We start from the raw sequence: 57,671 nt of genomic DNA on the forward strand, positions 1-57,671 counted from the left end.
TTTAATTCATTATTAAGAACTTCTAATGTTACTAACTGCTCTTGAACTGGTACTTCTTGAGCAGTTCTTTCTAATTCATTAATTGCATATTCTAAAGTCTTTATACATATTTCTCTAAATTCTTCTGCATCTGAATCATTAGCTTTAGCATTTTCATAATTTGACTTCATAAATTTTAAATTGCGTATTACTATCCTTCTTTCTTCTTCCTTCAAATTCAACCCACATATTGGACAAAAGTTATAATCTTCTTTTAAATTCTCATTCTCACATCTTGGACATTTATTCATTTATGCTTCCTCCACTTGTTCTAATAATTCTTTGAAAATGACTACTATATGATTATCTTCTTTAAATCTATATACAGCATTCATATTTTTATCATAAATAGTTAAAGCTCCACTTTCTAAACCAAAGGTAACACTTGCTCCAGAAGGTAACACCATTCCTTCCTCAATAATTTCCTTTTCATTATTTTTCACCCATATCTCTTTATTGGTTGTTATGGTATCAACTATCTTCCAAAATAGTTTTTTAGTTTCAAATTTATTAGACATATTAAATTACCTCCTTGAAACCTAATTGATTATTAACCTTTGTAATTTCATCCTTTAACATAAAAGGTATTTTATAATCTGCTATTATTTCTCTAGCCTTAACCAACTGACATCTTTTTATCGCTTCATACCTGGTAACTTGAAACTCTCTTTTTAATTGATGTTGAATATCTGCATAAACCTTACCCCTTAGGCTATTATCTTTATAAGCCTTGCTGCCTTTACCACCTAATACTTCTATGCCTTTCCTTCTAACTAACGCTTGAAGTTCTTTACACTCAACATTGAATAACGGCATATTATTTTCAAGGTTATCTATCTTGCCATCAATTTTATTTAATTTTTCCTCATGTTCTTCTATTGCCTGGTACTGTAATCTTAGTTGGTCCATAGCACTTAAAGGCTTAGCTTGTCCTTTAATATGTTCTTCCATCTTATTAAATGCTTCTACATACTTTGCAGTAAATAATATTCCTTTTTCTCCTTGTTGCTTATTACCTAATAATTCACAACCCATTTTTGTTACTAAGTAACATTTATTTGATTTTCCACTTCCATCTTTATAAGTGCTTTCTATGAAATATTTACTCAAATCAAATTTTGATTTCAGTAAAGTTGGAATTATTCCTATAGATTTCCCATCCTTAGAACCATTAATATCCTTCATTAATGCGTTATGACTTTTATCTAACATTTCTGCAACTTCTCTGCTGTCTACAACTGGTACTGTTTGTCCTCCAATATTAATTTGTTTAATAGTTAAATTATTCATTACTTATCCTCCTTGTTAATATCCACTTCTCCAACAAAAGGGTATAAATTAATTTTTGGTGTATTTTTAATTGCATCTTCTATAGATTTATACCCACATTCTTCGATTAAAAATTTTTTAATCTTCTCCATATCCATTTATGCCACCTTTTTTAAAAGCTCATAATATTCCTTTTCCTCTTTACTCATTATTTAGCCGCCTTTCTTATCTCTTCTTTATCTTTCTCATAAAGTTTTGCTAGAATTTCAACTTTATCCTCTGAAAGTTTGAATATTTTTTGTTCTAAATTGATAAGTTGCCTTCTGGAAATGTTTAATTTCTCAGCTATCTTATTAGCTTTAAGCCCACTCTCTAATCGCATTTCCTTAAGTGTCATTTCTTTCACCCCCTTGCACGTTCATAATATCACTAATTCACACATTTGTGAATTTTGTTTTTTAATCATATTCACTTAAAACAATAAAATATTCTTATTTTACTTGATTTTTCTTTAAATTTCTTCAAATTAATTCACATCTTCGTGAATTTTGTCGAGCTGTTTTTCAGTATTACAGCATACTTTTTCGTGAATTTACTTTACAAAAATGTGAAGTTGTCATATAATAAATACGAGGTGTTGAATATGAACTTTACAGAAAGATTAATCGAATATAGAGAAGGGTTAAATCTAAACAAAAAGGAAATGGCTAGTAAATTAGAAGTCCTTCCTAGTGCTTATACCATGGTTGAAAATGGCAGTAGGAAGCCAAGCAAAAAGTTTCTTTATTCATTAGTTGCTGATTCTGGTAAACCAGAAGAATATTGGTTATACGGAATTAGTGATGAAGAGTATAGAAAAACAAGAGATGTTGCTAAATCTACTAGAGTTTCACTAGAACAAATAGCAGAACTTAAATTATTAGATAATCTTGATGATTTATTCAAAGATTATAAACCTAATAACGTAGCTGAAACTTTATTGATAGCAGCTATAAAAGCAGATTTAAGTTACATAATTCAACCAAATAAGGAAGATGAGTAAACTCATCTTTCTTTTATATATAGGAGGTATTGAAAATGAAGGTGGCAATTTATACAAGAGTTTCTACTCACCATCAAATTGACAAAGATTCTCTCCCTTTGCAAAGGGAAGAATTAATTAATTATTCTAAGTATGTTTTAAACTCAAATGAGTATGTTATCTTTGAAGATGCAGGATATTCTGGAAAGAATACAGATAGACCAGCTTTTCAGGACATGATAAAAAGAATAAAAGCTGGTGAGTTTTCACATTTATTAGTATGGAAAATAGATAGAATTTCAAGAAATTTATTAGATTTTTGTGATATGTATGAAGAGTTAAAAAGATGTAATTGTATTTTTGTAAGTAAAAACGAACAATTTGACACTTCTTCAGCCATGGGCGAAGCTATGCTTAAGATAATATTAGTATTTGCCGAATTAGAAAGAAAGCTTACCGCTGAAAGAGTAAAGGCTGTAATGTTAGATAGAGCTAGTACGCTCCTATTCCTCTAGGGTATAAATGGGATAATGAAATAAAATTTCCTGTTATAGATGAAGAAGAAAAAAATACAGTAGAATTTATATTTAGTGTTTATCTTAAAGAAGAATCTACCTCTATAGTAAGGAATATTTTAAATGCTAATAATATTAAAACTAAAAGAGATGGATCATGGACTACCAAAGCTATAACGGATATAATTAGAAATCCTTTTTATATTGGAACATATAGATATAATTATAGAGAATCTGCTAGAGGTAAAAAGAAAAAAGAAGATGAATGGATTGTATTAGAAAATAATCATCCAGCAATAATATCTAAAGAAATTTATAATAAGTGTAATGAAATAATGGATAGAAATGCACTAAGAAGCAATTCTAAATTTAGAGCAAATGGGAAAACTCATATTTTTGCTGGATTAATTAAATGTGGGTCTTGTTTTGGAAATTACTACGCTAAGCAAGATAAACCGAATTTAGATGGCTTCAGACCTTCTTTATACGTCTGTAGTAATAGATACAATAAAAACAATTGTGACCAAAAAACTATCAGTGAAAAATATATATATAATTTTATAACAACGCTAATTTACAATATATCAACGGTAAGCAATAAAGAAACTTTAGAATATGATACCTTTACAAATTTAATCTCTAAAAATCTAGGGGTTAACAATATAAAATGTGAACAGTTATTTGATTTTCTTATAAACAAACAATATAACTTTTATTCCTTCAATAAAAATCAAACTTCTAAAAAGGATTTTAATTTAGATTTAAAACATAAAGAATTAGAAAAATATAAACGAGCTTTGAAAAGGTTAGAAGAAGTATATCTTTTCGATGAAGATAGTATGTCCAGTAAAGATTATATTTTAAAAAAGAAAGAAATAGAAAATAATATAAACACCATTAATGAAGAAATTAAATCAAAGAGCAAAAATGATGAAGAAATAGAAATAGATCCAGAACTATTATCTGTTATTTTAAATAATATTATTTTAAAAAAGATAGATAATAAAAATGCTATAAATTTAATCAATAGAGACCCTTTAAAGGAATTTTTCAATTATTTTATTAAAGAAATTTGCATACTGGATAAGAAAATAATTTCTATAACATTCAAGAATGGCTTAAATATTGGGTTTTCTTATTAAAGAAAATCCTCTTTTTTTATACAAACGGTCATCCCCAAGTTTCAATATAATACTTTAAATCTTTTAATTGTTCATTCATAAGTATTCTCCTTCTTAGAAATATATTTTCTACAGTAACATTATAATAAAAATATTCATTTTTTTAAATACTTATAATAAAATTTGATATTAGTTTACATATTTATATTAAATATCTTTATAATAAATTTTTATTAAAGTTTTAAACTCCCCTTACAAGTTATTAAAATAAAGAGGATATCTCGTGAAATATATAAGTTATTTACGAGATATCCTCTTAGTACCTTTCCCAAACAAGTATCTTATTTACTTCTTTAAAACCTATCCTTTTATATAAATTGATTGCTTTCGTATTATCAGGATCAACTCTTATATATAATTCTTTTATTCCATACCCCCTGGCTTTATTTATAATTTCACTCAATAAAATCTTACTTAATCCTAACCCTCTATAGTTAGTTACTATTCCAAAATTAACTATAGTATACATATTTCTATTAAAAATAATTTGCCCATATCCAATATATTCATTATTTATCATACCAAAAAAAGAAAGATCTTTTAAAAAGTAGTCTTGAGTCATATCTGCATAAATATCATCTACAGTTAATGGTTTTCTATTCAATTGAGAAAATATATCATTTTGTATATCACACCTTAATTTTTCATCTTTTCCAACATTCAGCTTTTTTAAAGAAAATATAATATTTTCATTAATATTAAATTTATATTTAAAAGTATTTTTTTTATTATTAAATTCATTTAAAATAATGTCATTATTAAAATAATTAGTTATATTCATATTTAAAAGCATTGTATAATTTTCTTTTTTAAAACCTATTTTAGTTAGTATAATAGAATTTTCTATAGTATCTATAGCTTCATACAAAAGAATATTATTATTAAAATAAGATAATGTTAAATTATCAATTAAATCTATATAATTGATATCTATATATAATGCCCAAATCTTAATATATTTTTCTCCACCCCCTTCATACCATATATACCCAATATAAGCCCCATTTATTTTTATTAATCGTATAAACTTTCTATATAAAAATTTAATTAGAAAATTTTGACTTTCATAACATCTAAAAAAATCTTTATTGTAATTAATTTCTTTAAAATTTTTATTATACATTTCTTTAAAAGAATTCATATTATTTAATGTCAACTTTTCCAACATTACCATAAAACCCCTTTTATTCTCTTTATAATTAGTATAATTCTTATATAATATATTGGTCAAGGTGCTAATTTTATAAAATAAGACACACATATAAAATTATATGTGTGTCTTATTTCATATATTACTTTGCATCTCTTATGCTAAGTGCAATTTTTTTATTTTCTGCATCTACTGATAAAATTATAGCTTTTACTTCATCTCCTATATTTAAAACATCAGCAGGATTACTTATTCTTTCATTAGTTATCTTAGAAATATGAACTAATCCATCTACACCAGGTTCTAATTCAACGAAAGCTCCAAAATCACTAATTCTAACTACTTTACCTAAAACAGCTGAACCTTCTGGATATTTTTCTTCAATATTACTCCATGGTTCTGGTGTTAAAGCTTTTATACTCAAAGATATTCTATTTTTTTCTCTATCAGCTTCAATTATTTTAACATCTACTATTTGACCTTTTTTAAGAACACTATCTGCTGATTTAACATGATTCCATGATATTTGCGATAAATGAATTAATCCATCTACTCCATTTATATCTGCAAAAGCACCAAAGTTTGTAAATCTCTTAACCTCAGCCTTTACAACTTCTCCAACTTTGATATTTTCCCATGCAGCATCTTCTATTACCTTCTTTTTTTCTTCAAGAATTACTCTCTTAGAAGCTACAACTTTTAGTGGATTTTCTATAGAGAAATCTATTAATCTAACTTCTAGTTCTGTTCCTATTAAGTTACTTCTATCATTTGAATATCTTATATCTACTTGAGATGAAGGAACAAAAATTCTTACTCCCTTATAATATCCTATTAAACCTTTTTCAATAGCATCTTTTATTTTTATATTAAAGTTTTCCTTATTGTTGAATTTATCTTCTAATTCTTTTAATGTTTCTTTCTTTTCATATTCTAATCTTGAAAGAACTACATTACCATCTTCGTTTTTTAGCTTAATAACCTTTGCAGTTATTTCATCTCCTACAGTGATTGTTTCAAGGCAAGAATCTAAATTTTCTTCTGAAGTTAATTCTTTGAATGGTATAACACCATCAGATTTATATCCAACTAAAGATACTATAACTTCATCTCTACCTACAGATAATACTTCTCCTTTAATTTCATCTCCAATTCTAAATCTTCTATCCATTTCTTCCATTAACTTTAATTGATCTTCCATTTAGTTTTTTCCCTCCATAATATCAATTACTTCTTTTATTATCCAATCAGGAGTAGATGCACCAGCAGTAATCCCGACAGTTTTATCTTTACTTTCTTCTATGAACTCTTTTGTAAGTTCTTTAGAGTTCTCAATATGAATTGTATTTGGGCAATTTGCCTTTGATATTTGATAAAGCTTAGTTGTATTAGAACTATTTCTTCCTCCAATAACAATCATAGTCTCTACAGTTCTAGATAATTCATTAGCACTTTTTTGTCTTACTTCTGTAGCAGAGCAAATTGTATTAAAGACTAATAATTCCTTTGAAACAGAAGATAAATTGCTTACTGTATGTCTCCATGTTTCTTCTTTTTCTGTAGTTTGAGATACTACACATATCTTTTTAGGTAGCTTTTCATTGAAATTACCATCCTTAGTTATTACAGCTTTATTTTTACACCATCCATTTATACCAACTACTTCAGGGTGCTTTTCATCACCTAAAATGACAATATTATATCCTAAATCTGAGTATTTATTAACCTTTTTGTGTATATTAGTAACATATGGACAAGTTGCGTTTACAACGATTAATCCACGACTTTCAAGATTTTCTAAAACTTCCTTAGATACTCCATGTGATCTAATTAAAATTACATCACCTTCGTTTAATTTATCAATTTCACTATAATCTATAGCATATATATCATTCTCTTCTAAATACATTACAACATCATTGTTATGTATTAGTGGTCCTAATGTATAAATTTTTTTATTATATTGTTTTTTTACTTTTAGAGCTTCTTCTACAGCTCTTTGAACTCCAAAACAAAATCCAGCATTTTCTGCTAATATAACTTTACTCATATTAATTCTCCTAAGAAATTTTTTATTTTTTTATACTTAGGGATATTTGTTCTACAACTTCTTCAATTGAAAGATTAGTAGTATCTATTTCAATAGCATCATCTGCTTTCCTTAATGGGTCAACTTCTCTATTGCTATCAATATAATCCCTTTTTATTATATCTTCTAAAATAGTAGAATAATCTACTGTTAACCCCCTATTTTTTAACTCCTTATATCTTCTTTCAGCTCTTGCTTCAGGAGTTGCTGTTAAGAAAAACTTAAACTTTGAATCCTTTAATACCACTGTTCCAATATCTCTACCATCCATTATAACATCAAATTTCTTTGACATGTCTCTTTGTAATTTAACTAATTTGCTTCTTACTTCCTTAATAGATGCATATTTTGATACTATTGCACTAATTTCTGGCATAGTAATTTGTTCTTGAATATTTTCTCCATTTAATATTAAGTCATCATTTTCAAACTTCATATCAAAAGAATCTATTAAATTACATAAAGTTTCTATATCTGTATCCCCTATATTATTTTCTTTTGCTACTAAGGCTACAGCTCTATACATTGCTCCTGTATTTATATACATTAAATCAAAGTTTTTAGCAACTAATTTTGCAATTGTACTTTTACCAGCTCCTGCTGGTCCATCTATAGCAACTGATATTCTCAAAATAATATTCCACCTTTCGTCCTTGAAAAACATTATCATATAAATTATATTATTTTTATAAATTTTAAACAAGCATTTTATATATTACTTCCTGCTAAATAACCTGTAGATAATGCAATTTGCACATTATATCCACCGGTAAAAGCATCTACGTCTATTACTTCTCCTGCAAAAGATAAATTACTAACTAATTTAGATTTCATTGTAGATGGATCTATTTCTAGAGTATCTACACCACCTGAAGTTACTATTGCTTCTTCTATAGGCCTTAATCCCTTTATTTTCATTTTAACACCTTTAATCAAATTAACTAAATACTTTCTTTCTTCCTTAGTTATTTCATTTACCTTCTTATCTTCATTGATATTAGAAAGCTTAATTATAGTAGGTATTAACTTTTGTGGAAGTAATTCATCTAAAGAATTTTTAAAATCCTTATTTATATATTTTTTAAAATCTTTTTGAATTCTCTTATCAAGATCTTCATAAGATAATGCAGGCTTTAAATCTAAAAGTAAAGTATAATTATTATTTTTTTCTATATACCTAGAAGCTTTTAAAATAATTGGTCCTGACAAGCCATAGCTTGTAAATAACATCTCCCCTTGATTCTTATATAATGGCTTTTTATTATTTTCGTTTAATAAAGATATTTCTATATTTTTTAAGTTTAAACCAGTTAAATCTCTTATCCATAAATCCATTATTTCTATAGGTACCAAGGAAGGTTTTAATTTTATTATATTATGTCCAAGCATTTTTGAAAAACTTATACCATCACCTGTAGATCCAGTTAAAGGATAAGAAACTCCTCCTGTAGCTATAATAAAATGATTACCTTTAATATAGTAGCTATTATTTATTTCAACTTCTTCTATAGTATTGTTGCTAAATTTTATATTTGTAACTTTACTATTTAATTTTATCTCTACATTACTTTTTTTTAATTCCTTTATTAATCCTTTAATTATATCTGAGGATTTATCAGAAGCTGGAAAAATCCTACCTCCTCTTTCACTCTTAAGCTTAATCCCCTGAGATTCAAAAAAATTAATAGTATCTTCATTAGTATATGAATATAATGCACTATATAAAAAATGAGGATTTCCTGGAATGTAATCAAAGAATTCTGATATATCTTTGCTATTTGTAACATTACATCTTCCTTTACCAGTAATAAATAACTTTTTTCCAACCTTTTCATTTCCATCAAGTAATATTACTTCGTTATTATTCTTAGCGGCTGATATAGCTGCCATCATACCAGCTGGGCCAGCTCCAATAACTATAACTTTTTTCATTACACTCCTCCAAACTGCATTATTTTATCTTAATTAATATATCATTTAAATTTCTCTAATTCAACTTTTATGTAATAAAAAGTGCTAAGATATGACTTAACATAGCTTAGCAACAATCTTAATCTTCGCCAACATTTCTATTATTATACGAATATACATTATATTCTCTCCATATAGATTCAAGGCTATTAAAAGTACTAGTTATACTTTGTTTTTCTCTCATTCCAACTGCTATTATTAATGCGTTAATAACAGATAATGGAGCAACTAAAGAATCAACAAAAGAAGCCATATTACTTTGAGCTATTAATGAATAATCTGCTTTCGCTGCTAATGGAGATAAAAGGCTATCTGTTATAGCAACAACATTTGCTCCTCTATCTTGAGCAAAGGCCAAAGCATCGATAGTTCTTGATGCATACCTTGGAAAACCTATTCCTATAACTAAATCTCCTTCTTCTACATTTATCATTTGCTCGAATATATCAGATATACCATATCCAACAGTCTTAACATTTTGCAATATTATATTTAGATAAAACCCTAAAAACTCAGCTAAAGCAGTTGAACTTCTAAGACCTATTATATATATTCTTTTAGCTTCAAAAATTTTATTTACAACATCTTCAAAAGTATTATAATTTATCTTTTCAAGGGTTGCCCTTATATTTTCCATATCGGCCTTAAGAACTCCTTTAAGGGCATAACCTTCACTAATATAATCATTTGATAATTCTAATCTTTGAACTGTAGTAAGTTTATTTTTTATTAATTCCTGTAATGCTTTTTGAAGCTTGGGATATCCAGAAAAGCCCAGTTCATTAGCGAATCTAACTACTGTAGATTCAGAAACTCCTACTGAAACTCCAAGCTTAGCAGCTGTCATAAATGCAGCCTTATCATAACTTTTTAAAATATATTCTGCAATTAATTTTTGACCCTTACTCAATCTTGGAAACCTTGATTGTATTAATCGCATTAAGTCTTTTGAGTTATCATTTAGATTGTTATCCATCCGTATCCCTTCTTTTCGTTTAAACTTACAATTAATAATTATATATTATCATTTTTTGAATAAACCATCAATATTTATTTCATTTTAATATATAATTGTTATAAAAACTTGTAATAAATTGAAAGGTTGTCAATTTTGTTTTTTCTCAACTACAACTAATAAAGGTGAGTTATTATGCCTATTTAAGTAGGATTGAACCATTACTCCAAACTGATTTTTAGGCAAATTTTTAAGATACTCTAAAATGCAAGTTTCTTCAATTTTACCTTCATTATGACCTCTATAGATACATATTGTCATTATTCCGCCGCTATTTAGAACATCTAATCCTTCCTTTATACTTTCTAAAGAAGTTTCATGTAAAGTTGTTATAGTCTTATCTCCACCAGGTAAAAATCCTAAATTATACATTATACAATCAACTTTATCATTAATATATTTCTTAAAAAAATGATGAGAATCATTTATTACTTCCACGTTCTCAATATTTTTATTTATGTAATTATTACAGGCCTCTTCTTGAATATCAAAAGAATAAACTTTTGAGAACAATGATGATAAAAAGTCTGTATCATATCCATTACCTAAAGTCCCATCAATAGCTATACTTTTATTTTCTACAAAGTTTTTAATAATATAATGAGATAAATCACTTATATTTCCAACATATCTATACATAATATACCCCTATAATAAGTTTATATACTTTAGTTCATCTTCTCTTAAATCTCTCCATTCACCTTTCTTTAAGTAACCTAATTTAATATTTCCAACGGCAACTCTATTTAAGGTAATAACTTCATGACCTAAAGCTTCACACATTCTTCTAATTTGTCTATTTTTACCTTCATGGATAATAATTTCAACTAAAGTATTAACTTTATTAGTTTTTTTATCTTTTTCTTTATCAAGAATTTTTATTTTAGATTTAGCAGTAATATATCCACCAATATCTACACCATTCTCAAATTTAATTAATTCTTCTTTAGTAAATTCCCCTTTGCACAAAACTATATATTTCTTTTCTACTTTGACTCTAGGATGGATTATCTTATTATATATCTCTCCATCATTAGTTAATAAAATTAATCCTGAACTATCATAGTCTAGTCTTCCAATTGGATAAATTCTTTCTTCTACTTTTACAAGGTCTAATATAGTTTTTCTTCCTTTTTCATCCTTTACAGAAGTAATATATCCTTCAGGTTTATTAAGCATAATATAAAGCTTTTTTTCCTCTGGTTTTATTATTTTTCCTTCATAAGAAACTATATCAACTTCTGGATTTATCTTAATACCAAGTTCATTTATAATCTTACCATTAACTTTAACCTTACCACTTAGTATTATTTCTTCACATCTACGTCTAGAAGCTATTCCACATCTAGCCATAAACTTTTGCAATCTTTCTTCCATAATATCACTCCGATTTTTTAATAAACAATTAATATACTACTCTAGTATAGGTTTTTCTGCAATAAAATTTTAAAAGTGGTGAAATATAATACTTCACCACTTTGTGCTTTTTCCTTAATATTCAAATAGCTTACAACTTTAAACTTTCTAGAACTTCATCTAATTCATTTTTTAACTTTTTAACTTTCTCTTCTTCAATATTCATGCTACACAAGATTTTACTAGGAATATTTTTAGCTTTTTCCTGAAGCTCCTCCCCTTCTTCAGTTAACTCTGCAATTACTACCCTATCATCATCTTCCGATCTGTATTTTTTTATGAAACCTATAGCTTCTAGTTTTTTTAGAAGAGGTGTTAACGTTCCTGAGTCTAAATGAAGTCTATTACCTAGATGTTTTACAGTTGATTTTCCTTCTTCCCATAAAACTAACATTACTAAGTATTGAGTATATGTTAAATTTAGCTCATCTAATAATGGTTTATATAGCTTGATTATCTCTCTAGACAAAGCATATAAAGAAAAGCATAATTGATTATCTAGCTTTAAATTATTATATTTAATCATTAAATCACCTACCAACTGTAACATTAAATTTAATTTTATACAATTAATATATTAGATTATATGATATCTCTTTAATATAATATTGTCAATCCTTTTTAATTTTGTTATATTTTTTTATTTATAGATAAAAAAACACTATCCAATTTTTCTTAATATTAAATACTATAAGATTATGAATGCTTTTTTAAATCCAGAAATCACATCTTCGATATCCTCTAAACCAACAGACACTCTAATTAGAGTATCTGTTATTCCAAGCTTTTCTCTTTCTTCTCGAGGAATGGTAGCATGACTCATTTTTACTGGGTAAGATACTATAGTTTCAACCGCTCCTAAACTTACAGCAACCACTACATTTTCTACATTATTCAAGAAGTATTTAGTTTGCTCTAGAGTCTTAAATTTAAATGATAATACTGCTCCTGAACCAAAAGATTGGTTTTTGTGAATTTCATATCCATTATGATTAATAAGACCTGGATAATAAACTTTTTCTACTTCTTCCTGTTCTTCTAGCCAATTAGCAAGGCTTAAAGCATTTTTTTGAGATTCTTCCATTCTAATCTTTAGGGTTTTTAATCCCCTAGAAACTAAATAACAATCTTGTGGTGATAATATAGCTCCAAATCCATTTTGAATCTTATATATTTCATCAGCTATATTCTTATTTTTAGTTACAGCAAGACCTGCTATTACATCACTATGTCCTCCAATAAACTTTGTAGCACTATGTACTACAATATCAGCTCCTAGTTCTAACGGTCTTTGTAAATATGGAGACATAAAAGTATTATCTACAATAGTAATTAAATTATTATCCTTTGCTAAACTTATAGCAGCATTTAAATCTGTAATCTTTAAAAGTGGATTTGATGGTGTTTCTAGATAAATAGCCTTTGTATTCTTCTTAATAGCACTTTTTATATTTTCAATATTATTTGTATTAACAAAAGTAAACTCTATATTAAACCGATTAAAAAGTTTTGTTACAGCTCTATAAGTTCCACCATAAACATCCTCTGATACTATTAAGTGATCTCTTGATGAAAATATACTTATTACAGAGGAAATTGCTGCAATTCCTGATGAAAAAGCAAATCCATAACTTCCACCTTCTAACTGCGCAAATTCTTCCTCTAAGTACTTTCTAGTAGGATTTCCTGATCTAGCATAGTCATATTCGCCAAAATTATCTATATCAAATTGATGGAAAGTTGAACTTTGATATATAGGCAATGTAACTGCGCCTGTACTTCTATCTATAGTGTTTTCTCCATGTAATAATTTTGTTGCAAATCTCATATTAATCCTCCAATACTGATTTCAAATCATTTAATATATCTCTAATACTCTCTATTCCAACACTTAATCTAAGCAATCTTTCATCTACCCCTAGTTTTTCTTTCAATTTATTAGGCATATCTACATGTGTTTGTGTAAATGGATAAGTTATTAAGCTTTCAACTCCACCTAAACTTTCAGCAAATGATATTACTTTTAAATCCTTTAATATTTTAGGAATTATATTTTTATCTTTTACTCTAAAAGAAATCATTGAGCCAAACCCTTTCGATTGTTTCAAATTAACTTCATAACCTAAATTATCTTCTAAGCCAACGTAATATATATTTTCTATTTTTGAATTTTTCTTTAGATATTTAGCTACTTCTATTGCATTTTCTTGTGCTTTTTTAACTCTTATAGAAAGAGTTTTTAATCCTCTTAAAATTAACCATGAATCAAAAGCAGATAATGTAGCACCTATAGAATTCTGGATTATTTTAAGTTTATTGAATATTTCTAAATTATTAGTAACTAAAAATCCAGCTAAAACATCGTTATGTCCACCTAAAAATTTAGTTCCACTATGAATAACTATATCAGCTCCAAGCGAAATTGGTTTTTGAAGATAAGGTGTTAAAAAAGTATTATCTACTATAAATAATAAATTGTATTTTTTACAAATATCAGAAATCTCTTTGATATCACTCACTCTCATTAATGGATTGGAAGGTGTTTCAATGAATATACATCGTGTATTTTTATTAATTGCAGATTTAACTTCTTCTAAATTTGATGTATCTACAAAGGAAGCTTTTATGCCAAATACACTATAAATGTCATTAAATAGCCTATAAGTACCTCCATAAAGATCCTCAGATATTATAATATGATCATTAGGTTTAAATAAATGAATACATGCTGAAATAGCTGCAACGCCTGTAGAAAATGCTAATGCCCCAGTACCATCTTCTAATAAAGATAATGTATTTTCAACCTCTTCTCTAGTAGGATTATTAGTTCTTGAATAGTCATACCCTGTACTTTTATTTAATTCAGGATGTTTAAAAGTTGCAGTTTGATAAATAGGATAACTTATTGCTCCGGTTACTTTGTCTCCTCTACTGAATCCTCTTACTGAAATAGTTTCAAAGTCTAATTGTTGTTTTGACATATTTAATTCCCCCTTTTTAAATAAAAAAGAATTCCCTCAACATAGAAAGAATTCCTAAATACAAAATTATTAAATTTTATACTAGTACTCTTATTTTTCAGATAAACTGTTGGAATTAGCACCACATTTATATTTATAAATAGGTTGCTGGGTTTCATAGGGCCAGTCCCTCCACCACTCTTAATAAGATACTATTTATTTTTACACTAATTATATATTACTAATAATAGATAATCAAGTATATTTTTCCATACACTGAAATATTATTAATTTTTGTTTACATAATATCTATTTTTATAGAAATACTGTCTTATTTAATATAAAATAAGGAAAGCAAATGAATTACTTTGGAGGAACATGTATGAAGAAATTTTTAAAAAGTCTATTCTATAATAATTGGTTATTTGTATTAATGGTATTCATAATACAATTAAAGTCAATGCTTTTACTTTCAATGTTAAGATCACCAAATTCATCAAGTATTAGTATTTCTACAATGTATTTTGGTACACCAGTTATTAAAGCTCATTTATTAATAATAGCTTTAATTTGTAGTATTATATTTTTATTTAAATATAAAAGTAAGATAAAAGTAGCTTTAACTATAGATATATTTATTACTATTTTATTTTTATTAGATATTTGGTATTACAGAATAAATGGAAACTTTTTATCTATTAGACATTTACTTCATCCTGAAATATTTAATCCAATAGGGAAAAATTTATTTAATTTTAGAATAGTAGATTTATTATTTTTTATTGATTTTATATTTTTCTTTATCATAATTAAATTAACAAAAAACAAAGGCTTCAATGATACTTCAAAACTTATTATAAGGTTTGTAAAAACTGCTGTAGTATTTATAATATGTGGATTTTCAATTTATCTTTATCATTATTACATAGATATAAAAGGAGTGTCAGGTCAAACATTCCTTAGCCAATCCTGGGCTCCTTTTCAAACATATAGTGATATGAGTCCACTAGGTTATCATGGATATGATTTGTTTTTTTATTCAGATTTAGATAATGGATTAACAGAGTCAGAAGTTAATGAAATAGATACTTGGTTTGAAAACAACAAAGAGGATATAGAAGATAATGAATATAAAGGATATCTTGAAGGCAAAAATCTAATTGCAATACAAGTTGAATCTTTAGAAAACTTTGTTATTAATCAAACTGTTTATGGACAAGAGATTACTCCTACATTAAATAAATTACTATCAAACAGTTTATATTTTGATAATATTTATGAGCAAAATAATTCAGGAACAAGTTCTGATGCAGACTTAATGGTTAACACTTCAATTTTTCCATTAAGAAATTACAGCACTTTCCCTACATACTCATGGACTACTTATAATAGCCTTCAAAAACTATTGAACGAAGAAGGATATACAACTATTTCTACACATGCAGAGCTTCCTGGAAGCTGGAACTGGGCAGAACCTCATAAAGCATTTGGAGCTGATAATATTTGGGATATTAATGAATTCAATTTAGATGAAGTTATTGGACTTGGTTTATCAGATGAATCATACTTAAAACAACTAGCTAATAAATTAAAAGATGAAACAGAGCCATTTTATACTTTTGTTACTACATTAACTAGTCATGGACCTTTTGATATTCCAGAGGATAAAAAGTTATTAGATTTACCTGAAGAACTAGATAATAATATGCTAGGTGCTTACTTTCAAAGCATTAGATATACTGATGAAGCAATTAAAATATTTTTAGAGGAACTAGATAAAAATGGACAACTTGATAATACTGTAATAATGATTTATGGAGATCACTGTGGAGTTCATAAATTCTATGAAGAAGATATTGTCGATGCACCACTTGAGGGTGATTGGTGGCAAGAAAATAATAAAAAGATTCCTCTAATTATTTACAATAAAGATATAGAGGCAGCTACAATTTCTAATGCTGGAGGTCAAGTAGACTTCTTACCAACTATATCATATCTTTTAGGTATTGATAAAGACAAATTCCAAAATACATCTATGGGACGTATTTTAGTTAATACTAATAGAAACTCAACTATTTTAAATTATGGAGAAATAATAGGTACTCCTAAAGATGAAAATGAAGAAATTCATTTAAAAGATACATTCAAAATTGCAGATCTAATTATTCAAGGAGATTACTTCAAACTTAAAGGTTATTAATAAAGGCACTACCTTCTGGTAGTGCCTTTATCATTTTTCTATCTATACATTATCTAAATTTAATATAAGAAATTATTATTACCAAAAAAGCTAAAACTAGAATAGATGTAGGAATTATCATACTACTACCTAATTTATTATTAATGGAACTTTTCTCATTTATTGAAATATCTTCCTCACCCTCAATTGTAGTATAATTATTATTTTTAGTAGTTTCAGTTTCTTCATTTACACTCAAATCTTCATTAGTACTAAAATTTTCATTACTACCATCAACATTATCCTCAGATAAAATTTCCTTTATAGTTTCATTATCTATATTAGCGAGTACTTCCGTTGTTAAAAGCTCTGTATTATTTTTAATAATTTCAAAATACTTTTTTATTTCACTAACATTCCCTTTAAATATAGAATTACCATTAGCTTTATCTTTTAAAGTAAAATCTCCATTCTTTATACTAAAATCTATATTTAGCTTTAAATCATTCGACATAGATGCAAAATTTTTATATATTTTTATAATATCTGTTAATTTATAATCCTTAAAAGAAGCATTTACCTTTATATCATTAGATATGGTTTTACTTTTATCTGATATATTTTGAATTTCCTCTTCACTCAAATCTAAATTATTTATATATTCAATTAAGTTTTCAATATTTAAATTAGATTTTAAAACTTCTTCATCTGAGTTAGCATAAACTCCAATCTGATCTCCAATTAAAAATACTAGCATAATTAATATTATAATTGAAATTTTTTTATATTTTTTCATCTCAATACCCCCTTATTTTATTAAGAGTATTGACACATTATCATAAATTAATCATAAGCTTTAATATTACAATATTTCCCAGAAAATATTTCGTTAAACATCTAAATTTATTTTATTCTTTAAAAACTATTTTAAAGTTTTTTATATTTTATTTCCGTTCCATTCATCTAATGCTAATTTTACAGATCTAGTCATTTCCTTTGAAAACTCTGACTTAACTTTCATATTGAAATGATATTGTGCATAATTATTGGCATTATATTTATTTTTAGTAACAAATAATCTATCTCTTTCTTTAAACATTTTCTTAATATCCACTTCAGAAAATTCCTTGTATTCTTCTTCAAAAATAATATATTCTTCATTAAACCTATCTCTTAATGGGACACTATAACCTTTAGGGTAATAGCCTAATGTTAACATAGTGATAGGATAAACATATTTAGGTAAATTTAATAATTCTTTATGATATTCAAACTTTTCCATAATATCTCCTATGTAACAAGAACCTATTCCTAAACTTTCTGCCGCAATTACTACATTTTCTGCTGCTATTATTGCATCTTGAGTTGCTAGCATTAAATTTGCTTCAGTTGGGCCTTCAAAGTACTCACCTTTTTCTTCCATAAATGATTTTGTATTATTATATTCATAGTACTTATACCACTTATTTAAATCTGCTAGAAATACTAATAATACTGGAGCTGTTTTTATAAAAGGTTGGTTATCACAGCTTATAGAAAGTTTTTCTTTAATTTCTTTGTTTTTTACGACAATTACTGAATAACACATCATATTACCAGCAGTTGGTGCTCTCATAGCAGATTTTAAAATTAAATCTAAGTCCTCTTTAGATATGTCTTTTTCATCATATTTTCTTAATGATCCCCTTTTTAATATTGTGCTTATTGTTTCGTTCATTTTTTTCTCCCCCAATTCTTAATTTATCCTATGAACTATTTCTAGCCCATACTTATTTAATAACTCTAAATCTAGCTCTTTTTCAAATTCCATTAGCTGACTTATAATTATATTTCCTTCTGTTTTATAACTCAATATCTTCCCTTTTCCCTCATCTTTAAAATCACTCCATGTCCAAAGATGAGCCGTTCCTTCAATAGCTTTTATTTCATATATATAATTTTTAGACATTAAAATATATTGAGACAATAATAACCTATTATTACTATTATCATAAATAAATTCCTTAGAGTATTCTTTAATTTTATCTCTTATTTCCTTGTCTAAGTTTAAATAATTAATATATATATTCTTAAACTTTCCCATTCTAAAACTCCATGAATATAATTTTATTATAAAACATTATATCATTCTTATATAAAAATTAAAAAGTCAACTATCCTCGATACCTGACTTTTTAATTATTTCTATTCTACATCATAAATCTTATAATATTTATTCTTTAAGTAATCAATAAAGTATTTTGGGTTAAGATCTTCTCCAGTAATTCTCTTTATAAGTTCTCCTGGAGTGTATATTGCACCATGTACATGTACCTTTTCATTTAACCACTTTGTAATTTCAGTAAGATTACCATTTTTAACTTCTTCCATTATATTTGGTTTTTCATTTAATAATGTATTGAACATTTGTGCACCATATAAATTACCTAAAGCATAGCTCGGGAAGTAACCAAAGGAACCATCTGACCAATGCATATCTTGAAGAATGCCTTCAGCATCGTTTTTAGGTTCTACTCCTAGGTATTCCTTATACTTCTTATTCCATATGTCTTTAAGATCATCTACAGAAATTCTTCCATTAATTAATTCCTTTTCTATTTCATATCTTATAATAATATGAAGTCCATATGTTAATTCATCTGCTTCTGTTCTAATTAAAGATGTTTCAACATAATTCATAGCTTCATAAAACTCATTTAAAGTTACATCTTTAAAATCATCAAAGTATTTTTTAGCTACAGGTAAAAGATATGAACAGAATTCCTTACTTCTACCTAATATATTTTCATAAAATCTAGATTGAGATTCATGTATTGCCATTGAAGCTCCAGTTTGTAAGCCTGTACACTCTAAATCATCACTAATATTTTGTTCATATATACCATGACCGCCTTCATGGATTGTACTAAATAAAGCTGAAGTAAATTCATCTTCATGATAGTTAGTAGTTAATCTAACATCTTTATTTCCAAAGTTGGTTGTAAATGGGTGCACACTAACATCGAGTCTGCCTGCTTCCATATCAAATCCTATTTTATCTAGTATATATAAAGATAAATCTTTTTGTTTATCAGCATCAAAATGCCCATATAAGAAATCACGATTTAATTTCTTTTTACTTCCTTTAACCTTATTTAATACTTCTATTATACCATCTCTTAATTCAGAAAATATCTTATCTAATTTTTCAGTTGTAAGACCTAATTCATATTTATCTAATAAAGTATCATATTTATCATATTTATATCCCCAGTAATTAATAAATTCCTTTTGGAATTCAACCACTTTTTCTAAATAAGGCTTAAAAATATCAAAATCACTTGCATCTTTTGCTTTTTCCCAAGCTAACTCTGAATTACTACAAAGCCCAACATAAGCAACATATTTATCTTCTGGTATCTTCTTAGTTTCATTATAAGATCTTTCTAACTCTTCAAGCATTCTTTTCTCAGTTAAGTTCATTTCATCCTTATAAGGTGTTAAATCCTTAATAAATTCTTCTATCTTAGGACTAGTTATCATTTTAAAACTTTCACCTGATAAATATTCTAGAACCTTAGATCTTGACTCTCCAGCTTTACTAGGAATATTAGTTCTCATATCCCAATAAACTAAGCCTATAGCTTGCTCTAACCTTTCATATTGTCCTAAATATTCTTTTAATTCATTTATTTTATCTTTTAATCCCATATTTATCCTCCTATTATAACTATAACTTATAATAAATATACCATATTTTAGATATATAAAGAAATATTTTCTATTATTTTCACATAAATATAATTTATTCTCTTGAATATTTATACTTATTAGTTTATTATATAAATAATAAAAATTTGGAGGAAATATTATGAAAGCACTAGTATATTTGAATTACATACATCATCATCGCTAGAGAGACTTCATCTTATTTGAGATGCAAGTCTATTTCCAGTAGGCTTGTTTCTCTAGGCTATGATTAGTGCAATTATATTAGTTTAGTCCTGTAGAATATGCCTACAGGGCTTTTTGTTGTTTAAATAATTTTAAGGAGAGATGAAAATGAAAAATGCTATTATTAAACCTATTATATTACCAGGGTTTATGGAATTATTACCTAATGAACAACGAATTTTTAATGATATCGTAAGTAAAATAACAACGATTTACGAAGAAAATGGTTGTCTTCCAATCGATACACCTATAATAGAAAAATCTGAAGTTTTATTAGCAAAAACTGCTGGAGAAACTGAAAAACAAGTATATTCTTTCACTAAAGGATCTAAAAATTTATCCTTAAGGTTTGATTTAACAGTTCCATTTGCAAGATATACAGCTCAATACCTAAATGATTTAACCTTCCCTTTTAAAAGATACCAAATTGGAAAAGTATATAGAGGTGAAAGAAATCAAAAAGGAAGATATAGAGAATTTTATCAATGTGACGTTGATATAATTGGTAAAGATAAACTAAGTATTAAAAATGATGCTTTAGTTATAAGCTTAGCCTCAAAGGCATTTAAATCTTTTGGATTAGATAATTATAAATTTCAGATTAATAATAGAAAAATCCTTTCAGGTTTATTAGAACACTTGAATATAGATAATATAAACGAAGTTATGATTTTAATAGATAAGTTCGATAAAATCGGTAAAGAAACATTTGAAGAAGAATTACAAAGGATCGTAGATAAAGAAAAAGCTATAACTATATGTAAAATAATAAATATAAATGGTTCAACAGAAACTGCTTTAGAGGAGTTAGAATCTTTTAATATAAAAGATGAAAAATTTATCTTAGGAATAAAAGAGTTAAAAGAAGTTATTAATACTTTAGATTTCTTAGGTGTAAAGGATAATGAGTATATAATCAATTTGAAAATAATAAGGGGTCTAGATTATTATACCGGAACTGTCTTTGAAACATTATTAATTAATAATGAAGAATATGGTTCTATATGCTCAGGTGGAAGATATGATAATTTAGCTGAAAACTATACAAATAACATATTACCTGGTGTTGGTATTTCTATAGGTTTAACTAGATTATTCTTTGTATTAAAAGAAATAGGGTTTATAGATAACTATAAGCTGCAATCTAGAGTAGATTATTTAATAATCCCGATCGGAGATACCCTTAACTATTGCTTTGAAGTTTATAATAAACTATCTTCTTTAGAAAAAAAAGTTGAAATTTACTTTGAAGACGATAAGCTTAAGAAAAAATTGAATTATGCAGATAAACTTTCCATACCATATGTTATTCTTTTAGGGGAAGAGGAAGAAAATAATAGGATGCTAAATATAAAAGATATGAACTCTGGATTACAAGAAACAGTCAAGTTTGAAAGCATTAATTAAATTAGTACATTTTATTTTTAAAAGACATTATATAGATTAAATTTTATCTATATAATGTCTTTTTTACTATTTGTTATATTGAGGTTCTTGCTCTTTTACAAAATCAAGTCTTGATTGAAGTGATTGTTCTACTCCATCCATTGTATTTGCAAGCTGACTGAACATTTGCTTTGCTTCTTGATTATCTGTATCTAATGAGAATGTCTTCATATCTGCAGCTAATCCTTTAGCACTTGCTAATGCTGTTTCAAGTTTAGTTCCTGTTGGCATTATAAATTCCTCCTTTGTATTTTTATATTGCAACTATATTTTGGTTCATAATGAAATTAAATATTCTATATATTTATAATGAAAATTTTTCCTATTATCTATATCATATAAATTTAAATATTTTTTAATATTGATAATAATTTTTATTAAGTAATGAATTAAAATACTCTATAAAGGTTAAAGTAAACTTACAAGGAATTTAATAAAAATAAAGGAGACTTTTATATGAGCACTATTGCAAAAGTAAAGCAAACATTAGCTACAATAAAAGGAGCTGAATCAACTCTAGAAATATATTCATTACAAGAACGTAATAATGAAGCTAAAGAAGTTTATAGTGAAGCTGCTAGAGAAATAAATAAAATTAAAAGAGATTTAGAAAAAAGGATTGGTACTATGGAATTTGAAGAACCACAATATAAAGGTAACTAAGTGAGGTGAAACAATGAGTACTTGGTTAATAATATTATTTAAATCAATAATTCTATTTTTTATAGCAATAGTAATAGCTAAATATATGAAAAGGAAGACACTATCTAGGTCTACTCCATTTGATTTTATTTCATATTCTGTCATTGCAATTATAATCTCTTTAATGTCTTTAAATTTAATAAGTAATTTTTATTTTGGATTCGTTGCATTGGCTGTTTGGGTATTTATGCCTCTGATTTTAGACTATGCTGAAATGAAAAGTAAAACTGTTTATAACATTTTACATGGAAAAGAACGAGTTTTAATTAAGAATGGTAAGATCATGGAAGACAATTTATCTAAAGAAAGAATTACAGGCCAAGAATTCCTACAACAAATGCGTTCAAAAAATGCATTTAACTTAGCAGATGTAGAATTTGCTTTAATGGAATCAAATGGAGATATTAATATTAGTTTAAAGGCTGACAAAAATCCTATTACATCCTATGATTTAGGTAAAAAAATAGGGGCAAAAGCTGAACCTCAAGCAGTGATTTTAGATGGTAATATTTTAAATGAGGGTCTTACTAATGCTGGATTAAATCAAGGATGGCTTACAACTCAATTAGAAATGCAAGGAGTATCTGTTGAAAATGTATTTCTTGGTCAGGTAGATTCATCAGGAGATTTATATTTGGATCTTTATGATGATATGATTCAAGTTCCAAAGGCTCAAGTTAAGGAAATGTTATATGCAAGTATTGAAAAATCTATATCAGATCTTATATCTTTTTCTCTAGACACAGATAATTTAGAAGCCAAAAAGATGTACTCTGATAATGCAAAGAAATTAGAGAAAGTAATAAAGAAACTAGAACCATATTTATTACGTTAGAAGGTGAAATATATGTCAAATATGAAAAAGAAAAAAATGACCACTACTCAACAGCAATATGATGCTTTAGTGAAAACTATAGAACCTAAAAGACCTATAGTTAAAAATTGTATTAGAGCCTTTTTAGTTGGTGGTGCAATTTGTACTATTGGTCAATTATTTCAATGGATATTTATTAACTATTTTAATTTTGATGAAAAGACTTCAGTATCTCCTACTTTAGTTTTATTAATATTTTTAGCAGCTCTATTCACTGGACTTGGAGTATTTGATCATCTAAGTCAATGGGCTGGATGTGGCACTGCAGTCCCAATTACAGGTTTTGCTAACTCAATAGCATCTGCTTCAATGGAACATAAAAGCGAAGGTCTTGTTCTCGGAGTTGCAGGTAATATGTTTAGGCTTGCTGGAGCAATAGTAGTATATGGAGTTATCTCAGCTTTTATAGTAGCTTTAATAAAAATGACAATAATATGGTTGGAGGTGATGTAAATGCTTAAAGGTCATCAATCTTGGATTTTTGAATCAAGACCTACAATATTATCTTCTTCTGCTGTTGGTGGACCTTTTGAAGCTAACGGTGCTTTAGCAAATGATTTTGATATACTTACTGAAGACTTATGGCTTGGTCAAGATAGCTATGAAAAAGCAGAGAAAGTTCTTTTAGAGCATGCTTGTCATAGAGCTATTGAAAAAGCAAAACTAAGAAAAGAAGATATTAATTTTCTATTTAGCGGAGATTTAATGAATCAAATAATATCAAGTAGCTTTGCTGCAAGAACTTTAGGAATACCTTATTTAGGCGTCTTTGGAGCTTGCTCAAGTTCTATGGAAGGATTGGCGTTAGCAGCTCAATTAATAGACAGTAAATCTGCAAAATATGTTGTTACAGCCGCAAGTAGTCATAATGCTGCTGCTGAAAAGCAATTTAGATATCCAACAGATTATGGAGTCCAAAGACCACCTACTGCTCAATGGACAGTAACAGGTGCAGGTGCCGCAGTACTTTCAGAAAATGGGAATGGGCCAAAAGTAACTTCTGCAACCATTGGAAGAGTTATAGATATGGGAATATCAGATCCTTATAATGTTGGGCCCGCAATGGCTCCAGCAGCTGTTGACACAATTGAAGCTCATTTTAGAGATTTAAATATTGATGCTACACATTATGATCTTATTGCCACAGGAGATTTAGGAAAAGTAGGTCATGAAGTTGCAAATGCTTTGTTTGAAAAACATAACATAAATATGCCTATAGACATATTTACTGATTGTGGACTTTTAATATATAAGAAAGAACAACCTAGTTTTGCAGGTGGAAGTGGATGCGGTTGCTCTGCTACTGTAACTTACGGCCACTTATTAAATCGTATGCGTAAAGGAGATTTAAAAAAGATATTAATAGTTGCAACTGGAGCACTATTTTCTCCTATATCTTTTCAACAAAAAGAAAGTATACCTTGTATTGCTCATGCAGTATCTATAGAAATGTAAAAAGGTGTGATATATTATGGAAAAATTTATTTTTGCCTTTATTATAGGTGGTATAATTTGTGTAATTGGTCAAATATTAATGGATACCTTAAAAATTACTCCAGCCCATACAACTTGTACATTAGTTGTAATTGGTGCAATTTTAGGAGGATTTGGCTTATATGACCCTTTAGTTAAATTTGCTGGTGCAGGTGCCTTTGTTCCAATAAGTAGTTTTGGAAATACACTTGTTACAGCAGCAATTAAGGAAGCTCAACAATATGGATTTATAGGGCTTTTTACTGGTATGTTAAATACAGTAAGTGCTGGAGTATCTTCTGCAATAGTATTTGGTTTCCTTGCCGCACTAATATTTAAACCTAAAGGCTAAATATTATACATAAAGAAATATGACCACCATTGAATAGTGGTCATATTTTAAAATAATAATATAAGATCTATTAAACTGTTAGTATATATAATTAACTTATTATAATTTAAAGGATTAGATGTTTTTAAAATTTCATTTAAATTATATTGATAATCTTTTAGATACTTTAGTAAATAAATCTTGCTATTTGTATATCCTGAAATAAACTTATCATTTTCAAGACCATCAATTATATTATCAATTACAGATTTAGAATTTATAACTTTTTTATTTATATCATTAAGAAATTCTTCAGTAAACTTTTCTTTAAATACTATTATTTCTCTCATTTTTGAAGTAACTTCTCTTAAATTAAATACTTCATCATTTAAATCAGCATAGTTCTTCTTTCCTATTATCTTTTCAATTAATTTTCTATCCAAAACAACCTCCACAAAATAATCAATTAATTCTATTTTAATTCTATTGAGATTAATTTTCAATAATATAATAATACTTATCATATTATTATATTCTAATTTAAATAGTTTGATTATCTAAGATAACAGTATCTTTTCTTGTCTTTGATTCAATTGCCAAATATGTAATAGCTACAAAAATAATTAAACATCCAATGAGTTTATTTATATTAAGTGATTCATTAAACAATAGTATACCACTAATTACACTAGTTATTGGCTCAAATAATGAAAATATAGCTGCCGATGTTGATCCTATAATTGATACACCTATTTGGAATGATACTATCCCTACTATAGATGCTAATATTGAGCAAATCATCATTAAAATATATGCCTTTAATGGAAGATTAACTTCAATATAGGATCCAAAAATATTTCCTACAAACATTTCAAAGGAAGAAAAAGTAACTATGTAAAAAGACAATTTATACGGATTTATTTTTACTAAATCTTTTTTATCAAGCCATAATATGTAAAAAGCGTAAGTTCCCCCTGATATTAAAGCCATTAAAGCCCCCGATATATTTCCACTACTTTTTGTGTCCATAAAAAGTGCTACCCCAATAAAAGCTAATATCAAAGATAATATCTTTCCTTTGCCTAACTTTTCTTTAAATATAAACTTACATGCCATAGCAACAAAAATTGGGTACATAAAATGTAAAGTTGTTGCAGCTCCTATTCCTATATATGTATACGAACTATAAAGTAAAGCTGTAGTAATAGCAACTCCTATTAAACTTAAAATAAAAATATTTTTTAATTCTCCTCGTTCTATTTTTAAAGGAATCTTCTTATATTTTAATATTAAGAATAAAAAAGGAATAGCAAATAAATTCCTATAAAAAGTCATTGATAATGAATTATTACCTAATCCATAAGTTAAACTAGCTAATGCAGGTGTAACTCCAAATATTACTGCAGATAATATTGTAAATAAAATACCTCTAAATTTCATTTCATCACCTTCTTTTGTTGATTTCTTACCAATTTCATCATATATTTTACTATATTATTTAATAAATTTCAGCTATATATATATAATCTTCTGATATAAATAAATATTTTATCAACAAACCGAAAACTCCTTCTTAATAATGATTAATTATTTCTAAGAAGGAGTTTTATTTATTAGTTTAAGTAAACTTTTTACAAGCTTATTTAATTATATAATATTAATTTATTTTCTTTTTAAAAGAAGTGCTATACCAGCAAAGCTAAATAATAATCCTAATAATCCTGTTACATTAAATTTAGAACCAGTATTAGGTAATTTTTGAGATGATATATCACCAGTTTCCTCCTTATTGATAATGTCTTCTTCTGAATTTATATCATCTTTATCGTTAGTTTCTTTTAATTCAGCATCATCAATAACTTTTGATATTTTACTACACATATTATCTATAACCTCTTGAGTCACATTTTCGGATCTAAATAATTCATGTGCTTTTTCCAAAAGTGCTTGTATCCCTTCTACACTTTCAGGAATATACTTGTCTATATTTTCAATAAGTTTCTCTAATTTCTTAATTTGAGTTTCAAGGTTTGTTTTATCAACAGTTTCACCTGGATCTGGCTTATCTTCTTTTAATTTAGCGTTATCTACAGCATTTGATATTTTATTACACATATCATCTACAGATTCCTGAGTTACATTATCTGCCTTATATAATTCTTTAGCTTTTCCTAAAAGTTCTTTTATACCTTCTACACTTTCAGGAATATACTTATCGATATTCTCAATAAGTTCTTCTAGAATTTTAATTTTAGCCTCAAGATTTAATTTATCAACAGTTTCACCTGGATCTGGCTTATCTTCTTTTAATTTAGCATTATCTATCGCTTCTGATATCTTTTCACACATATCATCTATAATTTCTTGAGTAGTATCTTCAGAGTTATATAATTCTTGTGCTTTTCCTAAAAGTTCTTTTATACCTTCTACACTTTCAGGGATATATTTATCTATATTAGCTACAATATCCTCTAACGCTTTAATTTTAACCTCAAGATTTGATTTATCAATAGTCTCATCTGGCTTATCTTCTTCTTTTAAAATAATACTTTGTTTAGCCTTTAGATTATTTGAATTTTTAACAAGACTATTTAACTTCAGTTCTCCAAATAAAGTATATACTCCTGCTTTATTTCCATCAAAATTATTTATATCCCATATTACAGGCACTAATAATTCAAGTAATAAATCTCCAACTTTTATATTTACATTACTCATTTTATCCAGATTTAACAAATCTATATTTGTTGGAATTATAGCTTCTTTTTGTTCATGATCTTCTACACTTTCTAATTCAGATTCTTCATTGATAATTTTACCCATAACTTCAAGTTCATTTATTCCAACACCATTACCAAATGCAGCTGAATTTAATTCTTCAAATATAAATCTTACATATCTTGCTGAAACATCATTATCTAACTTAATAGTATCAATTGGATGTGCTGCACCTCCATTTTCATTTTCTTTTTCTGCAACTGTCACCCATTCTTCCTGATCTGATGATATTTGAACTTTATATTTTGTTGGAAATACTAAATTGAAATATGAGATAATGAATTCTTTTATAATAGTTGGTTTTTCACCTAAATCAACTATTATCCATGCATTCTCATCTGCACTATCACCTTTTATAAAATTAGAATCCCATTTTGTTGATTTATCTCCATCATTAATATAACTTTTTAATCCATTAGATGTTCCTGATACTTCTAGATTTTTATTAAGTGCAATATTTAAAGATTCTGTTATCTTTACTTCCAAAGCATTAACTAATTCTTTAAGTTTTTCTACTTCTGAGTTAATTTGCTCTTGTGTAACTTCTTTATTATCTAATAGAAGCTCTGCTTCTTTAACAGCACTATTTAGATTATCTACACTTGATTTAGTATAATTGCTTAGATCTTTTTCTTTTATCTCATTAATTAAATTGCTTAATGCACTATAGTCAACTTTTACCTCATCTATATATTTTCCCATAATCATTAATTCAGTAATACCTACTCCATTACCAGCAGCTGCATTATTCAGCTCTTTAAAAAATAATCTTAGATATCTAGTGCTTATTGGAGTTTCAAAATCAATTGAATCAACTGGAGATGTTGGTCCATTATGATTTTTTTGTATCTCTTTTATAGTTTTCCAATTTACATTATCTTCAGAAATTTGAATTTCATAATCAGTTGGATAAATTTTATTAAAATACTTAACAATTAACTGTGTAATTTCATTTTTATCTTCACCTAAGTCAATTGTTATCCATGCATTCTCAGTTGCATTATTCCCTTTAATAAAATTGCTATCCCATTTTGTCTTTTCATCTCCATCATTTACAAAGTCTTTATTTCCATCACTTGTTCCAGATACTATAACTGGCTTTCCTAAAGCAATATTATTAATTTCATCCTGTGATCCGTCGCTAATTATATTGTCTACATTTACTCCAATATCATCACTTGTACTTTCTCCATATTTGAACATTAATTCGTATATAGAAGGAGTTTCACCAGCTTCCCACTCTAATCTAACTGATAAAATATCATCATATTCTGTAGTATCTACATCTATAATAGTACTATTTAAATCTGATATATTTTTATAACCATTCTTAGTATTTATTTTCATAACCCCATTTGATGGTTCTTGTAAAAGTAAAATATTATCAACATTTGTATTTTCACTAAATATATATTCTATATAATCAGTATTGCTTACAGGATCTTTTTGAGTAAATACAGTTGAAATATCCTTATCATTAATTTTACTAATACTACCATTTAAACTACTATTTAAATTACTTAATATTTGATTTTCTACAGACTTATTAATTTCGATTTCATGCAATTTCAAATAATATCCTGTATTTCCTGTTATATAAATCCTTAAATACCTTGCTTCTTTACCCTCTCCATTTGCAGTTACATTCCGATACGGAACTTCAAATACACTATCGTCATCTATAACTTTTCCAATGCTTGTCCATTCCTTATTATCCTTTGAAATTTGAATTTCAGCATTATATAACCTAGGATTACCATCTGATGTAATAACTTTTACATCATAAACTTTACTTGTACTTCCTAAATCAAAAGTAATATAATCACCAATAGCTTGTGCTTCGTTAGTCCATGCAAATGTAGATAAATCATTATCAAACAGATTTTTATAATCCCCTTCTTTTAATCCATTTGTTAAATTTGTTTCCATCATTTTAGGATTTACTTTTAAATTTGTAATAGATATACCAAATTCATTTATATCTAAATTAATATTTGTATTAGTTTTATTTATTAATCTAATATATTTTAAATTTGCACTTTCCTCTTCAAATTGACTCCATGTACTTCCATTAATTGAATATTCAATTGTTAATCCTTCTTTAGAAACTTTATTAACTAAATTAGAAATCGTACTTATATCCTCTAGCTTTATTCCCACATATTCATTTGATTTTAAAGTTACATCATTCAAGTTACAAATACTATTTTTACTTCCATTAATAGTTATAGGAGTTTCCTTTAATAGTTCAACATTTGTATATACACGTGGTTGTTTTTGAGCCTCCTTATTAATAGTAAACTCTCTAATATATGTCCAATAAGGCTTTACCTTATCTTTAATTAAACGTAATCTCACATACCTAGCTTCAAAATTTAAATCTTCTAAATCAATTCTTACTTGATTACTGTAAGTATTAATTTCATTCCATGTAGTTCCATCTGTTGAATATTCTAAAACAGCTTCATGGAAATAATCATGATGAGTATCATTCATTGCTTGTAATATATGAATATTTTTTACTGATATAGTTTTTCCCATATCAACACCTATATAGTCACCCTCAGCTTGATTTACAATAAATGATGCACTTGTTCCTTCATCACCATCAAATATTTTTGATGTATTTGTGTTATCTACTTGTTCTACTCCCCCCATAACTGCATATATACTTGGAATAAAACTATCATCTTCGACACCAAATATAGAAACTATATCATTTTTTACATAGTTAATCATTTTAGAAATAAATGGTGTCAATTGTTTACTTCCAGCTTCTGCATATACATTAGGTATATCCTCTGTAGTTAAATAAGTATACTTAGTTTCAAAAGCTTTGGTTGCTATTCTAAATGAGTCCCAAGCTTCACTCTTTTTATTATTTAATATTGAAATCATACTTTTTAAAATTTCTTTACCTGATGTAGCAACATCCTCTAATGATTTAAGCCATGGATCTAATTCTTTTAGCAATTCATCATTTGTACAGTTATTTCTCATTTCTTCTATAGCTGCTAACATATTATCAAACTCTTTAATTAATTCTAGTAGTTCTGGATCATCTGCTGTCAATGTTTCCATTTTGCTTTTATCAGCTACACTATCTAATTTAGTTTTTAAATACTCTGACTCATTAAATCCTGGTACACGTGAAGATCTTGGTGCATTGGCAATATTTCTAGCTATTGTTAAATATGCCTCACTTACTTCTGGCTGTAAATATTTAAATGAATCTTCCCAAACTTTCTGTGAATTACTTAAATAATTATTGTTATTCCAATTTAATGCAGCAAGTTGAAATAAAGCAACTTTATTAGATTCTGCAAATCTAGAAGGATTTGATACAAATCCAGCCATTCCATTTACATTATCACGTGCATAATAAGTGATATCACCTAAGTAAATTCCTGATTTAGCGTGCTCATTTACTGGATAATTTAGCCAAAATACGGGTTTATGATCTGTTTTTTCTTGTAAAAAATTAATTGTTTCTTGAGTAATAGGAGAGTTTACATCATCCCCTGTCCAATATAAATCAATTGTCTGATTTAATCCCTTCAAAACTCTAAGTTCTTCACCATTACCTGACCATGCTTTATTGTATCCTTGAGGGCAATAAACCATTCTAGAACAACTTTTTTTCTGTATAAATTCATTATCAAGACGATTTAATAAATTTACTACATCTTGATTAGAACCACTACCAAAATCATCATTTAGTATATCAAATTTACGAACTCCAATGTCATATAACTGTTGAAACTTTGATATTAGCTTTTGATATCTTATTTCATATTCCTCTTTGTCAGAAACATTTAATCCACTAAAAAAACCTGAAATATGAACTGACCAACCATAACGTACCTTTGTTTTTTCCCCTAATTTTACAAGCTCTTCAATCTTAGCTAATTCCTCTGCTGGATATAATTCATCCCATTTACTAGTATGATAAGGATCTGTCTTAGAAGCATATACATATGAGTTCACTTTGTAATCATTTGCAAAATTCATTAAACTTTCACGTTCATCATAATTCCATCCCCCGTAAAAACCCTCTATAAATCCACGGACTGCTACACTAGCATAATCTTCAATTTTAGCATTTAATAGTTTCATATTATTAAATGAAGATAATACCATCTTTAATGTTGCTACTCCATAAAATGTACTATCTGTATCTTTACCCAATATTGCAATTGTATCTTCCTTTATGTCCATTAAATAAGCATCTGGGTTTTCAAATAAATTTTCATTACTTATTGTTATATTATTTTTTACATACTCATCAACCAATTCATTTGAATTATTAACACCTAAACATAAATTTGTTTTGTCATCACTTAGCTTATCATTTAAAGTATAATCAATTTCATATTCAGTTAATACTTCTTCTACATATAACTTTGTAGGCTCATCAACCCCACTTTCTAAAACTAAATTCACTCCATTACTTAAATTAAATGAGGTTTCATCTTCATCATACTCAATGTTTTGTGGTATTGGATAAATTGAGTACTTATTAGATTCGTCAGAAGTTCCATCCATATTTTTTTCATTTTCTATAGCATATACTTTAAAAGCTGGAGGTTGAAGACAAATTCCTAATAAGATAGTTATACTCAAAGTAAATGCTACAATTCTATTCTTACAATCATGTAGCTTTTTTTTCATAAATTTACACTCTCCCTTCTTATTTATAGATATTGAATATATGAAACTATCATTGTAAATGATAACATAATATATTATTTTCTTCCATAAATTAGCAATATATTTATTATTATTAGCAAATAGATTACATTTTTAAAAAAGAATAGGATAGTATCATATTATTAAATATTTGTAATATGATACTATCCTATATTTTTATATTATTAATTCCAAACTTCTTTAGCTATTTCTTGGACTAGTTTTAATTTTGCCCATTGTTCTTCTTCTGTAAGCTTATTGCCCTCTTCTGTTGATGCAAAGCCACATTGTGGACTTAAGCATAACCTTTCTAAAGGAATATATTTTTCCGCTTCTTTTATACGATTTATTATATTTTCTTTACTTTCAAGTACAGGTGATTTTGTAGTTATAAGTCCTAATACCACTTTTTTATTATCACTTATATATTTTAATGATTCAAAACCACCTGATCGTTCATCATCAAATTCTAAATAAAAGGCATTTACATTTTCATTTGCAAAAAGATCTTTTGCTACCCTATCATAGGATCCTTGGCACGCCCATGTTGAATGAAAATTTCCACGGCATATATGTGTATTAATTACCATATCCTTAGGTTTGCCTTCAATAGCAAGATTATTTATTTTAATTAATTTTTCAATAACTTTTTGTAGTCCCTCTTCATTTGTTCCAAGAATAAGGCAAGCATTTGGGTCAACACATACCCCCCATGTACAATCATCAAATTGAACATTTTTACATCCAGCTTCATATAAGTCCTCAATAACTTTTTTATATCCTTCTGCAATATCATTAATAAGTTCTTCTTCATTAGGATATATTTCTCTAGTCTTTTTTATATTGTCTGCAGTAATCATTTGAAATAAAAACTGTGCTGGTGCAGGTATTGTTTGACGTGCAACTGTATTTTCATCTTCAAATTCTTTTACAAATTTAAAATGTTCTACAAAAGGATGCTTATCAACAGAAACTTTTCCTGTAAGGAATGTATCATCAATTAATGCTGGTTCTCCATGGAATGGAATACCATCCTTTGTTTTTTTATGTCCAACTCCATTAAATGCCCACATAAAATCAAGATGCCATGAACTTCTTCTAAATTCTCCATCTGTAATAACTGGTAGTCCAACTTCTTTTTGTTTTTCAATTAATTCTATAATAGCCTTATCTTCTACAGTCTTTAATTCTTCTCTATTTATATTTCCTTCTGCATAATCTTTTCTAGCTTTCTTTAAATAGTCAGGTCTTAAAAAGCTCCCAACAATATCAAATTTAAAAGGTGCATTTTTACTCATATTACCTATCTCCTATCCCTCTTTATATTATAAATTTAGTATAGATTAATTTTTTAATATTGAAAAATACAAAAAAATATATATTGGATATAGTTTTAAGCTATATCCAATATATATTTTCTTATTAATACTATATCAATTTATAAATTACAGAACTACTTTTAAATCATATAATCACTAACATGATTCCTTAAAGCATCCATGTATGCCTTCCCATATCTACTTAAGGACATATTCTTTTGTAAAACAGTGCCAATACACATATATTCATCCACCATAAGTGGTCTTGCAATTATGTTCTCTCCATTAAGCTCTTTACTTATTACTCCTGAACTTACAGTATATCCATTCAAACCCACTGCAAGATTAAATAAAGTAGCTCTATCCCTTACCTTTATATTTTTATTACGATCAAGTGTACTTAGAATCTCCTCTGAAAAATAAAATGAATTATAGTCTCCTTGCTCAAAGGATAGATATGGATAAGCCTCTAATTCCTCTAAAGTAATTACTTCCTTTTCAGCAAGTGGATGCTTTGAACTAATAAATACATGAGGTTTTGCCACAAAAAGTTTTTCAAATATCAACCCATTTTGTTTAATAATTTTCAAAATTACCTCTTCATTTTTAGATGAAGTATATAAAATTCCTATTTCACTTTTTAGTCTACTTACATCATCAATAATCTCATAAGTTTGAGTTTCTCTAAGAGTAAAATCATAATGATTTCCACCAAACTCTCTAATAACATCTACAAATGCATTTACAGCAAAAGAATAATGTTGAGTAGATACTGAAAATCTTGGACTTTGTTTTTTTATGTTTAAGAATTTCTCCTCTAAAAGATTAAATTGCTCTAGAACTTGTCTAGCATAGGCAAGAAATTCATTTCCTTCATTTGATATTACGATACCTTTATTAGTTCTATTAAATATAGTAATTTGTATTTCTTCTTCTAACTCTTTAAGAGCATTAGTTAAGCTTGGCTGAGAAATAAATAATTCTTTTGCAGCACTACTAATTGTTCCTTTATCTGCAATAGTTACTACATATCTTAATTGCTGTAATGTCATAACTTCTCATCTCCTTTTACCTATTTATTATATAAGATATTATGGTTAATTTGAAGTTTTGGGTTATTTTTATTTTTTATAGATATCATTTACGAGTATATTATTTACGAATAAAATTCTAATAGATAGCTCAATAAGATATACGAGACATTCCTTTATCACTTTTATCCATAGCTCTTATTTATTTATTAAATATTTATTATATAGTCTTCTAGCAGGAAAAATAAGACTTGTCTCTGCATCCTTAATAGATGAAGTAACTCTTTATATTTCTAATAAAATGATGGCTTCTCCCAATCAGTATTAGGTTCACTCACTCCTAAACTAGTTTTAATGTATTTATTACTCTTTTCTTCAATAATATCCATAATTAATTGAGTTACAGCTTGACGAGTAATTTGTGCACCAATAAATGGCTCCCCTTTTTGGGTAATCATATATTTTGTATTATTTTCTTGATTATAAAGCCATGTTAATCTTAATAAGGTATAATCTAGATTAGAATTTTCTACTATTTTTGCTGATTCAATTTGTGAATGCATTCTAGGCTTAAATAAAATTCTTTTTATTATAAACATATCAAAACTCATACTACTTTTTCTATATTTTATGATTTAATATTTTTTATAATATAAGCGTACACCTTAGAGTCAACTTTAAGTCAAGACCTCTTAGAAGAAAGTTTTATGAAATAATTATTATTGAAGTTATAAAGAAAATGAATATTACACCATCAAATTAATATAGATTCCCATATAGAAAGTGAATATGAAACCTTAAATAAAGTTATTAATCATCGCTGCATACACAAAAGTTATTTTGAATCGCTATATACTCTTCATTACTTAAGCTATCTAAATACTTTGTGTAATGTTCCTCACTACAAAATAATCCTATTTTATTTTCTAAGTACTTTTCATTAAGTTCCTTTTTACAATACATACATTTTTTCATTTTCATCACCTTGATATCTTAAATTCTTTATATTTTATCTTTGATATATTTTGCAATATTTATACAAAAACATATAATTTGAAATTTTAAAAATCATCTTTTATTAACACACAATAAAAGATATTATTACGCTTATATAATAAGTAAGCATAAAAAAATTGTATAAGATTAACCTAAATATTTAATCTCATACAATTCTCTTAATTATTTTATTTCTATTGTTTTCTCATATAGAAATAAATCTATATTTACTTTTGTTATATCATCATATTTTTCTATCTTAACGAATTTATTTAAGAAACTAGGAATTTCTTCTTTTATATCTTCTAAACTAGAAATATTAATGTTATTAATATTATTAATTTTTTCTTCTATTACCTTTCCTACTGCAAAATTCCCTGATAAAAGTATTCCTACTATAGCTATAATAATAGCTAATTTTACAACCTTTTTTATTACTGCAAATATAAATCCAATTATAACTATTATTCCAAGTATGACTATTAAGTTATTATCCATTAATTACTCTCCTTACACATATTTTAACATTATCTAAATAATAAAATATATATAAAAAGAAGTCAATAATTGACTTCTTTTTATATAATTAATTATTTGTAATTGATGTGTAAACTCTTGTAGCTAATTCATCATCCATTAAATAAAGTCCTGCTGGATTATCTTCAATTCTTCTTACTCTCTTTACTAATGAATTAAAGCTATTTTCTTCTTCAACTTGTTCATCTATAAACCATTTTAATAAACTAATTGTAGAATGTTCTCTTTCTTCATAAGCAATATCTGTTAATTCATATATCTTTTTAGTAACTAATTTTTCATGTTCATAACCTTTTTCGAAAACATCAATTATTCCATCATAATCTGATTTTGGTTTATCTACCTGTTCTAATACAACTGAACCATTTTTTTGATATACATAATCATATATCTTCATGGCATGATCTAATTCTTCCTTTGCTTGAACTCTAAAGAAATTAGCAAAACCATTTAAATCTATTGATTCACAATATCCAGCCATAGCAAGATATACGTATGAAGAATAGAATTCAAAGTTAATTTGCTCATTTAATGCTTTTAATAACTTTTTACTTAACATAAAATATGTAACCTCCTCTATATAAATTATATCCCACTACTATTTTATACCTTTTTTTATTGTGTTTACAATAATTTATCAAATAAAATTATTATATTATTCTTTTTTAATTACTTATTTTTTCTTTTTATATAGCAATGCTCCACCAATAGTTGTTAATGATCCTAATAGAAGTGATATTACAGTATTAGTACCACCTGTTTCTGGCAACTCACTTGGCTTATTTACATTTAAATTATTATCACTATTTGAATTAGAGTCAGTATCTGGAACAACTGGACTTTCTGATCTTCCTACTAGATTATTTAATGCATTATTTAAATTAGTTATTGCTTCTAAAACTTCTTCATTATTTATATTATCCATAGATAAAATTAATTTTGCATCATTTTTAGTAGCTTCTAAAGCTTTATAACTTTCGGAAGTATAATTATCTTCATCAAGTAATTCTACTTTTTTAATTAAAGCTTTTAATTCTTCTATATTAGCATTTAATTCTTCATTATCCTCAACAACGTTAGTATTTACTAAATATACTCCATCTTCTTCATAAACTATTTTAGGATTATAATCATTGAATAATCCTAAAAATTCAACATTATCAAATTGACTATTATCTTCTAATTCTGTATATTCAATTATTTTAATTTTATCATTTACTTCATAACCATCTTCAATATTTACTTTTAAATTACCATTAAGCGATGCTTTTCCTTTTATAACTAAGCAATCAGAATTACTTTCTAAATTCAGATCTAAAGTTCCATCAGAATCTTGAATGAAATCATCATTAATTATAACATCATCTTCAACTTTTTCCGAAAGCGTTCCACCATTATTTTTCACTTTACCATTACCAAATGCAGTTGATGAATATGCTATAAGTGAACCATCTTCTAAAATTGTTCCACCATTATATGTGTTATCTCCTGCCAAAATTAAAGAGCCTGTCCCTTGCTTTGTTAATTGTCCATCTCCATCAATATCATTTAACCACATGTCTTCAGAATTAAATCCACCTAAACTAACATCCATATTAACAGTTACATCTGTCTCAAAAGAACCATATCCATTACTAGCTTCATATAAATTCAATCTTCCCCAGCCTTCTGTATCATCTAAAACAGGATATCCTGAATCTATTCCTGTTGTTTTTAATACATATCTACGTTGAAGTTCATCTAAATATGGGAAACGAGTTTCTAATAGCACTTCAGCCCCTTTCGGAACTACCATTTTATTACCACTAGTCCCTACTTTTTCAAAACCATAAGTTAAACGTTCTAAGTAAATATCTTTATTCATTTTATAATTTTCTATTTTTTCCTCTAATGGTTCCTCTGTAAAATATTCTGATGTTAATTCACGACCTTCAAAATATGCTTTTTCTTTTAATTCAATATTATCCGTATCATTTAAAATAGCTGCAGCTAATGCTGTCCCTAAAACCCTGCCTCCAATTACATCTAAAGGTGAATGCATACCAGCTAATATTCTAGAATTACCTATATCAGAAGCATTTATTAATAAATCTTTGTATTTTTCCGGTACAGCATAAGCTAAAGCAAAAGAAGCTAAATAAGCAGCATTAGTATGTCCACTAGGAAATCCTCCATCACTTTGAGCCTCTTCTACAGGTTTCAAAACAGGTATCAAAGTATCAAGAACAGTCACTTCATCACTCCATCTAAAAGGGCGCATATATGCAAAATAATTTTTACTTGGATTAGAAGTAGAATAACTACCTCTAAGTGCATTAACTAAGGAAACTATACTTCCTAATTCACTATCTTCATCTGCCCAATTCCCATTACTATTACCTTTATCGTTATATTTTAATTCTGTAGCATCCTCAGGAATCTCATCAGATATACTAGTTTCTGCATTAGTTTTCTCTTTAAATACAGAAGCATATTCTCCTAATCCCTCAATAGAACTATAGCTTTGATGTCTTCTATCAAATAGATAAGTTTTAATTTTTTGTTCTTCTGTTAAATAAGAAGTAATATCTATTGATTTTTGAATATTAGCATCTAAAATATCTTCATTTAATTTAGCACCATTATCCCAAGAATCCCCTGGTTCCCATAATTTCAAAAATCCAGATAGTAATACTAAAGTTGGATTTGTTTCAGGCGTGTTACAATTTGGATAAGTATTCTTTTTATACTCGTCAACAAAATATCCATATGTAGCTTTTTGTGGTTCAACAGATTCATTATCATTTGTTACAGCACTAATTGTTGTAACGCTTTGACTTGTGATGGAAATTGTTAAAGCTACTATGATACATTTGATTCTTTTACTCATTAATTCTTCCCTCATTTCTAAATTATATGAAAACTTATATTTTCATCTTCTTTTATATTTTATCGTAAGAAATAAGTTTTTAGTGTTAAAGCTCATTTAATTTATGTTAATATATTCTAATTTATGTTAAATTTAGAGTTAATATTGTTAAGTATACGTTAAACTAATATAATTACTTTTTCTACATTATTTAACTATAAAAATAGTGGTAAACTTTACGTCATAAATAAAGTTTGCCACTATTTCTTTAATTACCTACTGTTTATTTTTATTCTTTTTTAAAGTATAGACCCCTGCTGCTACAGAGCCTATTCCTAATAATACTACAAATCCACTTCCTACAACTGCTCCAGTATAAGGCAATTTAGAAGTTGATGGCTTCTTTATAGAAGTTGGTATTTTATTTGATCCAGAATTATCATCTAATCCATTGTTAGCATTATTGTTATCATCATCTACAGTTCCATTAGAAACATCTTTATTTAGTATATCTATTACTTCCTTTACATTGCCATATGCAACATCTCCTATTAATATAGATACTGATGTTAATTCATTATCCTCTATTTTTTTATTATCTACATATACTTCTACTATATTGCTATTAGCAATTACTTTTAAAGTTTTACTTCCTTTTTTAATTAAGAAATATGGGTTTTCTAAATCATCTGTATTAACTGTAAATTCTGCATTTTCTGCTTCTAATTTAGTTTTCATTTCTTCATATAAAGTTTCACTTGCTAAATCTAAATTTAACTTTAAATTACTTGCAATATATTTTGGTAGTTCTGTATTATCAACTGTACCTCTTAGTTTTTCAACACCAGCTGGAGCATAAACTCCTAAATAAACATCTCCACCTGTATGTCCACCAGTACTATATCCAAGCTTAGCTCTAATCTTCATAACTTCGTTTATTTGCCCATTTTTTGCATATTCAAGCTCTTCATCAGTAATATCTGTATATCCATAATACTCTTTTATTAATGCTTTAATTTCTTCATCATTTTTATCTTTTATTAAAGATGTAAATTTTTCTGCACTTAATTTAAAATCTTTAATTTGCATTATAGATTCTTCAAATGTTAAATCATCATATCCACTAGTTGTACTTTCATTACCTATAGTAAACCCACTATTAGCATGGTCTGTTGTAACTACAACAATAGTATCCTGATTTTCCTTCGCATAATTTAATGCAATTTCAACTGCATCATCAAAAGCTAAAATATCTCCAATAGCTCCTGATGGATCATTTGCATGAGCAGCCCAATCAATTTTACTTCCTTCTACCATTAAAAAGAATCCATCTTCATCTTTTTCTAGAACCTCAATAGCTTTTTCAGTCATCTCTGCTAAACTTGGCTCTTCTTCATTATTTAAGGTAGTTCTATCAAATTCATAAGCTAAATCTCTTTTAGCAAATAATCCCCAAAGCTTATCCGAACTACTTTCTTTCATTTCTGATTTATTCGTTACATAATCATAACCTAAAGCTTTAATATCTTCTGTTAAATCTTTACCATCACTTCTTTTTCCACCACCAGTAGACTCAAAAAATTCACTTCCTCCGCCTAGTACAACTTCCATATCTTTATATAGTTGTTGCTTCATAATGGAATTATAATCTTGTCTACTTTCAGCATGGGATGAAAAAGCAGCTGGTGTGGCATGAGTTATTTCACTAGTTGCAATTATTCCTGTAGCTAATCCATTTAATTCTGCTGCTTCTAATATTGTTGCTTTTGGCTTTCCTTCAGTATTTAATCCTATAACTCCTGGATTAGTCTTATAAGAAGATGATAATGCTGTTCCTGCTGGTGCTGAATCTGTAATTGGACCATTTGCCCAAGAAGTTTTAACAAATCCACTTCTAATATCATCCATAGCTAATTTATCATTACCTAAAGTTCCATCTTGAATATCATTATAATACTTTGCTGCCGTAAGTATTCCATCACTCATTCCATCTGCAATTAAATAAATAACATTTTTTACTGTTCTCTCTTCTGCTTTAGTAGAAATAGGAGTACTTAATCCAAATATAAATGTGCATCCTAATAATAAAGCTCCTAATTTATAAATCAATTTATTTCTAGTTTTCTTTGAAATCATTAGTTTAACCCTCCTACTTCTACAGAATTATTTTCTCCTTCAACAACATCTGGTTTTTCTTTCTTTATAGTGTCATTTTCTATTACATTTTCATTTTTAACTTCTTCATTTATGGAAGTAACATGTTCTTCTAAATTAGAAACAATATCAATTAATTCTTGAGGAATAAAATACTTGCCATTTATATATGGAATTGCAGTTTTTAACTCCTTCTCTTCTCCATTAATTCTGTAATTATTAGTGTATAAATCTACTTCAATTATATTACCTAATCTTTCTATAGTAAGTTTTGGTGAATGCATACTAGTTTTATCTATAGAAGTTGTTATTCCTTCTATTTCATTTAATTTACTTTCACCATCTTGATAAATTTCTTTTGTGTAAGAACTTAATAATTCTTCCCCAAATAAAACTCTTTGCATATACTTATTTACTTCAGTATTATCAACTACACCTTCTAATAATTCTACATTTGATGGTGAATATACTCCAAGATATATTTGTTCTCCAGTATGTCCACCAGTTGTATATCCTATTCCAACTCTTCTTGCTATTACTTCTCTTATTCCTACTTGTCTTCCTTCTCCTATCTCACCTTTTACTATAGATAACTCTTCATCTGTTAAATCTATTCCATAGTATTGCTTAGCTAAGGCTATTATTTCTTCATCACTTTTACCAGATACTATTGTATTAAATCTTTCTTCAGTAATTTTTGCATTCTTTAATATATAAGTAGTATTTTCATATGTTGCCTTATCATATGATTCAATATTTTCATTATAATAGTTACTTCCAATAGATATACCACTATTCCCATGGTCTGTTGTTACAACTACTACTGTATTTCCATCAGCTTTTGCAAATTCAACAGCTACTTTAACAGCTTCATCAAAAGCTAAAATATCAGATACTATCCCTACTGTATTATTAGCATGAGCTGCCCAGTCAATTTTACTACCCTCTACCATTAAAAAGAATCCATCTTCATCCTTATTTAAAACTTCAATTGCTTTTTCAGTCATTTCTCCTAATGAAGGTTGAACATTATCATTATCACTTTGTCTATCAAAATCATATTTTAAATCTGCATCAGCAAAGCTACCCCATAATTTATCTCCACCATAACTTTCTAACTCATCTTTTGTGGTAATAAAATCGAAACCCTCTTCTTGAATATTATTTATTTGATCTTCATAATAAGTATTAAATTCATCTTCTGAAACTTCCGATGTAAAGCCACTTGGTTTATTGAATCCTCCACCTAATACAACTTCCATATCTTGATTTATTTGTTGCTGTAAGATTTGATTATAATACTTTCTGTTATTAGTATGAGCTGTAAAGTCTGCTGGTGTTGCATGAGTTATTTCACTAGTAGCTATTATCCCTGTAGCTTTTCCAACACTTTCTGCACCTTCTAGAATACTTGCCATTGGAGTATCATTAACTGATGTTCCTATATATTTATTATTAGTCTTTTCTCCAGATGCATATACAGTTCCTCCTGGTGCAGAATCAGTTATTGGTCCATTTGCCCAACTTGTAATTACACTTCCTACAGAAATTTCATCCATAGATAAATTCTCACCTTTTACTTGCCTAGCTAATGTAACGCCTTCTGTGCTCATCCCATCAGCTATCAACATAATTACATTTTTAGCTTTACCTTTTTCATTTGCATAAACTATGTTACTTTTCGAAGAATTTATATTAGTAATAATACCTGTCATTACTAATAAGGCTGCAATTATACCCTTTATTCTTTTACTCATTATTTTATCCTCCCCTTATATCTTTTACATATTACATAATTACTATAAATGAATTTCTTTAAGAGGATATTAAAACTTGGTAATTATTGTTAATTACAAGTTATCATTTTGTTAAATAAGCCTATATTTCATATTTAGTTAATAAAAATTAACCCCTCAACAACACATTTATGCATTGTTGAAGGGTATATATTCCTTAAAGTAATTCTATAAGTTTACTTAAAAAAGTGTTTATTCAGACTCATCTAAATATTCTCTTATTAAATTTGTATGATATTTTGCATCTAAATCATCTGTTTCTGGATTTATATTTTCTAATACTATTATAATACGGTCTTTTGTTATATCATATTCTGTATTTGAAGTAAAACCATCTATATAACCACTATGACTGATAATATTATCTTTTATAAAAAGACCATACCCATAGTCATCAACAGGGGTTGTCATTTTCTCATAGGATTCTCTTGTTATAATATCACCTTTATATAATGCCCTACTCCAATTAAACATATCAAAAATATTAGAATAAATTGCACCAGCAGCATAAGTAAATTGAGGATTAGCTACTATTTCTCCTGATTCATCGCTTCCATGGCCCTTAGCATCAGAATCCAATGGTATTATACTGCTGCTATCCATTCCAGATGGTTTAAATATATATTCATTTAAGTAATTTCCAAAAGACATACCAGTTACTTCTTCAATTATTAATCCAAGCAAATAATAATTTGTATTACAATAATCGTATTCTTCATTTGGTTCAAATATTAGCTCTGTTAGATACAAGTTTTTTAATATCATTTCTGATGACCATCTATAATCTTCAACATATTTATCATAATAAACATTACTTTCATACTCTTTAAGAAGATTTATAGTGGCTTTATCTTTCATAAATAAATCTAATTCATTAAGATAATCAGGAATACCAGATCTCATTTGCAATAAATTCTTTATTGTAATCTTATTACCATACTTATAATCCGGAAAATACTTGTCTATAGTTTCATCAAGACTAATTTTATTTTGTTCAACTAATTGCATTATAGCTGTTGCAGTAAACTGTTTTGTATTTGATGCAATTGCAAAACGTGTTGTCAATTTATTTTTTCTTTTATCTTCTGTATCAGCATATCCATATGCTTTTGCAAAAACAATTTCATCTCCATCTGCTACTAATACCACCCCTTGAAATTTCCTATTAGATGATTCCTCATCTAATAACTTTTCTAATCCCTCATATCCTGACTCCACAATTTTTTCAACATTTTTATCAATTTCAATCTTCTCATCAATTTCTACTTTTTCATTCGGTTTGTCATTTAAAATTGTATCACTGCTAATATCTACATTTTTTCTATTACATGATGTTAAAGTTACCATGCAGCTAAACATAATTAATATTCCTAATAATAAATGTCTTTTTTTCATAATTCCCCCACTACATTTCTTCTTAAAATAAACTATACAAGATTGTTTACTCAGTCCTATATAGCTTATGTTCTAAATATTTTTTATATAATCTTCAATTGTTTCTAAAGCAATTTCATCTGGATATAGAGCATCAATTAAGTCATCTTCAATAAGCTTAAAATATTTCGTAGAATATGTTACTACTAGCTTGCTATTTGGAAGTGTAATTCTTAAAATCTCTCCATAACAATTAGGCACCCCTCCACTTGGTTCTCCAACAATTTTTGCATTAGTATTATTTTTAAAATTATAAGCATTTAAAAGAGCAGAAGAAAAGGTTTCTCTTCCTATTATAACCTTTAAAATTTCCTTATTATTTATATCTTTATTTTCCTTTATATAATCAATAAAAGGCTGAAATAAAGTTGAATCTCCTCCTAAGTTATTTCTTAAATCAACAGTCACTTTTTTTATATTATTATCCTTAATAAATAATATTATCTTTTCTATTTTATTATGTATACTGTCACTTTCATTTTCTCTACAGCTATTATATTTTATATAAAGTTCTTCATTATCTAAATAGGTAAACCAAAGATTTTCAGATGAGTTCTTAGCATATAGTGGTAGTTTATCATTTGTATAAATTAAATTTTCAATAGAAACAGGTAAAATTTCATGTTCACCATTATCCAAGGTTATTTTTATTTTATTCATATCATCAACTATTAAAAGTCCATATAAAACTTCAACTATCTGAAGGTATTTCATACTTTGAGCCTTAAAAAAATAATTATTTTCAAAAGAAATAATATTATAAAGTTCCTCTAAAACATTCTCTATTTGCATATCCTCAATGGCTATAACTTTTTTAAAAAGTAGATTTTCATAATCTTTTGTAGAATTTATTATATATACTCCATCATTAAAGTAATAAAACTTAAGTGGAATAAACCTTCTAGCTGGGAAAATAAGACTTGTATGTGCATCCCTAATAGAAGCAATAATTCTTGATATTTCTACCTTCATTTCTTCATAATCTAACTTATCTATTATTTTCTTTAATTCTTCTATTTTTTTATTAAACTCATCTTCTTTTGTATAAGCAAATAAATTAATATGATTTTTTATAAGTTCCTCTTTTAAATAATCAATATCCTCTACCCACTTTTTCTTCCATTCACTTTTCATGTTTTCTTCCTTTCACTATAAAAATAGTGATAAACTTTATGTATTAAATAAAGCTTACCACTAGAATCTTCTTGACCAAACTGTAAAAGATTTAATTTTATTCTTATTAATTTTTAGCCATTATCTAAATTATTATAAATTTCTATTCCATATTTTTCTATTTGTAATTTTATTTCTTCATTCATACTATCTAAAAATACTATATCTAAAGAATATACTCCTACAAGTTCATCTAATTCATCTGCTATAGCACCTTTATATTTTTTATCACATAATATACCTAAATCTATATCAGAATTATAACTATAGTTTCCCTTTGCTCTTGATCCAAATAAAACTACTCTTTCTATATATTTATTATTATTAAAATATGAAATTAAGTTTTCATATGTCCTCTCTTCTATTCCATACATATTATAACTTCTCCGTTGATACCTTATTTAAAAGCTCTTCTATAGCATCTATATATTTATCTATAATCTTATTTTTTATTTCTTCGTAATCTTCTTCATTATATATATGAGCTGTTGAATTTCTTGCAAGTAGTATATCATTCCATACAATCATATCTTTTATCAACCCCTCTTTGAAAGCATGTTTATAACATCCTCTAGGATTATTTATCTCAAGTCCATCAGATTTAAAGATCTTAGATAACAATTTCCATGTTAAATCTTCTAAGGTTTCATACTTTTTTATTATAGAGTCTCTATATACTTCTAGAGTTATTTCATCTGCATTTTCTAACCTTTTATAGTTTTCTTTTATATTTTTTAAATGCATAAGCATTCTATATGTGTAATTATAAGTGAGTTTAATTGATTCATCATATTTATCTAAAATACCACTCATTTAATCACTCCTTATTTTAAATTTTAATTTATAATTATGTCTTTTCTAATTCCTCAGTTAATTTCCATATCACTATTTAGATTAACTACAATAACACTTTCAAAAGGAATTCTTATGTAAACTTGTTTTAACTTTTTAAAAGTGTATTCTGGCCATGATGCAATTTCCTTATTTCTGGCTTCACTTTCTAATTGCAAAATTTTTCTCCTAAAGATAGCTTTTTTATTTTATTAATATCTATCCCTTTATTTATAAAGCTTTCAGCATTTTAGTTTCTTTATATAAATATAGTCTTGATTTAATCGTAGACTTATATTCCATTAAAATCACCACCTACATGGTCCAGTTTTCTATAAGAATTATAACATACTTTAATTATATCATTAATATATTATATTCAAATATTTTCCGTACCTCTTCATATTAGCCATATTATGTGCGAATACTTGCTCCTCATGTAATACCATCTGTACTCATCCTATCAGCTATCAGCATAATTACATTTTAGCTTTATCCTTTTCATTTTCATAAACTATGTTACTTTTTGAAGAATTTATATTAGTATTAACACCTATCATAACTAATAAGGCTACAATTATACCCTTTATTCTTTTACATATTACATAATTACGATAAAGGAAGTTCTTTAAGTTAGTATTAAAAAAGCGTTTGTTTTTATTAAGTACAAGTTAAACATTCTTTAACCAACATTAAAAAGGGGTGTCTCACAACCCCTTTTAACTAAAAAATTTAGAATATAAAATTTAAAAATAATATAAATTAAATAAACTTACTAAATCCTTAGCAGTTTTAAACCCTAAATCTTTTAAAGCTTTATCTACTACATTTAATACATAAACTACTTTATCTTCTCTTGCATTTTCACCCATATGGCCTATTCTTAAAATTTGATTATCATAAGGTTTTAAAGATGTTAATATTAAAGCATTATATTTTCTTAACATATAATCTCTAAGCTTTAATGCTCCTATATCTTCTGGAATCTTTACTGAAGTAACAGTATTTGAATAGCCATTTTCTAAAAATAATTCTAATCCATATTCTTTAAGAGCTTTTCTTGTAGCTACTGCTATTTTTTTATGTCTATTAAGTACATTGTCAATTCCCTCTTCTAAAATATTGCTAATTGCTTTATTTAATCCCATAATATTATTTATTGGCATTGTATATGGAAACCACTTATCTTTATAATAGTTTTCCCAAATAGTTAAATTACAATAAAATCCTACAATTGAAGTTTTTCTATTTTTCATTGCTAATCTAGCTTTTTCACTAATACTAACTATAGTTAAGCCCGGTGCTGCTGATAAAGCTTTTTGAGAAGCTCCTAAAGCTATATCAATTCTCCAATCATCTACTCTTATTTCCTCTCCACCAATTGCTGAAATAGAATCAACAACAGTCAAAATTCCATATTCGTTTAATATTTGACATATCTTAGATATGTCATTTAAAACTCCTGTTGGAGTATCACAATGAACTACTGTTGCATACTTAAAATTACTATCCTTATCTAAAAATTTAATCAATTTATTCTTATCTATAGCTTTACTATAAGACTCTGATAAATATACTCCTTCTCCACCATACATTTCAACAAAGTCCTTAAATCCTCTTCCATAAATCCCATTATCTAATATAAGAACTCTATCTCCTGGTTCAGTCAAAGATGCACAAGCTGCTTCTAAACCTAAAATTCCCTCACCACCTAATATGTAAGTTGGATTTTTAGTATTTATTATTTTAGCAATACTATCACAAGTTTCTTTATAAAACTCTACAAATTCCTTGTCACTATCTGGATTAGTAGTTTCCTTAGACATTTCAAATCTAACATTTTCTCTTATATTTGTAGGTCCCGGTGAATAAACAAATTTATTATTCATAAACAATCCCTCTTCCCATTTTTTTCTATAAATAAAATATCATAAAACTCTCAATAAGTAAATTGTATCGGTACGAAATTAAAGCTCTTTTTTGTTATATTACGATTCTACAGTTATACTTTTTCAATAATACCTAACAAAAGATATTATTTTAAAGTTAAAATTTTTTTATAAAATTTTAAAAACCATCTTTTATCTACGTATATATAAATTGAAGAGATACTTAATACGATTTATGTACTCAAAATATTTATATATAATAATGCGGAGGTTTAAAAATGGAAAACTTATTAATTTTTAAAAATGAAACTTTTGGAGAAATAAAAATACTAGTTCTAAATGGAGTTGAATTTTTTCAAGGAAAGCCCTGTGCTTTAATTCTAGGATATTCAGATCCAGTTAAAGCAATTAAGAATCATACTAATAAATATTTTAAACACAAAATTCCAACTTCAGGAGAAATTCAAGAATCCTTATTTATATCACAAATTGACTTATATAAACTAATCGTTAATTCAAAGTTACCATATGCTGATAAATTTGAAAAATGGATATTTGATGAGATAATACCTTCAATAAGAGCTAATAATAAAGCTAAAATTATAGAAGAGGAAATTAATACTACTACTTTACTTATTCCCATAACCATTATAGCCAAAGATTATGGAATGTCAGGGTTAAAGATGAATAAACTACTCAATGCCTTAAAAGTACAATATAGGTTAGGCAATAAATGGGTACTATATCAAGATTATGCCAAAGAAGGATATACTCATTCTAAGACTATTAATACTGCTAATGGTAAACCTGTAGTTGTAACTTATTGGACAGAAAAAGGACGAGACTTTATATATAAACTTCTAAAAGAAAAACTAGATATTATTCCTATTATAGAAAAATAAAAAAGTATTAAAATATCATATCCAGGTTCCGTCGCTTCGCTCCAAGTCACCTTGCTATGATATTTTAATACTTCAAAACTGAAGGATGGAAATTATAAAAAGTTATTCAAAAGGCAACATTTTATAATTTCCCAAAAAATAACATTTAAGTTCAATCTGATATAGCTATAATTATTTTAATTTACTAAAATCTATATAATGATCACTTAATATTTTCTCTTCTATAATATATTTATTTAAATTAATCCAGTTAATACAATTATCAAGAATTATTGCATCACTAGATACTACATTATCCTTAAATTTCAAAACACTATCTACATTATCTATATTCACTACTTCTATTTCAAGTTCTGTGTCTTCTAGTATCTCTAGAATCTTCATCTTTAATCTACCAGAGTTAGAAACGGGTTTATCTAAATAAAATATTGTTTTTTCTATTTTATGTTCTAATAAAAAATCACCTATTAACTTAATTGCAATTTCTGTTTTATCTATTACTGAATAAGTACCTCTAAGACCAGCTAAATCTCTTATAGTTTCATCCATAGATTTAATAATTAATGAGTTAGACAAAGCAACTTCTAAGGTTATTATAGTATTAAAACCATCTATATGAACTACTTCAACACCTGAAACATTAGTAATTTCTTTATTATTTCTTATTACAACATCATCAAATTTAGAAATTCCTCTTACTAAAGCAAGTCTTTGCCTTTCAGATAATAGATAATGATTACCTATAAAGGTGGAAGCTCCTTTAATTTTATATCCCCTATTTAAAAGATATAATAAGTCTTCTCCTGCACTATAGATTCTAATTAAATTATCGCTTTTAAACTCTTTTTCGTCTGTAGGCACATATCCTCGTCTAGTTATTTTTGTCATAACAAACCCTTCATTTTTATGTAGTATATTTTTAGCTATTTATTTGCAGTAACCATCTCTGATAGTATGAATACATGTAATATCTCCTACCGATTTTTTCATTAATAGAAGTAGTTGTAAAATCTCTTTTTAAGGGCACATTAAAATTTTCTGTACTAAGTATATTATGTATCCTAGTAGAACCATATATACCTTTATTAGCTTCATATATCCTTATTTAAATCCTATATAGCTTGATATTTTTATAATTTATATTTTAATGATTTATATTTTAAATTAGCATTTATAGATTATTATAGTAAGTTATAGTTAAATGACCGATCCCAAACAGTACAGATAGAATAATCAATAAAATATTTAAAGATATTATTCCACTAAATATAAATATTAATGTTGGAATAATTGCTAGTGCCACAACCTTACAAAATGTAGCTTTTTGAAAGTATAAAACCCAAATTAAACAATAAACTAGAACTAGTCCCCCTATTAGAATCATATAAATAATTTTAGCATTAGAAAACCAATAGCCATACTTTAAAAATGATATATTAAAAACATGGAACCAAAGAGACCAATTTGTTCTATGATCTCAATAAACTTATTATGATATTTACTTTTTAAGTTCTTTTCTTTTATTGCAAATATTATGTTTGGAACCATTATTATTACCATGATTGTTAATCCGTAGGTGTTAAGCCATTGCATATATATTCCCCTAACTCATGTTATATAGTATAAGCTCATTATACTATATAATTAATAACACTTAATCTTCTAGAATAAATTTCCCTAAATTATCTTATGTAATTTACTCTTTAATAGAATCAATTACTGAAAAGCCTTGATTTACTGCTATTTGATATATTGGCGCAATGCTTGTCCTTAACTTTTCGTTAAAGCCTTCTCTACCTTTATATTTATAGAAATCTAGAGGATTTTCTAATCTAAGTAAATCTACATATGATTCTAAATCCTTCTTCCTCTTCTTATCACATATAAAAGAAAAAGCTTCAAATTGAGTATTGCAATAATCATCTATGTAATTTTCATATCTTAATAATCTATCATTTTTAATACTATTTATATTTTTAAAGGTAGGAACTAAGTTCCACATTTCATCATGCAGAACAAAGCTCCATGGTATAAAATGATCTATACTTAATGTTCCAAGTTCTCTATAGTTTGCAGCTGAAAAATAATTCCCTGTATAAATATCTTTTACATGTCTATTATTAATAATATCAGTCCAGAGTTTAGTTGCATGACTTAAATCCCTTGACTTTGGTGGATCTAACTTAAATATAATCGATGGAACGTTAGGATTTCTCTTTTGTAAAAAGCAAGATAATTTATAATATATCCATGATTTAATTATTCGGTAATTAGCTGTCATATACCTTGCCCACTCATCATCAATAACTACTTTATTTTCCTTATCAATAATAATTTTATATAAAACATTGGGTTCACTTAGAGATAATTCAATTATTCTTTTAACTCTTCTTGAGCTTTTTAGCCCTTTTATCTTATCATCAAAAAATGGAGATAAGAGCATATAAGGAACTTTATAGCTTAATTCTTTCATTTGCTTATTTAGAATTTTATCATTGCTATTATAAATAAAATCTAATAACTCATTACTATTAATACTAGAATGTTTATTATATACACTTGATATATATTCAACTACTTTTGATAAATTATCAAACTGCCCAAAATATAATTTATACTGCATTATAGGATACCACGATCCCACTATCATTCTTGATATTAACTTCTTAAAGGTTATTTCCTTATTACCTAAATTTACTTCTTCTAATATCCCTAATAACCAATACATTTTATAACTAGCAACTACCCTACTATCTTCTAATAATCTTGAAAATATTCTTGAGTCAACATAAGTTGAAGTAGGTAAATCATAAGAAACTAAATTGCCATTAGGAATTATTATATCCTTTTCTTTCAAAAAAGTATCTTCAATAATTTTATTTTTGATATCCATATATTTATCCCCATATTTTCTCTTATATTCTCATCTTATTTACTCATCACTACAAACACAAAAGTTATTTTAAAGTTCTGAATATTCTTTATCACTTAAACTATCTAAATATTTATTAAAGTGATCTTCTGAACAAAATAGACCTATTTTATTTTCTAAGTGTTTTTCTTTTAGTTCTTTATTGCAATATTTACATTTGCTCATACATTTGCTCCCAACTACAATACTTCTTTTTATTTTCTTCCTAATTAAAATTCATACGAAAAACTTATTCTCTAATTTTATAAGATTAGTATTTATAAGCATAACTATATTTTACTATATAATTATGCTTAATCTATACTTAATTTTATCAATATTTTGGATTATGCTATTTACAATACTTTTGGTATATACTAATTTTATAAACTATCTATTCTACTATTTCTTAATTTAGTATATACAAATTCATCTATATCTTTAATTATTATTTTTTTACTTTTATTTATATATTTAACACTTCCTTTGCTGTATAAATAATTATAGATAACATTTAATTCAATTTTAGTAGCAGAAAGTTTTTCTTTATCACTAGCATTTTCCCATATATTAATTAAATTATCTTTATCTAATATTATCTTAAAATTATAACTTTTAAGCTTTTCTTTATCATTACTATCTAGTGCTAATAGATATTCTAAAATTTTTTCTTTATAATCCTGCACTGTTTTGCTTTTATGTTTTGATTCAACTATTCCTTCTAACTTTAAAATATCTTCAATATAATCTTTGGAATTATATTTTTTAAAGTTATCTAAAATTACTTCTCCCATTAATTTATATTTTTCATTGTTAAAATCCTTAGATATATTTATCCATTTTTCTAAAATATATTTCAAATCTTTAACTTTATATCTTTCCATATATCCCTCATATTTATATTATAGTCTATTTAAAATTTCATTTACTAAATCTTCATATTGACTTTTATTAGATAAATCACCACACGATAATTTATCAGTAATATCTTTATAGTCAGGTATAAATGTTTCTAATAAATAATTTTCACTCTTAATAATGTTTCTATATTTATCAGTATTTGTATTACTACCCTTTCGCCTAGACTCAAAAACACCTATCTCCTTTGGTCTTTCTCCTAATATTGAACTTATAAACTCCTCACAATGCTTATTTTTATCTAAATAATCGTCATATAATTTATTTATTACATGTTTATAATGTTTAACACCCTTCGTACTCACTGAATCCATGATTGTTGGAATTAAAAAATAATCAGAAACTAGAAAAGCTCCTTGAGTAATAAGGTTATTGCTAGGAGGACAATCAAAAATTATATAATCATAAAGATTATCTAAATTATATTCATCTAGGAATTCTTTTAAAATTAAGAGAGTGCTTAATTCATTGTCAAGCTTTGTAATTAAAGTGTCCAACCCACCATTTTTATATAATAGGCTTGAAGGAATAAACTTAACTACATCATTGTCTTTGACAATATTCTCTATATCCATGTCTAATTTCACATTATTCTGTCCTACTTTTTTTGATTGTATTTTTATATCAAAAATATAATTTAAAGTTTCTTTATCATCTAAATTTACAAAAGCCTCTACACCCATTTTAGACATGCATATTTCACTTAAGGATGATTGAGGATCAATATCTATTAATAACACTTTTTCTCCTTTTTTCCTTAAAAGAGCGCCAATATAATACGTCGATGTAGTCTTTCCAACTCCCCCTTTATAATTCCCTATAAATATTTTCTTAGCCATTTTAAACTCCTTAATTCATTCATACCTTTATATATATTTGATTTAAGATAAATTTAAACCTTAATCTCAATAGATAGTAATAAAAAATTTCACTCATGATATTCTTATAATTATATCCGTAAGCAAAATAGCCATTCAAATTTTTGTTCAGTTCGTAAATATTAACTTGTTTTCTAGATAGAATATATTTTAATGAAGTAAATTTAATTATAAAAACAGCTATATCCAATTAATATCATTGAATATAGCTATAAGTCTTCTTATTTAGTTTATTATTACATTTACTTTAATAAGCTACATTATGTTTTATTTTACCCAAGCAACTATTTCACTCATTTCCTGTCTTAGCTTATCTCCTGCTTCTTTTGCTCTGTATCCAAAGGCAAGACATAAAGAAATATTGAATTTTTCTGTATCTAATACTCCTCTATCAATTAATATCCTTTCCACTGTAGCTTTATCTATTCCACCAATAGCACAAGAATCTATTCCTAACATTGCAGCTGCAGTCATCATATTTCCTACTGCTATATATACTTGGTTTGAAGCATATGCTTCAATATCTTTATCATCTTTAAAACGTTCTTCTTCTATAGTTTTCATAAGGTTTTTGAACTTAGATGCTGTTTCTTCCGGAAGCTTTTTAACATCTTTTAAGATGTGATTTGTATAGCTTGAATCATATTTTAATTCTTTAGCTGTTCTACTTAAAACTACTACTAAATGACTACATGTTGGCATTTGAGTTTTTCCACCCCAACATACTGCTCCTAATTCATCTTTTAATTCTTTATTTTCTATAACTAAGAACTTCCATGGTTCTATTCCTAATGAACTAGGTGAAAGTCTTCCTGCTTCAAGTATTACTTCTAAATCTTCTTTATCTATCTTCTTTTCTTTATCAAATTCTTTACATGCATATCTAAAGTTTAAAACATCCATTACTTCATTTCTATTCATATTATAGCCTCTTTCTATATTTATTTTATTTAAATCTATTTTACTTTCTTTAAAACTATTCCTTCTTTAAATCTACCACACTCTACTAGTTTATCCCTTCTCTTCTTAAGTAATTCCTCTTCACTATAGCCTAGTTCATTTGCTAATCCAAATAAAACTTCCATTACATCTGCTAACTCTTCTAGATTTTTATCTTCTACGTATTCATTTACTTCTTCTAAATCAATTTTTAATGCTAATACTGTTCCTTCTTTTTCTATAAAGAAGTCCCCATGGGTTTTAAGTAAGAACTTTATTGAATTTTTCTTTGCTAAATCTATATATTTGTTTTTATCCCAAGTTTCAAAGTCTTTAGTTCCTTTATCTTTAAGCATATCCACTTTATTTGATCCTTTATGATAGAAATCATAAAAACTTCTATAGATATCTTCTTCTGTAATTTTCATTTTAATATTTCCATTGTTATAGAAGGCTAATAGTACCGGCATCTTATATGTTTTGCTCATACTTGTTGTTTCTATTATATTTATAAATTCTTTACCTATGCTCTGAGAGTCCAAATCTTGCATTTTGTTCTCGAAGGCACCTAGCGAATGAATATGAGTCGAGTTTCCTTTACCATTATATAATTCTTCTTCCTCTTTTATTAATTCACTATTTTCTTTTAAAAACTTCATATAGTCTCTAAATGGATTTATCTTAGCTTTTGATTTTATATTTTCATATATATCTTCATTCATATATGTTAAGAATTCTACTCTAGTTGGTCTATACCCTAAATCTTCTTTTATTATAAAGTACTGCTCTTTAACTTTATCAATGATTCCCATTTCTTTTTCTGCTAATTCTTTAAATATATCTACTAATCTAAAATCGAAATTAACTAAACAATCTTCAGGAAATTCTATATTTCTTAAATCTCCTCTTTTATCTTCAATTTTCTTATAGTTTTTCCCACTTAATAGAAATGGAATTAAATCTGCTTTTTTATAGTTTCCTATAAAGTCTAGTACATTTAAATAGTCTTTATCTTGAGCTTTTCTTAATCCTCTTCCTAATTGTTGCAAGAATGCCGTTGGGCTTTGCGTTGGTCTTAAGAACATAACCATATCTATTCCTGGTATATCTAACCCTTCATTAAACATATCTACTGAAAATATAACTTGTATTTCTTCTTTATTTAAAGCATTTAATGCTTTTTCTCTATCCATACTAAATTTACCATATTATTACTTTTTAAAAATCTATAATTCCATTCAATAGAGTCTGTTAGTGCACCACAAGAAATATTTGATGATCCAACATATATTTCACTATCATTTTTGCTATGAAACATATATGCCTTAGGGTGAAAGGATTTATTCTTAACATTATAAAACCTTAAATCAACCTTATCCTTAAGCTCTGATTTTATAAGTCTTAATGCCCAGGGCTGTGTTATTCCAAGATAATTTCCTGTAAGAATTCTTATTTTTACTCCTCTATTTATTGCTTCCTTTAAATCATTAAGTATAAGCTTTACATCTGACTCCATAAGAAAAGAAACAATAATATCTATTGAATGTGCTTCTTTAAAGCTTAATTTTAAGTGATTATATAAATGGTCTTTATCTCCTGTTATAGAATTTATATCATTATAAAGTATTTCTTTTTCATTTATATTTAAACTAGTATTAATATCTTTATAAAGCTTATCCAAATTATCACCCCAAATAAATATTATCCATTATACGGAACTAGTTCTTTTTTAAATTTTCTAATTCCACCTCTTGGATTTTCTACATCGCCTTTATATCTAGGAATAATATGTACATGTAGATGCATAATTGTTTGTCCTCCATCTTCTCCAATATTAATTCCTACATTGTAACCAGTTGGATTATATTTTTCATCTATTGTTAACTTTACTTTATGTATTAAATCATAAATAGCTAAAACTTCTTCTTCTGTAGCTTGAAAAAACTACTAAAGTGTCTTTTAGGTATTATTAATGTATGACCTTCATTCACTGGAAAGTTATCATAAATTGCAAATACTAAATCATTTTCTGCTACTTTTTCTTTTTCATTATAATTACAAAATATACATGGTTTCTTCATATC

55 protein-coding genes, 5 pseudogenes and 1 riboswitch are annotated in these 57,671 nt (G+C 26.7%); of the genes and pseudogenes, 12 read left to right on the top strand and 48 right to left on the bottom strand.

Annotation, left to right across the window (positions count from 1 at the left end; all coding sequences use genetic code 11):
- From ACQPUY_RS09235 to ACQPUY_RS09255, 5 genes are all read right to left on the bottom strand, one after another.
- A partial coding sequence (locus tag ACQPUY_RS09235; protein ID WP_430840859.1) for a zinc ribbon domain-containing protein occupies positions 1–290 on the bottom strand: 290 nt, incomplete at its 3' end.
- The gene (locus ACQPUY_RS09240; RefSeq protein ID WP_430840861.1) at positions 291–557 is read right to left on the bottom strand and encodes a hypothetical protein; all 267 of its coding nucleotides are present in this window, start codon (positions 555–557) and stop codon (positions 291–293) included.
- 1 nt (position 558) lies between these two features.
- Positions 559–1,329 (bottom strand): ORF6C domain-containing protein, encoded by a 771-nt coding sequence (locus ACQPUY_RS09245; protein ID WP_430840862.1) that lies wholly within the window; start codon positions 1,327–1,329, stop codon positions 559–561.
- Positions 1,329–1,460: a hypothetical protein gene (locus tag ACQPUY_RS09250; RefSeq protein WP_430840864.1), complete on the bottom strand. Its 132-nt coding sequence runs from the start codon at positions 1,458–1,460 to the stop codon at positions 1,329–1,331. Before ACQPUY_RS09250 ends, ACQPUY_RS09245 begins: the two co-directional genes overlap by 1 nt.
- A 56-nt stretch (positions 1,461–1,516) precedes the next feature.
- Positions 1,517–1,705 carry a helix-turn-helix domain-containing protein gene (locus ACQPUY_RS09255; protein ID WP_430840866.1) on the bottom strand — a complete coding sequence of 63 codons (189 nt, stop codon included), beginning with the start codon at positions 1,703–1,705 and terminating at the stop codon, positions 1,517–1,519.
- Between the two features lie 246 nt (positions 1,706–1,951).
- Here ACQPUY_RS09255 and ACQPUY_RS09260 point away from each other — a divergent pair, with 246 nt between their 5' ends.
- The 4 genes and pseudogenes from ACQPUY_RS09260 (at position 1,952) to ACQPUY_RS09275 (ending at position 3,986) form a co-directional block, all read left to right on the top strand.
- A complete protein-coding gene (locus ACQPUY_RS09260) occupies positions 1,952–2,350 on the top strand; it encodes a helix-turn-helix transcriptional regulator (protein ID WP_430840868.1) in 399 nt (132 codons plus the stop codon).
- Between the two features lie 35 nt (positions 2,351–2,385).
- Positions 2,386–2,844: a recombinase family protein gene (locus ACQPUY_RS09265; RefSeq protein ID WP_430840869.1), complete on the top strand. Its 459-nt coding sequence runs from the start codon at positions 2,386–2,388 to the stop codon at positions 2,842–2,844.
- A 68-nt stretch (positions 2,845–2,912) separates the two neighbouring features.
- Positions 2,913–3,131 (top strand): annotated as a pseudogene (locus ACQPUY_RS09270) (recombinase family protein); the annotation flags it as partial.
- A gap of 48 nt (positions 3,132–3,179) precedes the next feature.
- A complete protein-coding gene (locus tag ACQPUY_RS09275; protein ID WP_430840870.1) occupies positions 3,180–3,986 on the top strand; it encodes a zinc ribbon domain-containing protein in 807 nt (268 codons plus the stop codon).
- Between the two features lie 295 nt (positions 3,987–4,281).
- Here the strand turns inward: ACQPUY_RS09275 and ACQPUY_RS09280 are convergent, their stop codons facing one another.
- The 10 genes and pseudogenes from ACQPUY_RS09280 to ACQPUY_RS09325 form a co-directional block, all read right to left on the bottom strand.
- Positions 4,282–5,193, bottom strand: a complete 912-nt coding sequence (locus ACQPUY_RS09280; protein ID WP_430840871.1) for a GNAT family N-acetyltransferase — start codon at positions 5,191–5,193, stop codon at positions 4,282–4,284.
- Positions 5,194–5,317: 124 nt separating this feature from the next.
- Positions 5,318–7,225, bottom strand: a pseudogene (locus ACQPUY_RS09285) (bifunctional 4-hydroxy-3-methylbut-2-enyl diphosphate reductase/30S ribosomal protein S1).
- 22 nt (positions 7,226–7,247) lie between these two features.
- Positions 7,248–7,895 (bottom strand): (d)CMP kinase, encoded by a 648-nt coding sequence (gene cmk / locus ACQPUY_RS09290; protein WP_430840873.1) that lies wholly within the window; start codon positions 7,893–7,895, stop codon positions 7,248–7,250.
- A gap of 77 nt (positions 7,896–7,972) precedes the next feature.
- Entirely contained in the window at positions 7,973–9,196 is a 1,224-nt protein-coding gene (locus tag ACQPUY_RS09295) for an NAD(P)/FAD-dependent oxidoreductase (RefSeq protein ID WP_430840875.1), read from the bottom strand.
- A 118-nt stretch (positions 9,197–9,314) separates the two neighbouring features.
- Positions 9,315–10,211, bottom strand: a complete 897-nt coding sequence (locus ACQPUY_RS09300) for a MurR/RpiR family transcriptional regulator (protein ID WP_430840876.1) — start codon at positions 10,209–10,211, stop codon at positions 9,315–9,317.
- Between the two features lie 129 nt (positions 10,212–10,340).
- On the bottom strand, positions 10,341–10,889 hold the full coding sequence (locus ACQPUY_RS09305; RefSeq protein WP_430840878.1) for a tRNA (mnm(5)s(2)U34)-methyltransferase: 549 nt from the start codon (positions 10,887–10,889) through the stop codon (positions 10,341–10,343).
- A 9-nt stretch (positions 10,890–10,898) separates the two neighbouring features.
- Complete coding sequence (locus ACQPUY_RS09310; RefSeq protein ID WP_430840879.1) at positions 10,899–11,627, bottom strand: pseudouridine synthase; 729 nt, start codon at positions 11,625–11,627, stop codon at positions 10,899–10,901.
- A 130-nt stretch (positions 11,628–11,757) separates the two neighbouring features.
- On the bottom strand, positions 11,758–12,192 hold the full coding sequence (locus ACQPUY_RS09315; RefSeq protein WP_430840881.1) for a MarR family winged helix-turn-helix transcriptional regulator: 435 nt from the start codon (positions 12,190–12,192) through the stop codon (positions 11,758–11,760).
- A gap of 162 nt (positions 12,193–12,354) precedes the next feature.
- Positions 12,355–13,494, bottom strand: a complete 1,140-nt coding sequence (locus tag ACQPUY_RS09320) for an aminotransferase class I/II-fold pyridoxal phosphate-dependent enzyme (protein WP_430840883.1) — start codon at positions 13,492–13,494, stop codon at positions 12,355–12,357.
- A 1-nt stretch (position 13,495) separates the two neighbouring features.
- Positions 13,496–14,647: a trans-sulfuration enzyme family protein gene (locus tag ACQPUY_RS09325; RefSeq protein ID WP_430840885.1), complete on the bottom strand. Its 1,152-nt coding sequence runs from the start codon at positions 14,645–14,647 to the stop codon at positions 13,496–13,498.
- Positions 14,648–14,734: 87 nt separating this feature from the next.
- A riboswitch (SAM riboswitch) is annotated at positions 14,735–14,837 on the bottom strand.
- Positions 14,838–15,008: 171 nt separating this feature from the next.
- Between ACQPUY_RS09325 and ACQPUY_RS09330 the strand changes: the two genes are divergently transcribed.
- Complete coding sequence (locus ACQPUY_RS09330; RefSeq protein ID WP_430840887.1) at positions 15,009–16,826, top strand: LTA synthase family protein; 1,818 nt, start codon at positions 15,009–15,011, stop codon at positions 16,824–16,826.
- A 49-nt stretch (positions 16,827–16,875) separates the two neighbouring features.
- Here ACQPUY_RS09330 and ACQPUY_RS09335 read toward each other — a convergent pair whose 3' ends face one another.
- The 4 genes from ACQPUY_RS09335 to ACQPUY_RS09350 all read right to left on the bottom strand — a co-directional run bounded on the left by ACQPUY_RS09335 (position 16,876) and on the right by ACQPUY_RS09350 (position 20,495).
- Positions 16,876–17,601: a hypothetical protein gene (locus ACQPUY_RS09335; protein ID WP_430840889.1), complete on the bottom strand. Its 726-nt coding sequence runs from the start codon at positions 17,599–17,601 to the stop codon at positions 16,876–16,878.
- A 141-nt stretch (positions 17,602–17,742) separates the two neighbouring features.
- The gene (locus ACQPUY_RS09340) at positions 17,743–18,522 is read right to left on the bottom strand and encodes a nitroreductase family protein (protein WP_430840890.1); all 780 of its coding nucleotides are present in this window, start codon (positions 18,520–18,522) and stop codon (positions 17,743–17,745) included.
- An 18-nt stretch (positions 18,523–18,540) separates the two neighbouring features.
- The gene (locus ACQPUY_RS09345; protein ID WP_430840891.1) at positions 18,541–18,888 is read right to left on the bottom strand and encodes a hypothetical protein; all 348 of its coding nucleotides are present in this window, start codon (positions 18,886–18,888) and stop codon (positions 18,541–18,543) included.
- Positions 18,889–18,989: 101 nt separating this feature from the next.
- Positions 18,990–20,495 (bottom strand): carboxypeptidase M32, encoded by a 1,506-nt coding sequence (locus tag ACQPUY_RS09350; RefSeq protein ID WP_430840892.1) that lies wholly within the window; start codon positions 20,493–20,495, stop codon positions 18,990–18,992.
- Between the two features lie 351 nt (positions 20,496–20,846).
- On the opposite strand from ACQPUY_RS09350, the gene hisS reads away from it, so the two are divergent.
- Positions 20,847–22,145 carry a histidine--tRNA ligase gene (hisS, locus tag ACQPUY_RS09355; RefSeq protein ID WP_430840894.1) on the top strand — a complete coding sequence of 433 codons (1,299 nt, stop codon included), beginning with the start codon at positions 20,847–20,849 and terminating at the stop codon, positions 22,143–22,145.
- A gap of 66 nt (positions 22,146–22,211) precedes the next feature.
- On the opposite strand, the gene ACQPUY_RS09360 is transcribed toward hisS, so the two are convergent.
- The gene (locus ACQPUY_RS09360; protein WP_430840896.1) at positions 22,212–22,415 is read right to left on the bottom strand and encodes a DUF1657 domain-containing protein; all 204 of its coding nucleotides are present in this window, start codon (positions 22,413–22,415) and stop codon (positions 22,212–22,214) included.
- A 225-nt stretch (positions 22,416–22,640) separates the two neighbouring features.
- Between ACQPUY_RS09360 and ACQPUY_RS09365 the strand changes: the two genes are divergently transcribed.
- From ACQPUY_RS09365 to spoVAE, 5 genes are read left to right on the top strand one after another with little or no spacing between them, the layout of a single operon-like run.
- Entirely contained in the window at positions 22,641–22,847 is a 207-nt protein-coding gene (locus ACQPUY_RS09365; protein ID WP_430840898.1) for a DUF1657 domain-containing protein, read from the top strand.
- Positions 22,848–22,860: 13 nt separating this feature from the next.
- Positions 22,861–23,721 (top strand): DUF421 domain-containing protein, encoded by an 861-nt coding sequence (locus tag ACQPUY_RS09370; RefSeq protein WP_430840899.1) that lies wholly within the window; start codon positions 22,861–22,863, stop codon positions 23,719–23,721.
- Between the two features lie 12 nt (positions 23,722–23,733).
- The gene (gene spoVAC / locus ACQPUY_RS09375; RefSeq protein WP_430840901.1) at positions 23,734–24,213 is read left to right on the top strand and encodes a stage V sporulation protein AC; all 480 of its coding nucleotides are present in this window, start codon (positions 23,734–23,736) and stop codon (positions 24,211–24,213) included.
- A complete protein-coding gene (spoVAD, locus tag ACQPUY_RS09380) occupies positions 24,214–25,215 on the top strand; it encodes a stage V sporulation protein AD (RefSeq protein ID WP_430840902.1) in 1,002 nt (333 codons plus the stop codon).
- 16 nt (positions 25,216–25,231) lie between these two features.
- Complete coding sequence (gene spoVAE, locus ACQPUY_RS09385) at positions 25,232–25,585, top strand: stage V sporulation protein AE (RefSeq protein ID WP_430840904.1); 354 nt, start codon at positions 25,232–25,234, stop codon at positions 25,583–25,585.
- 47 nt (positions 25,586–25,632) lie between these two features.
- Here the strand turns inward: spoVAE and ACQPUY_RS09390 are convergent, their stop codons facing one another.
- The 18 genes from ACQPUY_RS09390 to ACQPUY_RS09475 form a co-directional block, all read right to left on the bottom strand.
- Complete coding sequence (locus ACQPUY_RS09390) at positions 25,633–26,007, bottom strand: hypothetical protein (protein ID WP_430840905.1); 375 nt, start codon at positions 26,005–26,007, stop codon at positions 25,633–25,635.
- Positions 26,008–26,104: 97 nt separating this feature from the next.
- Positions 26,105–27,004 carry a DMT family transporter gene (locus tag ACQPUY_RS09395; protein WP_430840907.1) on the bottom strand — a complete coding sequence of 300 codons (900 nt, stop codon included), beginning with the start codon at positions 27,002–27,004 and terminating at the stop codon, positions 26,105–26,107.
- A 222-nt stretch (positions 27,005–27,226) separates the two neighbouring features.
- Positions 27,227–33,013: a beta-N-acetylglucosaminidase domain-containing protein gene (locus ACQPUY_RS09400; RefSeq protein ID WP_430840908.1), complete on the bottom strand. Its 5,787-nt coding sequence runs from the start codon at positions 33,011–33,013 to the stop codon at positions 27,227–27,229.
- Positions 33,014–33,216: 203 nt separating this feature from the next.
- Positions 33,217–34,329, bottom strand: coding sequence for a 5-methyltetrahydropteroyltriglutamate--homocysteine S-methyltransferase (locus ACQPUY_RS09405; protein ID WP_430840910.1), 1,113 nt, complete (start codon positions 34,327–34,329; stop codon positions 33,217–33,219).
- Positions 34,330–34,490: 161 nt separating this feature from the next.
- Positions 34,491–35,402 (bottom strand): LysR family transcriptional regulator, encoded by a 912-nt coding sequence (locus tag ACQPUY_RS09410; protein ID WP_430840911.1) that lies wholly within the window; start codon positions 35,400–35,402, stop codon positions 34,491–34,493.
- Between the two features lie 272 nt (positions 35,403–35,674).
- Positions 35,675–35,992, bottom strand: a complete 318-nt coding sequence (locus tag ACQPUY_RS09415) for an NAD(P)H-binding protein (protein ID WP_430840912.1) — start codon at positions 35,990–35,992, stop codon at positions 35,675–35,677.
- Between the two features lie 199 nt (positions 35,993–36,191).
- Positions 36,192–36,356, bottom strand: a complete 165-nt coding sequence (locus ACQPUY_RS09420) for a hypothetical protein (protein ID WP_430840913.1) — start codon at positions 36,354–36,356, stop codon at positions 36,192–36,194.
- Between the two features lie 204 nt (positions 36,357–36,560).
- Positions 36,561–36,875 (bottom strand): hypothetical protein, encoded by a 315-nt coding sequence (locus ACQPUY_RS09425; RefSeq protein WP_430840915.1) that lies wholly within the window; start codon positions 36,873–36,875, stop codon positions 36,561–36,563.
- 88 nt (positions 36,876–36,963) lie between these two features.
- Positions 36,964–37,473, bottom strand: a complete 510-nt coding sequence (locus ACQPUY_RS09430) for a ferritin (protein ID WP_430840917.1) — start codon at positions 37,471–37,473, stop codon at positions 36,964–36,966.
- A 114-nt stretch (positions 37,474–37,587) separates the two neighbouring features.
- Positions 37,588–39,783 carry a phosphatase PAP2 family protein gene (locus tag ACQPUY_RS09435; protein ID WP_430840919.1) on the bottom strand — a complete coding sequence of 732 codons (2,196 nt, stop codon included), beginning with the start codon at positions 39,781–39,783 and terminating at the stop codon, positions 37,588–37,590.
- Between the two features lie 255 nt (positions 39,784–40,038).
- Complete coding sequence (locus ACQPUY_RS09440; protein WP_430840920.1) at positions 40,039–41,898, bottom strand: alkaline phosphatase; 1,860 nt, start codon at positions 41,896–41,898, stop codon at positions 40,039–40,041.
- Complete coding sequence (locus ACQPUY_RS09445; RefSeq protein ID WP_430840922.1) at positions 41,898–43,673, bottom strand: alkaline phosphatase; 1,776 nt, start codon at positions 43,671–43,673, stop codon at positions 41,898–41,900. Before ACQPUY_RS09445 ends, ACQPUY_RS09440 begins: the two co-directional genes overlap by 1 nt.
- Positions 43,674–43,904: 231 nt before the next feature.
- On the bottom strand, positions 43,905–45,107 hold the full coding sequence (locus ACQPUY_RS09450; protein WP_430840924.1) for a serine hydrolase domain-containing protein: 1,203 nt from the start codon (positions 45,105–45,107) through the stop codon (positions 43,905–43,907).
- A gap of 72 nt (positions 45,108–45,179) precedes the next feature.
- Positions 45,180–46,280, bottom strand: a complete 1,101-nt coding sequence (locus ACQPUY_RS09455) for a peptidase S41 (RefSeq protein WP_430840926.1) — start codon at positions 46,278–46,280, stop codon at positions 45,180–45,182.
- 113 nt (positions 46,281–46,393) lie between these two features.
- Positions 46,394–46,693: a nucleotidyltransferase domain-containing protein gene (locus tag ACQPUY_RS09460; RefSeq protein ID WP_430840928.1), complete on the bottom strand. Its 300-nt coding sequence runs from the start codon at positions 46,691–46,693 to the stop codon at positions 46,394–46,396.
- A 1-nt stretch (position 46,694) separates the two neighbouring features.
- Positions 46,695–47,132, bottom strand: a complete 438-nt coding sequence (locus tag ACQPUY_RS09465; RefSeq protein WP_430840930.1) for an HI0074 family nucleotidyltransferase substrate-binding subunit — start codon at positions 47,130–47,132, stop codon at positions 46,695–46,697.
- A gap of 53 nt (positions 47,133–47,185) precedes the next feature.
- On the bottom strand, positions 47,186–47,329 hold the full coding sequence (locus tag ACQPUY_RS09470) for a BrxA family protein (RefSeq protein ID WP_430840932.1): 144 nt from the start codon (positions 47,327–47,329) through the stop codon (positions 47,186–47,188).
- A gap of 567 nt (positions 47,330–47,896) precedes the next feature.
- Positions 47,897–49,039, bottom strand: coding sequence for a pyridoxal-phosphate-dependent aminotransferase family protein (locus ACQPUY_RS09475; protein WP_430840934.1), 1,143 nt, complete (start codon positions 49,037–49,039; stop codon positions 47,897–47,899).
- 278 nt (positions 49,040–49,317) lie between these two features.
- On the opposite strand from ACQPUY_RS09475, the gene ACQPUY_RS09480 reads away from it, so the two are divergent.
- Positions 49,318–49,941 (top strand): phage antirepressor, encoded by a 624-nt coding sequence (locus ACQPUY_RS09480; RefSeq protein ID WP_430840936.1) that lies wholly within the window; start codon positions 49,318–49,320, stop codon positions 49,939–49,941.
- Between the two features lie 171 nt (positions 49,942–50,112).
- Here ACQPUY_RS09480 and ACQPUY_RS09485 read toward each other — a convergent pair whose 3' ends face one another.
- The 10 genes and pseudogenes from ACQPUY_RS09485 to ACQPUY_RS09530 all read right to left on the bottom strand — a co-directional run bounded on the left by ACQPUY_RS09485 (position 50,113) and on the right by ACQPUY_RS09530 (position 57,668).
- Complete coding sequence (locus ACQPUY_RS09485) at positions 50,113–50,829, bottom strand: DUF434 domain-containing protein (RefSeq protein ID WP_430840937.1); 717 nt, start codon at positions 50,827–50,829, stop codon at positions 50,113–50,115.
- Between the two features lie 808 nt (positions 50,830–51,637).
- Complete coding sequence (locus tag ACQPUY_RS09490; RefSeq protein ID WP_430840939.1) at positions 51,638–52,834, bottom strand: HNH endonuclease domain-containing protein; 1,197 nt, start codon at positions 52,832–52,834, stop codon at positions 51,638–51,640.
- Positions 52,835–52,903: 69 nt separating this feature from the next.
- Positions 52,904–53,038 (bottom strand): hypothetical protein, encoded by a 135-nt coding sequence (locus ACQPUY_RS09495; protein WP_430840941.1) that lies wholly within the window; start codon positions 53,036–53,038, stop codon positions 52,904–52,906.
- 197 nt (positions 53,039–53,235) lie between these two features.
- Positions 53,236–53,736, bottom strand: coding sequence for a hypothetical protein (locus ACQPUY_RS09500; RefSeq protein WP_430840943.1), 501 nt, complete (start codon positions 53,734–53,736; stop codon positions 53,236–53,238).
- Between the two features lie 18 nt (positions 53,737–53,754).
- Positions 53,755–54,609 carry a ParA family protein gene (locus ACQPUY_RS09505; protein WP_430840944.1) on the bottom strand — a complete coding sequence of 285 codons (855 nt, stop codon included), beginning with the start codon at positions 54,607–54,609 and terminating at the stop codon, positions 53,755–53,757.
- Positions 54,610–54,915: 306 nt separating this feature from the next.
- Positions 54,916–55,569 carry an NAD(P)H-dependent oxidoreductase gene (locus ACQPUY_RS09510; RefSeq protein ID WP_430840946.1) on the bottom strand — a complete coding sequence of 218 codons (654 nt, stop codon included), beginning with the start codon at positions 55,567–55,569 and terminating at the stop codon, positions 54,916–54,918.
- A 35-nt stretch (positions 55,570–55,604) separates the two neighbouring features.
- A pseudogene (locus ACQPUY_RS09515) lies at positions 55,605–55,787 on the bottom strand (phosphoribosyl-ATP pyrophosphohydrolase); the annotation flags it as partial.
- An 882-nt stretch (positions 55,788–56,669) separates the two neighbouring features.
- Positions 56,670–56,780: pseudogene (locus ACQPUY_RS09520) on the bottom strand (helicase-related protein); the annotation flags it as partial.
- A complete protein-coding gene (locus ACQPUY_RS09525; protein ID WP_430840948.1) occupies positions 56,759–57,268 on the bottom strand; it encodes a phospholipase D-like domain-containing protein in 510 nt (169 codons plus the stop codon). The pseudogene ACQPUY_RS09520 and the gene ACQPUY_RS09525, both read right to left, overlap by 22 nt.
- Before the next feature lie 20 nt (positions 57,269–57,288).
- Positions 57,289–57,668 (bottom strand): annotated as a pseudogene (locus ACQPUY_RS09530) (HIT family protein).
- Between the last annotated feature and the right edge of the window lie 3 nt (positions 57,669–57,671).

It is taken from the genome of Clostridium nigeriense (genome assembly GCF_050585245.1).
Taxonomy (GTDB): Bacteria; Bacillota; Clostridia; order Clostridiales; family Clostridiaceae; genus Clostridium; species Clostridium nigeriense_A.

Excerpts from the sequence above, each read along its gene's own strand:
- ACQPUY_RS09240 (WP_430840861.1), bottom strand. The coding sequence starts at position 557 with ATGTCTAATAAATTTGAAACTAAAAAACTATTTTGGAAGATAGTTGAT.
- ACQPUY_RS09245 (WP_430840862.1), bottom strand. The coding sequence starts at position 1,329 with ATGAATAATTTAACTATTAAACAAATTAATATTGGAGGACAAACAGTA.
- ACQPUY_RS09250 (WP_430840864.1), bottom strand. The coding sequence starts at position 1,460 with ATGGAGAAGATTAAAAAATTTTTAATCGAAGAATGTGGGTATAAATCT.
- ACQPUY_RS09255 (WP_430840866.1), bottom strand. The coding sequence starts at position 1,705 with ATGACACTTAAGGAAATGCGATTAGAGAGTGGGCTTAAAGCTAATAAG.
- ACQPUY_RS09260 (WP_430840868.1), top strand. The coding sequence starts at position 1,952 with ATGAACTTTACAGAAAGATTAATCGAATATAGAGAAGGGTTAAATCTA.
- ACQPUY_RS09265 (WP_430840869.1), top strand. The coding sequence starts at position 2,386 with ATGAAGGTGGCAATTTATACAAGAGTTTCTACTCACCATCAAATTGAC.
- ACQPUY_RS09275 (WP_430840870.1), top strand. The coding sequence starts at position 3,180 with ATGGATAGAAATGCACTAAGAAGCAATTCTAAATTTAGAGCAAATGGG.
- ACQPUY_RS09280 (WP_430840871.1), bottom strand. The coding sequence starts at position 5,193 with ATGTTGGAAAAGTTGACATTAAATAATATGAATTCTTTTAAAGAAATG.
- ACQPUY_RS09295 (WP_430840875.1), bottom strand. The coding sequence starts at position 9,196 with ATGAAAAAAGTTATAGTTATTGGAGCTGGCCCAGCTGGTATGATGGCA.
- ACQPUY_RS09300 (WP_430840876.1), bottom strand. The coding sequence starts at position 10,211 with ATGGATAACAATCTAAATGATAACTCAAAAGACTTAATGCGATTAATA.
- ACQPUY_RS09305 (WP_430840878.1), bottom strand. The coding sequence starts at position 10,889 with ATGTATAGATATGTTGGAAATATAAGTGATTTATCTCATTATATTATT.
- ACQPUY_RS09310 (WP_430840879.1), bottom strand. The coding sequence starts at position 11,627 with ATGGAAGAAAGATTGCAAAAGTTTATGGCTAGATGTGGAATAGCTTCT.
- ACQPUY_RS09315 (WP_430840881.1), bottom strand. The coding sequence starts at position 12,192 with ATGATTAAATATAATAATTTAAAGCTAGATAATCAATTATGCTTTTCT.
- ACQPUY_RS09320 (WP_430840883.1), bottom strand. The coding sequence starts at position 13,494 with ATGAGATTTGCAACAAAATTATTACATGGAGAAAACACTATAGATAGA.
- ACQPUY_RS09325 (WP_430840885.1), bottom strand. The coding sequence starts at position 14,647 with ATGTCAAAACAACAATTAGACTTTGAAACTATTTCAGTAAGAGGATTC.
- ACQPUY_RS09330 (WP_430840887.1), top strand. The coding sequence starts at position 15,009 with ATGAAGAAATTTTTAAAAAGTCTATTCTATAATAATTGGTTATTTGTA.
- ACQPUY_RS09335 (WP_430840889.1), bottom strand. The coding sequence starts at position 17,601 with ATGAAAAAATATAAAAAAATTTCAATTATAATATTAATTATGCTAGTA.
- ACQPUY_RS09340 (WP_430840890.1), bottom strand. The coding sequence starts at position 18,522 with ATGAACGAAACAATAAGCACAATATTAAAAAGGGGATCATTAAGAAAA.
- ACQPUY_RS09345 (WP_430840891.1), bottom strand. The coding sequence starts at position 18,888 with ATGGGAAAGTTTAAGAATATATATATTAATTATTTAAACTTAGACAAG.
- ACQPUY_RS09350 (WP_430840892.1), bottom strand. The coding sequence starts at position 20,495 with ATGGGATTAAAAGATAAAATAAATGAATTAAAAGAATATTTAGGACAA.
- hisS (WP_430840894.1), top strand. The coding sequence starts at position 20,847 with ATGAAAAATGCTATTATTAAACCTATTATATTACCAGGGTTTATGGAA.
- ACQPUY_RS09360 (WP_430840896.1), bottom strand. The coding sequence starts at position 22,415 with ATGCCAACAGGAACTAAACTTGAAACAGCATTAGCAAGTGCTAAAGGA.
- ACQPUY_RS09365 (WP_430840898.1), top strand. The coding sequence starts at position 22,641 with ATGAGCACTATTGCAAAAGTAAAGCAAACATTAGCTACAATAAAAGGA.
- ACQPUY_RS09370 (WP_430840899.1), top strand. The coding sequence starts at position 22,861 with ATGAGTACTTGGTTAATAATATTATTTAAATCAATAATTCTATTTTTT.
- spoVAC (WP_430840901.1), top strand. The coding sequence starts at position 23,734 with ATGTCAAATATGAAAAAGAAAAAAATGACCACTACTCAACAGCAATAT.
- spoVAD (WP_430840902.1), top strand. The coding sequence starts at position 24,214 with ATGCTTAAAGGTCATCAATCTTGGATTTTTGAATCAAGACCTACAATA.
- spoVAE (WP_430840904.1), top strand. The coding sequence starts at position 25,232 with ATGGAAAAATTTATTTTTGCCTTTATTATAGGTGGTATAATTTGTGTA.
- ACQPUY_RS09395 (WP_430840907.1), bottom strand. The coding sequence starts at position 27,004 with ATGAAATTTAGAGGTATTTTATTTACAATATTATCTGCAGTAATATTT.
- ACQPUY_RS09400 (WP_430840908.1), bottom strand. The coding sequence starts at position 33,013 with ATGAAAAAAAAGCTACATGATTGTAAGAATAGAATTGTAGCATTTACT.
- ACQPUY_RS09405 (WP_430840910.1), bottom strand. The coding sequence starts at position 34,329 with ATGAGTAAAAATGCACCTTTTAAATTTGATATTGTTGGGAGCTTTTTA.
- ACQPUY_RS09410 (WP_430840911.1), bottom strand. The coding sequence starts at position 35,402 with ATGACATTACAGCAATTAAGATATGTAGTAACTATTGCAGATAAAGGA.
- ACQPUY_RS09415 (WP_430840912.1), bottom strand. The coding sequence starts at position 35,992 with ATGAGTTTTGATATGTTTATAATAAAAAGAATTTTATTTAAGCCTAGA.
- ACQPUY_RS09420 (WP_430840913.1), bottom strand. The coding sequence starts at position 36,356 with ATGAAAAAATGTATGTATTGTAAAAAGGAACTTAATGAAAAGTACTTA.
- ACQPUY_RS09425 (WP_430840915.1), bottom strand. The coding sequence starts at position 36,875 with ATGGATAATAACTTAATAGTCATACTTGGAATAATAGTTATAATTGGA.
- ACQPUY_RS09430 (WP_430840917.1), bottom strand. The coding sequence starts at position 37,473 with ATGTTAAGTAAAAAGTTATTAAAAGCATTAAATGAGCAAATTAACTTT.
- ACQPUY_RS09435 (WP_430840919.1), bottom strand. The coding sequence starts at position 39,783 with ATGAGTAAAAGAATCAAATGTATCATAGTAGCTTTAACAATTTCCATC.
- ACQPUY_RS09440 (WP_430840920.1), bottom strand. The coding sequence starts at position 41,898 with ATGATTTCAAAGAAAACTAGAAATAAATTGATTTATAAATTAGGAGCT.
- ACQPUY_RS09445 (WP_430840922.1), bottom strand. The coding sequence starts at position 43,673 with ATGAGTAAAAGAATAAAGGGTATAATTGCAGCCTTATTAGTAATGACA.
- ACQPUY_RS09450 (WP_430840924.1), bottom strand. The coding sequence starts at position 45,107 with ATGAAAAAAAGACATTTATTATTAGGAATATTAATTATGTTTAGCTGC.
- ACQPUY_RS09455 (WP_430840926.1), bottom strand. The coding sequence starts at position 46,280 with ATGAAAAGTGAATGGAAGAAAAAGTGGGTAGAGGATATTGATTATTTA.
- ACQPUY_RS09460 (WP_430840928.1), bottom strand. The coding sequence starts at position 46,693 with ATGTATGGAATAGAAGAGAGGACATATGAAAACTTAATTTCATATTTT.
- ACQPUY_RS09465 (WP_430840930.1), bottom strand. The coding sequence starts at position 47,132 with ATGAGTGGTATTTTAGATAAATATGATGAATCAATTAAACTCACTTAT.
- ACQPUY_RS09475 (WP_430840934.1), bottom strand. The coding sequence starts at position 49,039 with ATGAATAATAAATTTGTTTATTCACCGGGACCTACAAATATAAGAGAA.
- ACQPUY_RS09480 (WP_430840936.1), top strand. The coding sequence starts at position 49,318 with ATGGAAAACTTATTAATTTTTAAAAATGAAACTTTTGGAGAAATAAAA.
- ACQPUY_RS09485 (WP_430840937.1), bottom strand. The coding sequence starts at position 50,829 with ATGACAAAAATAACTAGACGAGGATATGTGCCTACAGACGAAAAAGAG.
- ACQPUY_RS09490 (WP_430840939.1), bottom strand. The coding sequence starts at position 52,834 with ATGGATATCAAAAATAAAATTATTGAAGATACTTTTTTGAAAGAAAAG.
- ACQPUY_RS09495 (WP_430840941.1), bottom strand. The coding sequence starts at position 53,038 with ATGAGCAAATGTAAATATTGCAATAAAGAACTAAAAGAAAAACACTTA.
- ACQPUY_RS09500 (WP_430840943.1), bottom strand. The coding sequence starts at position 53,736 with ATGGAAAGATATAAAGTTAAAGATTTGAAATATATTTTAGAAAAATGG.
- ACQPUY_RS09505 (WP_430840944.1), bottom strand. The coding sequence starts at position 54,609 with ATGGCTAAGAAAATATTTATAGGGAATTATAAAGGGGGAGTTGGAAAG.
- ACQPUY_RS09510 (WP_430840946.1), bottom strand. The coding sequence starts at position 55,569 with ATGAATAGAAATGAAGTAATGGATGTTTTAAACTTTAGATATGCATGT.